Genomic DNA, 57,671 nt, shown 5'->3' on the forward strand with positions numbered 1-57,671 from the left:
GGATTCATATCTGTTTTCATTAAAAAACAAATCGATATGTTACGTAATGAACAAATAATGAGTGCCTTAATTTCTGAATCCCTAAAAGTAAATGAAAACGAAAGAATTTTACTTCATTATGATTTATGAGGAGCAGTGTGGATTACCGATTCTTCATTTAAATTTAAAAAGACGACTTAATTTTCATTTCTGAATTTATAATCTGACTTACCGCTTGTTTGTATTTTACAGGATTTGAAGCTTTTTTTATGGCTTTATAGGTTTTTTGTGGGTTGGAAGTAGATTGCGCAAAGTATTCCCAAAAACCTAGCATTTTCATTTTTATAGGTGTTGGTCCCGATAAATAAGCATCGTAGGCTTGATAGATGGTATCGTGAAACTCTGAGAAAATAGACCAGCGGTTTTCCGGGTATATTGTGGTATTATTTTTAATCATACTCGGAAGAAAAGGATCAGCAATTAACCCGCGGCCAATCATAAAATGATCGATTTGTGGAAAACGATTTGCGATTTCATCATATGAAGACACACTAGTGATGTCACCATTATAATAGAGTTTGTGTTTCGTGCCAGAGATACACTTTTCAAAGGCATCTAAATCTACAGCACCTTTATAAAGCTGTTTTCCAATCCTGGCATGAATGGCCACATTTTTAAGCGGATATTGATCTAAAATAGGAAAGGCCTCTAAAATTTCTATGGCGTTTTCGTAACCCATACGCATTTTCATGGATACCAAAATATCCGTTTCCTGATGCGCTTTTTGAAGCACTTCGTTAATTCTTTTCGGATTACAAATTAGTCCTGAGCCCATTCCAGACTTAGTGACCATGGGATATGGACATCCTAAATTCCAGTTAAGTTCTTTGTACCCTAAACTTTGAACATATTTAGCAACGTACACAAACTCGTCGGGATCGTTTGTTATTACTTGCGGGATAACTTCTAATGTGCTGTTGTTTTCAGGTAATAAATCATTTTGATAAGATTGCTTTATTTTCAACTTTCCGTTGAGACGAATATAGGGTGCATAAAAAGTGTCGATACCACCAAAATAATGGTTGAAGGCATTACGAAACCTGAAATCGGTAAAACCCTGCAAGGGTGATGAAAGTAGAGTAGAAGCCATGTCTTAATAAAATGAGGCAAAGATAGGATAAATGATTAGCCCTTTTTTACTACATGTTATATTAATGATTTACTGATGGCTTTTTTATGGTGCTTTTAAGACATTTAAATGTTATGATGCAGACTTAGTTGTAACTGATTTTTATTCCAGTGATTTGTTGTTTGATTCATCACACCCAGTTGAATCTTGAAGTTATCATTAATAACATAGCCAAGAGCGGCATAGAATCGGTTTCGGTCAAAAATTTCAACATCTATACCGTTTCCAATATTGCGCTGCCCATTTATGAAAAGTTCATTGTAAAAAGCTAGGTAAAGCGCATTTTTCTCAAAGGTAACTTTGTTTAGAGGTATGTTTAAGAACAGGTTATAGCGGTAACGCGTTCTAAAGTCTTGATGTTCTACAAAGCGTTGTTCGTATCGAAAACGGTGGTTGGTATAAACCCGCTTCCCGAATTTTACAGGAAATAGAGCTTCCTGGTAAATTCGACTTTCTGAAGTTTTAAAATCTTCATCACCGTAGGTGCCTGTGGTGATATGTCCGTAACCAAGGGTAAATTTTATATTCGCTTGTTTTGGAGTGTAGGTGATACCGCCTCTAAGTAAAAGTTGCTCGAGGTCGCCACCCATATTCCAATTTCGGTATTGAATATCCCCTTGAGCGCCCCATGAGCTTTCCTTAAAAGTGGTATTGAAAAAATACATATACCACGCGCCAAGGCTGCTTTCGTTAATTTGAGCATGTCCCATTTTTGGTATGAGAAATAAAACCGTGATGGCAATTACTAAGCGTATCTTTTTCATAAAAATTTAATTTAAGAACTGTATGCCATATCCTAAACATGCAATAAGTAAACATAGAGGAGAAAATAATTTGGTATCGAGTTTTCCAAATGGCGTTTGCTTTATCTTTTTAAAAAAACCTACATATTTAAATTCACCAATAGCTCTAACTAGAAAAATACTAGGAATAAGCCACGCACCTACCGACATCACCCAATGAGGGAAAGTATAAGGTATGAGTCCAGATTGTAAAATATAAAAAAGACTAAAAAAGGACAAGCCTAGACCTACTATGATCGTATCTAGAGGTTTTGGGTTTAACACCCGTTTGCCTTCCAAATTGGTGGGTAAGGATGCATTTAACCCAAAGGTGCCACCAAAAATCCAGTTAAAATGAATGAGTGCTAAGATTAAGAAAATAGCGCTTAGAAAAAGAGGGATAATCATGTTTTTATTTTTTTCGTTGCATTAAAACGATTTCGTTTAAACATGAATAAAAATAAGAATTTTACGACATAAAAACACGTAATAGCCCGTAAGTTTTATTTTTCAGAGCGTAAAATATTTTCCATTTTCCGACCTTTGGCTAATTCATCTACCAATTTATCTAAGTACCTCACTTGCTGTGTTAATGGTGTTATGATGTCTTCAATGCGGTACCCACAGATTACACCTTTAATAAGGTGGGCGTTTTGGTTTAATGTTGCTTGCTGAAAAAACTGCTCAAAAGTGATGTTTTCTTCAATGAGTGCTTCTATTTTGTTAGGTGTGAAACCTGTTAGCCACTCCATAACCTGATGAAGTTCGTCCACCGTTCGGCCTTTCTTTTCTACTTTGCTCACATAGTGCGGGTATACCGAAGCAAAAGTCATTTTAGCCATGCGTTGGTCATGTTCTGGAGTTGTAGTCATAACTTTTGTGTTTTATGCCAATTGGTTAAACGCTAATTTCAGCTTGCCAATAATTGAAAGTTTTGGTTTCTCCGTTGGCTAAATTAATATCATATGATATTTTAATTGTTTCTCCTAATTTATAAAGAATGGGCTGTTTAAACAAATCGCCATCATAAGCTAAAGAATGAAATTCTCCTTTTTCACCACAGGGGTCGACATTTTGGGGTAAATTCTTTATTAATTTTTCGTTCAATTCTTGGCCTACAAAACTTTCATCTAATTGATCGGCTTGAGTAACCACAATCTTCGATTTTATTCCCGACTGTAAATATTCGGAAATCACTTCGGTTGAGGTTTTATGCCAAAGGGGTTCTACAATTTCAATTCCTAAGGGATTAAATAATTGCTCTCTTATATTTTTAGCATCCGATATTTCAAGGTCACCAAATATAAAATGAGTAACACCAAGGGTTTTGAAATGCTGTGCCGTTTCGGTCATTTTTTCGCTGTAGTTATTCAAATTTCTAGCAAATGAAACGGTATGCAACGGAATGCCAATACTTTTAGCTTGTCGTGATAAAATTTCTAAAGGAATGCTATGTACTGCTGATTTTAAAGTGTCTTCATTCAGTAATGTTAATAAAGCAACGATTTCAAATTCTTGGTTTTTAAGTACTTTCTGAAGGGCTAAGGCAGAATCTTTTCCGCCACTCCAATTAAAAACGGCTTTTTTTTTATGAGTCATGTTGCTTTGTGTTGTCTATTGCTGACTGAAGGTGTTATTCATGTTTGGTTACCACTTCATGAAGTACTGGTCTATTCAATAACTTAACGCAACAAATCTAAAATTATAGATTTGTATTTATGAATTCAAAACATAGACGGCTTTCACTTAAAGAAAGAATTAAAATTGAGACACTTTTAAACGAGAAAAAATCTAAAGCTTACATCGCTAATATTCTGGGTAGATCTCGTTCAACTATCACTAGAGAAATTAACAAATGGATTACTTCTCCAGAAGATAAATATGCTGCTGAATTAGCTCACTGGTGTGCACATCAAGACTATCTAAATAAAAGAAATCTTGACAAAATTTCTACCTATAAATCTTTAAAATTTTACGTTTACAAAGGATTACTCAAAGGATGGACCCCTGAACAAATTAGTGGGAGAATTAAAATTAAATATCCTAATGATAAAATGATGTCTATCTCTCATGAAGCCATCTATAGACATATTTATTTGACGCCTCAAGGGGCTTTGAATAAAAAATTAATCAAACTACTTACACGTAAAAAAACACGTAGAAGACCTATTAAAAAAGTAAGAGGTAAAGGCTCTAAAATTCCCAACCAAGTCAGTATTGACAGTAGACCTAAGCATATTGACCTAAGAAATGAAATAGGTCATTGGGAGGGTGATTTAATCATTGGTAAGGGGCAAAAATCTGCCATTGGAACTATTGTGGAACGTAAATCTAGATACACGCTAATCGTAAAACTAAAGTCTAGAAAAGCAGATGAAGTCGCAAAAATGTTCTCCAAAAAATTAAAACAACTTAATGAAAAACTTAGAAAATCTATGACTTATGATAACGGAATTGAAATGGCAAAACATCAATATATAACACAAAAAACAGGTATGAAAATTTACTTTGCTCACCCCTATTCTTCTTGGGAAAGAGGTACAAACGAAAACACAAATGGAATCATTAGAAGAGACCTCCCGAAAGGAACTGATTTTAATGTAATCTCTGAAAAACAGCTCTTAATTTTAGAACAAAAATTAAACAATAAACCTAGAAAAATTATTGGGTTTAAAACCCCTAAAGAAGTACTAGATTTTGAATTAAAAAATGTAGCTTAGTATCATTAAAAAAAAAAATACGCTTTGTTGCGTTAACACATTGAATGCACCAAGAATTAAAATACAATGGGAGAAAACAAAAAACTCAGTTTAGTAGAAGTCATATCAATGGCAGTTGGCACAATGATAGGTGCTAGTATTTTCTCAATATTTGGATTAGGAGCAAAAATTGCAGGAAATGATTTGCCTGAAGCCTTCATATTATCCGGAGTTTATGCTCTAGTAGTAGCTTATTCTTATGCAATTTTGGGAGGAAAAATAATATCGAATGCTGGGCCAATTGCTTTTATACTAAAGGGGATGGGAGATAGTATAACAACGGGAGCGTTAAGTATTCTAATGTGGTTGACTTATGTAATATCTATTGCACTTTTCGTTAAGGGTTTTGCGGGATATTTACTTCCATTTATACATATTGAACCCACTGCTTTAAATGTTGGAATAGTTGAAGTAATTGTTATTTCTTTCTTTACAGCTTTGAACCTTTTTGGAAGTAAAGCTGTAGGCAGAGCCGAGTTTTATATTGTTCTAATAAAACTTATCATATTGTTGGTCTTTATTTTAGGAGGTTTTATGAGCATTAATTGGGGAATGGTTAAGCCAGGTTTTGATTCATCACATACTAGCGGTTTATTAAATGCTTCCATTATATTTTTCCTTTCCTATATGGGTTTTGGCCTTATAACAAATGCATCAGAAAACATTAAAAACCCATCAAAAAATGTTCCTAGAGCAATATTTATTAGTATACTTTTTGTAATGATCTTTTATGTGTTAATATCTGTAGTTACAATTGGAAATCTTCCTTTAACAGAAATCATCAAAGCACAAGAAAATGCATTAGCCATAGCAGCAAAACCTTTTTTGGGAGATTTTGGTTTCGTACTAATTACAATTGGAGCATTATTCTCAATCTCATCTGCATTAAATGCTACTATTTTTGGGGGGGCAAACATTGCTTATTCGTTGGCAAAAGATGGTCAATTACCAAAGATTTTCGAAAGAAAGAGTTGGTTTAAATCCACGGAAGGATTATATATCACCGCTGCTTTAGGGCTTCTCTTTGCGTTATCCTTTGATTTACAGGCGATTGCATCAATTACAAGTACAGTATTTACTGTTATTTATATTTTTGTGATAGTTTCCCATCTTAAACTTCAAAAAGAATATGGTGGAAATAGAATACTTCTATTTGTTAATTTAACTATTCTTTTAATTGTTTTCTCTGCACTTATGAAATATCAATGGGATACGCAAAGGAGTGCTTTTTTTGGTAGTGTATTCACTTTTGCAGTAGCATATTTTGTTGAATATTTATATAGAAAACTTAGAAAGCGTAAAATGAAAATAAATAAATAAGCACATACCCACAACAATATGTATAGTGCATAGCACCCTTCGGGATGCTAGGACACCATACACGGAACGTTGCAAGCAATAGCGCGTCTTCAATAAAAACGTTTAATTCTAAATATTTTTGCGCTCTAAAGAAACAACCAGGCTTGGTAAATCAAAGTGTATTATAGAAGATAATACGCTGCCAAGTTTTCGGCGATAAAAGCCGTGAAAATGTATTTTCAAACGAGCGGTGTCGTATAAAACTTGATGACTAAGGTATAAGATTTAAATTACAAAGTCAAGTTCTTACCCTATTAAATCTGATGCCTTATGTGATTTACTAAGCTCTGGTTGAATACATTATAAAAATTAGCGCCTAAATTAGACGACGCATACCACAATGTATATGTCATAAAATTTATAAAAATATTTGAATTCCTTAAAGGGGTCTGAAGTCGCCCTACTGATATTTATAGTATTTCATTTTTTCTGTAATTTAATGAAATACGTCTTTTAAACCTCTTAAATGGCAGAGCGCAATAAAACGTGGTTTAAAATATAAAGCTTACAACATGGTATATAAAAAATAAGGGGCACTGTGCTTAAATTAAAAGTGTGGTAAAAAGCACAGTCGCCAATTTTGAAAATTAATATTTATCCTACATTTTAAACATTTATTTACTAAATTGGCTTGTACAAAAATCGGAAGGTAATTGATTTTTTTAACCCCTTACTTTCCATATACCTATAGTTGCAAGCAATAGCGCGTCTTCAATAAAAACGTTTAATTCTAAATATTTTTGCGCTCTAAAGAAACAACCAGGCTTGGTAAATCAAAGTGTATTATAGAAGATAATACGCTGCCAAGTTTTCGGCGATAAAAGCCGTGAAAATGTATTTTCAAACGAGCGGTGTCGTATAAAACTTGATGACTAAGGTATAAGATTTAAATTACAAAGTCAAGTTCTTACCCTATTAAATCTGATGCCTTATGTGATTTACTAAGCTCTGGTTGAATACATTATAAAAATTAGCGCCTAAATTAGACGACGCATACCACAATGTATATGTCATAAAATTTATAAAAATATTTGAATTCCTTAAAGGGGTCTGAAGTCGCCCTACTGATATTTATAGTATTTCATTTTTTCTGTAATTTAATGAAATACGTCTTTTAAACCTCTTAAATGGCAGAGCGCAATAAAACGTGGTTTAAAATATAAAGCTTACAACATGGTATATAAAAAATAAGGGGCACTGTGCTTAAATTAAAAGTGTGGTAAAAAGCACAGTCGCCAATTTTGAAAATTAATATTTATCCTACATTTTAAACATTTATTTACTAAATTGGCTTGTACAAAAATCGGAAGGTAATTGATTTTTTTAACCCCTTACTTTCCATATACCTATAGTTGTAGCCAATTTGAGAAAATGATAATCCAAGAAATATTAAATACCACAAAACACAGACCTTGGCAAATTCCGACTGATAATTGGAAGTTTTACCAAGAGTGGAATAATGCAATATTTCTTCATTATCAAGTCGAATTGACTGAATTGGAAAAATTTGTTCCGAAAGAATTAAAAATCGACCTTTTTGATGGGAAACCTTGGATTTCAGTTGTTGCCTTTACAATGGAAAAGATAAGACCGAAAAACTTACCTTCTTTCTCACCAATATCGGATTTTGACGAAATAAATATTAGAACTTATGTTAAGTCAAATAATAAAACGGGAGTTTACTTTTTAAGCATCGAAGGTGGAAAAAGTTTATCGTGTAAAGTCGCTAAAGGAATTTCGGAACTTCCTTATAGATACTCAAAAATTAAAAGGACTGACCAAAATTACAAATCCCAAAATTCGGAATTTAAAGACAAACTAAATATTGAATTTAAAATTGGAGAGGAACTGACCGAGAAAACGGAACTGGACAAATGGTTAACGGAAAGATATGCTCTTTTCCAAGACACAGACGATTCGATAAACGAATTTGAAATCCATCATTTGGAATGGCCAATTAACGAAATTGACATACAAAAATTGGAATTGAATTATCCAAGATTTGAAAAATTAATAAACGAAAAACCAAACAAAATTCATTATTCAAAAGGAGTAAAAGTTTTGGCTTGGGGAAAAATTAAAAACAAAAAAACTGGCTACAACAATGGCTATAAGTAATTGCTTGTTCTCGCCTACTTCTGAAAATCCTTGCGGATTTTCAGTTTGGTGCGTACTTGCAAAGTTAACTACTAACCAACGCAACTACTCATAGCCGAGACCGTTGCCTTTAATTGCGGAAAACAAGGGTCTATTCAATAACTTAACGCAACAAATCTAAAATTATAGATTTGTATTTATGAATTCAAAACATAGACGGCTTTCACTTAAAGAAAGAATTAAAATTGAGACACTTTTAAACGAGAAAAAATCTAAAGCATACATCGCTAAAACTTTAGGTAGATCTCGTTCAACTATCACTAGAGAAATTAACAAATGGATTACTTGTCCAGAAGATAAATATGCTGCTGAATTAGCTCACTGGTGTGCACATCAAGACTATCTAAATAAAAGAAATCTTGACAAAATTTCTACCTATAAATCTTTAAAATTTTACGTTTACAAAGGATTACTCAAAGGATGGACCCCTGAACAAATTAGTGGGAGAATTAAAATTAAATATCCTAATGATAAAATGATGTCTATCTCTCATGAAGCCATCTATAGACATATTTATTTGACGCCTCAAGGGGCTTTGAATAAAAAATTAATCAAACTACTTACACGTAAAAAAACACGTAGAAGACCTATTAAAAAAGTAAGAGGTAAAGGCTCTAAAATTCGTAACCAAGTCAGTATTGATAGTAGACCTAAGCATATTGACCTAAGAAATGAAATAGGTCATTGGGAAGGTGATTTAATTATTGGTAAAGGTCAAAAATCTGCTATTGGAACTATTGTAGAACGAAAATCTAGGTATACATTAATCGTAAAACTAAAGTCTAGAAAAGCGGATGAAGTCGCTAAAATGTTCTCTAAAAAATTAAAACAACTTAATGAAAAACTTAGAAAATCTATGACTTATGATAACGGAATTGAAATGGCAAAACATCAATATATAACGCAAAAAACAGGCATGAAAATTTACTTTGCTCACCCCTATTCTTCTTGGGAAAGAGGTACAAACGAAAACACAAATGGAATCATTAGAAGAGACCTACCAAAAGGAACTGATTTTAATATAATCTCTGAAAAACAGCTCTTAATTCTAGAACAAAAATTAAACAATAAACCTAGAAAAATTATTGGGTTTAAAACCCCTAAAGAAGTACTAGATTTTGAATTAAAAAATGTAGCTTAGTATCATTAAAAAAAATTACGCTTTGTTGCGTTAACACATTGAATGCACCACTACTTGAGCTGCTTTTTCGTAATCGTCATGCCATCCAAAATAGTTACCAGTTTTAAAGTAATTTTCATGGATATAGCCATTGCCAACATAGTCATATATTTCTTGGTAATCGATATTTAAGTCTTTCGCATCACAAATTAACGCACAGTACATTTTACCGTTTTCAATTTTAATTTTGAATGTGAATTTCTCGTTATCTACACGTCCGAAATCCAGTTTAGCATCATATTTACTGGTCCATGGATCGTCGTTTTCAGGTTTTGTGTAGTAATCAATTTGAATCATACCACTGTTCCACCTAATTTTTACGGTTGCCGGATCGCCAGGAATACCATCTGAGGATTTACCATGAATTTGAGCCACAATAGTTCTACCATTACCTTCAACAAAATCGACATGCATAGTGGTTTCTAAAATATGAGTTCCGGTAGCCATCGACCAATTGTCTTTGGTGTCTTGGTTACCTCGCCAGTATTCTCTTAATTCCGTACGACAGTATTTTTCGCCTAAGGCAGATTGTCCAGAAGTGGTAAAGCCTGTGAATTTAGTCCACAATGTATAACTACCATCATCATTCTTATAAAAATACTGAGACTCAGTACTACTAAGCTCGTTATTAATAATCGCATCCGGCTGAATGGAAGTTGCACTGCCATCTCCTCGGTTTATAGGCACCGAAAGATACCAGTTCTTCCATGCAATATTTGTAGGTTCTTCTACCGGAGGGTCTACTTCTTCAGGAGTAGTTTCTTCTTCTTTTTCTTCAGTAATTGTAGAATCAGAATCGTTATTAGCACTACAGGACATTATAAAAACAACGGTTAATAATATGCTGAATGTGTGTTTTAAAAATGCTTTTGTCTTCATAAACTAAAATTTCTTTTTGTGATTTGTTTGCTAACTTTCTATTTGGGTAGCTTTAAAAGTTAACAGTTGTTTTTTTATTTATGAGTTGCTGTTATCATTTTGTAATGATTGCAAAAGTATGCAATTTTAAGATATTGTATTGATTGGTTTACTACAATCAGGTGTGGTATAAAAAAAATTGGCGCCATTTAATGGCGCCAAATATGTGTAGGAATGGAGTTATTAGGGTGTATTTAAGTTTTCAATTATCCTAATACGCAGCCTTAATGTTTTTCAAGAAAAGTTGTTAATTCAGAAGGCTCTGCGCGATTGCGGTAATCGGCGTCCAGAAAGGCGTATTCAATAACGCCATTTTGATTAATAATGTAGGTGGCCGCTAAAGGTAGTTCGTTAGATTTGTCACCATTATAACCATTCATATCGAAAGCCTCGTTATAAATTTCTGCAACCTCATCGGTAAGTTTAAAAACGATACCGTATTCTTTAGCTACGTTGTTTCCTATGTCACTCAAGACTTCAAATTCTAGCTTATTCTTTTCAGCTGTAGTCATGGATTGATCAGGGAGCTCAGGAGTCAATGCTATTAAAGTAGCATCATTAGCTTTAAAATTTGGTAATTCCTCCTGTAATTCATGAAGGGTTAAGTTACAATAAGGGCACCAACCACCGCGGTACCATGTTAAAATAACTTTGCCCTTTTTTAAGTAGTCGTTTAAGGAAACAGGATTACCTAATGCGTTTTTTAAAGTGAAATTTGGTGCTTGGTCACCAACTTGTAGAGCTGTATTGGTAATACCACTGTTGTTAACCGATTCGATACCTTCTTTGTAGATTCTTTTTTTTGTGTCGTCTGCCTTCAATTCAAAATTAGCTTTTTTGGCGTCCAATTTTGATTTCAGAGAATGGTCTTCTTGTATCACTGTTTCCGTTTTTTCAATAGCTTCTTGGTTTTCTGTAGTTGTTTTTTTTTCATTTTTTCCGCTGCAAGCGACCAATAATCCACCCAGTAATAGGGTTGATACCATGTTAGTTTTCATAAGTTATTTTTTTATTGGAATAAAGAACTTGAAAACAGAAAGAACCCAGGTATAATGAAATGTTAATTTTAGACCTCCAGACGTTAAATTCCAGTTGAAGTATACACTTTTCATAGGGTTCTAAAGGGAATCTTATGAAAAGTGATATGTTTATTTAGTACGAAAACGAGCCTTCAGTTTTAAATTCCCTTAGTATTATTCCCTCATTTTAAAAATAAAGAAGAGGCTAAATTCTAAGTCGAAAATCTATGCAATTTTAAAAACCACAATTCCTAAAGGAGGTAGGGTGATATCAGCAGAAAAATCTTTACCATTCCACGCTGTTTTTTTAATACTAATTGATTTTTTGTTTTTTACGCCACTACCGCCAAAGGCTTCGTCATCGCTATTAAAAATTTCAGATAACTTTCCTTTTTGGTTAACACCAATTTTGTAATTCTCCATAAGGTTTGGTGTCATATTACAAACCACGACCACTTGATCTTTTTCTTTATGACCCTTTCTAATGTAAGATATCACCGAATTTTGGTGGTCGTCGTAGCTAATCCATTCAAAACCTTCATGGCTAAAACCATTTTCGTATAGCGCAGGTGTGGTTTTGTAAAGTTTGTTTAAAGCTTTAACATAGTTTTGAGTGTTTTGGTGTGGATTAAATTCCAATAAGTTCCATTCCACGCTACCTTGAAAATTCCACTCGTTATATTGTCCAATCTCGCCACCCATAAATAAGAGCTTAGTTCCTGGGTGGGTAAACATATAGCCGTATAATAAACGCAGGTTGGCAAAACGTTGCCATTCGTCTCCTGGCATTCTTCCTAGAATGGAGTTTTTACCGTAAACAACCTCGTCGTGAGATAGAGGGAGCATAAAATTTTCGGTAAAAGCATAAGCCAAACTAAAAGTAATATCGTTTTGATGGTATTTCCTGTAAATAGGGTCTTTTTGGAAATATTCTAGGGTGTCGTGCATCCAACCCATCATCCATTTCATACCAAAACCTAAACCGCCTATAGAGGTCGGTTTGGAAACCATAGGGAATGCTGTAGATTCTTCGGCTATGGTTTGCACATCGGGGAATGAAGCATATATTTCTTCGTTTAATTCCTTTAAAAAACTGATCACTGCAAGGTTTTCTCTGCCACCGTACATGTTGGGCTCCCATTCACCTTCTTCTCTAGAATAATCTAAAAATAACATGGAGGCCACAGCATCAACACGTAAGCCATCGGCGTGGTACTGGTCTAGCCAAAATACAGCGTTACTAATTAAAAAGGAACGTACTTCATTACGCTCGTAATTAAAAATCAAACTTTTCCAATCTTGGTGATAGCCTTTTTTAGGATCTGGGTGTTCGTATAAATTTGAGCCATCAAAAAAGCCTAAGCCATGCGGGTCTTCTGGAAAGTGGGATGGTACCCAGTCTAGAATAATACCAATGTCGTTTTGGTGCAGTTTATCTACAAGGTATTTAAACTCTTCGGGATAGCCAAAACGTGATGTCGGGGCAAAGTATCCCGTAATTTGATAGCCCCACGATGGGTCGTAGGGAAACTCCATAATTGGCATGAGTTCCACGTGGGTGAAATTCATGTCTTTTACATAATTTACTAAATCGTCTGCAAGTTCATAATAAGAAAGCGATCTGTCTTCTTCGATATTTTTTTTCCACGAGCCCAGATGTACTTCATATACTGAAAAAGGGGCGTCAATAGCATTGTGTTTTTTACGATTTTTCAACCAGGTTTTATCCTTCCACTTATAGGAGTCTTCCCAAACGACTGAAGCCGTTTTTGGAGGATGCTCACAGCGTCTGGCATAGGGATCGGCTTTTTCTGTTACGATACCGCTATTATGACTTTCAATTTTATATTTGTATAGGTTGCCTTTACCAACAAAAGGAATAAAACCTTCCCAAATGCCACTAGAATCCCAACGCACATTAAGTTCATGTTCGTCTGCTTTCCAGTAGTTAAAATCACCTATTACCGAAACCTTTTTAGCGCTAGGCGCCCAAACGGCAAAATAAGTACCATCAATACCATCGACGGTCACCATATGTGAGCCAAATTTTTCGTATAATCTATAATGTTTCCCTGTTTTGAAGAGGTTAATATCGAAGTCTGTAAACAGACTGTAAACTTTCGTTTGTGCCATATATTATATTACAAATCCATGAGGGATAGTTGCTCCGTTTTTTATTACTACAATACCATCTTTAATCACATAAGTGTCCGTTTCTATATCTTCTAAATGCGGTCCGCCGTTTATTCTCACATCATCTCCAATGCGGCAGTTTTTGTCAATAATGGCATTTTTTATGAAGCAGCGATCGCCAATACCCATTAAAATATTGATCTTATTTTCTTCAATTTCCTGAAGCGTTTCATAATAGTCACTACCCATCATATACGTTTTAATAATAGTAGTTTCCGTTCCTATTCTAGAACGAATACCAATAACCGAGCGTTCAATTTTTGCAGCACCAATAATACAACCTTCAGCAATAACGGCTTTATCTAAGGTAGTTCCAGCAACTTTGGTTGTAGGAAGCATACGGGCTCTGGTGTAAATACGTTTGGTTTTATCGTATAAATCAAATTGTGGAATATCGTCTGTTAACCCAAGGTTGGCTTCAAAAAAGGAATCTATATTCCCGATATCTGTCCAGTACCCTTCATATTGAAAGCTTAGGGTTTTATGTTTTTCAATGGATTGCGGAATAATCTCTTTACCAAAATCTATAGTAGATTCGTCGGACATTAGCTTCACCAACAAGTCTTTATTAAAAATATAAATACCCATAGAAGCTAAATAGTGACGTCCTTGTTGTTTCATCTCATCACTGACATCCGAAGTCCAATCAGGTAATAAGCTAGGGTCTGGTTTTTCAATAAACGAAGTGATAATACTTTCTTCATTAGATTTTAAGATACCAAATCCAGGGGCGTCTTTTTCATTTACCGGAATAGTGGCAATTGAAATTTCAGCACCGCTAGCTTCATGGGCTTCAATCATTTTATCGTAATCCATTTGATAAAGTTGGTCACCAGAGAGAATTAAGGCATATTCAAAATCATGTCTTAAAAAATGGTGCATGCTTTGTCTTACCGCATCGGCAGTACCTTGAAACCAGCCTTTATGGGCAGGCGTCTGTTCGGCAGCTAATACATCTACAAAGGCACTACTAAAAAAACTAAAATGGTAGGTGTCTTTAATATGACGGTTTAGGGAAGCCGAATTAAACTGTGTTAAAACAAAAATACGTTTGATATCGGCATTGATACAGTTTGAAATAGGGATGTCTACCAATCTGTATTTCCCAGCTATCGGTACTGCGGGTTTAGATCTTTGATGTGTTAATGGATATAACCTAGAACCTTGTCCGCCACCTAAGATGATGGATAAAACCTTGTTGTTAATCATATTAATTTAGTTTTATTAGAGAATTATATAAGTTTATGTAATCATGAGCTGAAACATCCCAAGAGTGGTCTATTTCCATGATTTTAGTTTGTATGGTTTTGTATTCTTTTTGGTCTTTATATAGTGCTAGTGCTCTTTCTATAGCCGTGAGAATGTCGGCTACACTGGTGTTATCGTGACAGATACCAAAACCGCCTTCCTCGCTAATGTCGGTAACGGTATCTTTTAGTCCGCCAATGCTTCGTACCAATGGTATCGTACCGTAGCGCAAAGCATACATTTGATTTAAACCACAGGGCTCTACCCTAGAAGGCATTAGTAAAAAATCGGCGCCAGCATAAACAATATGCGATAATTTTTCGTCGTAACCGATATGGGCATTAAAACGACCCTCAAATTGTGGTTTTAAAGCTTCAAGCTGATTTTGGGTTTCAGGATCTCCCGAACCTAAAAGCAGAATGGATATATCATGCTTCTCTAAAGCTTGTTTGAAAACTTCAGGGAAAAGGTCTGATCCTTTTTCATATACCAAGCGTCCTATGAAGGCAAAAAGTGGTTTTTTAGGATTCAGATTAAAACATTCACACAGGTGATTCTTATTGGCTTTAGCTCCAGAAATTACGGTTTTAACGCCGTAGTTTTTTATAAGGTATTTATCGGTTGCAGGATTCCATTCGTGGTTATCAATACCGTTTAAAATCCCAACACATTTTTCATGTTCACTACTTAGCAAGTGCTCTAAACCGTTGGCCTGTAGTTTGAGTTCTTCCATATAGCTTGGTGACACTGTGGTTACGCCCCAAGCGCATTTTATAGCTGCCGCCAAAGGGTTTATGTTACCACCCCAATCTAACAAACCAACATGGTCGAAATTAAAAGGAGGGATTAAATTCACTTTGTCATGCGAAAACCAGCCTTGGTATTGGGCATTATGTATGGTTAATAAATTCGGAATTTTTCTAAAGGCTTCGTATTTATAGCCTTCTTGCAGCATAAAGGGAATAAGCCCCGTATGGTGGTCGTGACAATGAATAATGTCTGGGTAAATATCCCAAGTTAGTAACCAATCTAAAGTCGCTATTTGAAAAGCTAAAAAGCGTTCGGTATCCGATGAAGAATACACATAGTCTTTAAACAAGAGCTCAGGGATATCGATAAAAAACACATCAAAATCTAATGGTTTTTCATCTAAAACTAAAATGTTTACAGGGTATGTGGTGTCTCCTAATACTACGCTAGAATTATAAACGGGAGCAAAAGAATTTTCTCTTGTGAAGGCATTGTCGTAAAAGGGCATTACAACCTGCGACCTTATTTCAGATCCGTTCTGGTATTTAGGTAAAGCACCAACAACGTCTGCCAAACCTCCAACTTTAGCTATAGGATAACATTCTGCACTTATATGAATAATAGTCATTTATGAATAATTATCATGGATATTTTGGTTCGATTATAAACTTACAAAAATATTCATGTATAAAATGAGCTATTTTCAAATTTGTTATGAAAATTGCATTATTAAAATAATATGTTTGTTACACTATTAAAATGTAGTAAAAACCACATGTCTTTTTGAGATATTTCGTTTAAGATGAATATTTCTGCAAGTAAGTTGCAGATTTTTTAGGAAGATTTTAAAGATACTGAAAGTAACATCGGCCGCCTAGAAGTTTTTCGGTTGGCTCGCAAAAGTTTAACGTAATTTTATTCCTACTTGTTAAAGTTTTAGGCCTACATGTTAAAATGTAATTTCCTTCAAAATTATCGTGATACATTCGACATTCATTAATCAAAAAACGAACATTTATGAAAACATTTATTCTTGTTGGTACTGTAATCTCATCAGTTACTGTATTGGCTTGCTCGTCTGATGAAGGCGAAAAAACCCGAGGAAGTTGCTCTTCCTGTGACTCCTATCAATTTCAAGGAGAAACACACCCTGCTGTAATGGTTTGTAAAAGCAAAAGCGGTAATTCTATTGTAGATGGGGTTGAAATAAGGACAGATTATGATGCTTATGTCGATTCTTTAGAAAAAGTGACTAGCTGTAACTAGGGTTTAACTTTTTGTTGAAGAAAAAACATTTAAATTAAAAAACCATTTATCAAGTTAGTTTAGACTAAAATGATAAATGGTTTTTATTGAATTCCTGCGAAAGCAGGAGTCTTATACATATTGTGTATTAAATATTCTTAATTGAAATCGCAGTCAATAACTTAATGTTTAGAACGCTTGTTAATGAGATTTCTGCTTTCGCAGAAATTTAGTCGTTCAATTTAAGAACAGCCATAAACGCTTGCTGTGGAATTTCAACATTACCAACTTGACGCATACGTTTTTTACCTTTTTTCTGCTTTTCAAGGAGTTTACGTTTTCGAGAAATATCACCACCGTAACATTTAGCGGTTACATCTTTACGTAAGGCTTTTATCGTTTCACGAGAAATAATTTTAGCACCAATAGCTGCTTGAATTGGAATATCAAATTGCTGACGCGGAATTAACTCTCTTAACTTTTCACACATTTTTCGTCCGATGGTTTGTGCATTATCGGCATGAATTAATGCTGAAAGCGCATCAACAGGTTGGGCGTTTAATAAGATATCTAAACGCACTAATTTTGAAACTTTCATACCTATTGGCGAATAATCAAAAGACGCGTAGCCTTTAGATACCGTTTTCAGTCTATCGTAAAAATCGAATACAATTTCAGCAAGTGGCATTTCAAAAATTAATTCAACACGCTCTGGTGTTAAATAGGTCTGATTTATAATATTACCACGTTTTTCAATACAAAGAGACATCACGTTACCTACAAAATCGGCTTTAGTAATTATAGTCGCTTTAATATAAGGTTCTTCTACACGGTTAACGGTAGAAGGATCTGGTAAATCGGAAGGGTTGTTTACTACAAAGGCTTCATCAGGATTTTTGTTTGTAAATGCGTGGTAAGATACGTTGGGAACCGTTGTGATTACCGTCATATCGAACTCACGTTCTAAACGTTCTTGAATAATTTCCATGTGAAGCATTCCTAAGAAACCACAACGGAAACCAAAACCTAAAGCCGCCGAACTTTCTGGAGCAAATACTAAAGAGGCATCGTTTAACTGCAGTTTTTCCATAGAGTTACGAAGCTCTTCGTAATCTTCGGTATCAACAGGGTAAATTCCAGCGAATACCATTGGTTTTACATCCTCGAAACCTTCAACAATATTGGTAGTTGGTTTTGCAAAATCGGTAATGGTATCACCAACTTTTACTTCTTTAGCTGTTTTAATACCTGTAATTAGATAACCAACATCACCCGCTTTTACACTTTGTTTGGCAACTTGAGTCAGTTTTAAAGTACCAACCTCATCAGCAAAATATTCTTTGTTGGTAGCAACGAATTTAATTTTTTGACCTTTTTTAATTTCACCATTAAAAACCCTAAAATACGTTTCAATACCTCTAAACGTATTGTAAACCGAGTCGAAGATTAGAGCTTGTAGAGGTTCGTTTGGATCTCCTTTTGGCGCCGGAATACGTTCTATAATAGCCGCCAAAATATCATCAACGCCAAAACCTGTTTTTCCACTAGCATGTATCACTTCTTCAGGATCGCAGCCTAATAAATCTACGATATCGTCGGTTACTTCTTCTGGGTTTGCACTAGGTAAATCAACTTTATTAAGTACTGGAATAATTTCCAAGTCATTTTCTAAAGCTAAATACAGGTTAGAAATCGTTTGTGCTTGTATGCTTTGAGCGGCATCAACAATAAGTAAAGCGCCTTCACAAGCAGCAATAGATCGAGAAACTTCATAAGAGAAATCGACGTGACCCGGAGTGTCAATAAGGTTTAAAACGTATTTTTCACCTTGATATTCATAATCCATTTGGATGGCGTGCGACTTAATGGTAATACCACGTTCGCGTTCCAAATCCATATTGTCTAGCAATTGATCTTGTTTCTCTCTGGCAGTTACCGAGCCTGTATGATCTAATAATCGATCGGCTAAGGTACTCTTACCGTGATCTATATGTGCAATAATGCAAAAATTTCTAATGTGCTTCATAAAAGAATCTAATACTTAGATTTAATTTGCAAATATAGACGTTTTATCGGTTTATATCTATTGTTTTTATTAGCATCCTTGGGCCTGTTTGATCGTCTGGTTTTTATGAACGTAAAAAATGCGGAATGAAAACAGCTTTAAGTTATGTTTAGTAGATTATATGCATGGTTCTTCATCTACGGTTTTTGTAATGTTTTGTAAATAAGAGCTTTAGTTTTTAAGTGGTATTGATGATAAATGAAGGTTTTTATGCTTTAAAAAGGTGTTTTTATGAATTTCATGGCTGTGAAATTCCTCAGTTTTAAGTAAAAAGCCGTAATTTTGCGCCCAATTTTATTTCTTGTGGTAAAAATAGACAACATAGAACTTCCAGATTTTCCATTGCTTTTAGCACCAATGGAAGATGTTAGCGATCCCCCTTTTCGTGCCTTGTGTAAAGAACAGGGAGCCGATGTGGTATATACCGAATTTGTTTCTAGTGAAGGCTTAATTCGTAATGCGGCAAAGAGCGTTATGAAATTAGATATTTACGAGAAAGAACGCCCTGTGGGTATTCAAATTTTCGGAGCTAACTTAGATAGTATGTTGCAAACCATAGATATTGTAGCCGAGTCTAAACCTGATATTATCGATATTAATTTTGGGTGTCCGGTTAAAAAAGTGGTGAGTAAAGGTGCTGGTGCTGGTATTTTAAAAGATGTCTGCTTAATGGAGCAACTTACTGCCGAAATGGTAAAGCGTACCAATATTCCCATTACCGTAAAAACGCGTTTAGGATGGGATCATGATTCTATTCGTATTGTTGAGGTTGCCGAGCGTTTGCAAGATGTAGGCTGTAAAGCGATAGCTATTCATGGCCGCACACGAGCCCAGATGTATAAAGGTGAAGCCGATTGGAAACCTATTATGGAGGTTAAAAACAATCCGCGTATGCACATTCCTGTTTTTGGAAATGGCGATGTTGACACACCCGAAAAAGCCATGCTTATGCGTGATAAATTTGGTTTAGATGGTTGTATGATTGGTCGTGCTAGTATTGGAAACCCATGGTTTTTCAAGCAGGTGAAACACTTTTTTGAAACTGGCGAACATTTAGCGCCCATTTCATTAGAAGAACGTGTGGAAGCAGCGCGTAGGCACTTACAAATGTCCATCGATTGGAAAGGGGAAACCCTTGGCGTTTTCGAAACCCGCAGACATTATACCAACTACTTTAAAGGCATTCCGCATTTTAAAGATTACCGTATGAAAATGGTTACTTCAGATCATTCCGAAGATGTTTTTGCTGCCTTCGATGAGGTTTTAGAGAAGTTTGCCGGTTACCAGTTTACGGAGTAGGCTTTAGGCTTTAAGATATATGCATAAAGCATACGGCGTACTGCCTACAGCATATATTTTTTCCTATTTTGTTAAATTCTTTAGAATTTCAAACGTTTTCGTGAAAAAACTCATTTTTTAACACTTTTTAATTAGTTACATTTGTGGGTAAATTTTTAAAAAGATAATACATAGAGCTATGAAAACGTTAAACGATTTTGATTTCAAAGATAAAAAAGCCTTAATACGAGTAGATTTTAATGTGCCTTTAAACGAGCAGTTTGAGGTAACTGATGCCACTAGAATTGTGTCGGCGAAACCTACTATAATCAAAATTTTAGAAGATGGCGGAAGCTGTATTTTAATGTCCCACCTAGGGCGTCCAAAAGGATTTCAAGATGAGTTTTCATTAAAACATATTGCTGGAAAGGTTGAAGAAATTTTAGGAGTTGAAGTAAAGTTTGTTGACGATTGTATTGGTGATGAGGTTGAAGCCGCAGCTAATAGCTTAGAGCCAGGTCAAGTTTTATTATTAGAGAACTTACGTTTTTATAAAGAAGAAACAGCAGGAGATAAGGCTTTCGCCGAAAAATTATCAAAATTAGGTGATATTTATGTGAATGATGCCTTTGGTACCGCGCACAGAGCTCACGCTTCAACAACTATTGTAGCGCAATTTTTTGAAGGTAAAAAATGCTTCGGAAGTTTATTAGCTCAAGAAATTGAAAGTATTCAAAAAGTTATGGAAACAGGAGAAAAACCAGTTTTAGCCATTCTTGGTGGTGCTAAAGTGTCTTCTAAAATTACCATTATTGAAAATATTTTAGATAAAGTAGATCACCTTATTATTGGTGGTGGTATGGCTTTTACTTTTGTTAAAGCTCAAGGCGGAAAAATAGGAAACTCTATTTGTGAAGATGATAAAATGCCTTTGGCTTTAGAGATTTTAGAACAAGCTAAAGCTAAAAATGTTCAAGTTCATATTCCTATCGATACTATTGCAGCTGATGACTTTAGCAATGATGCTAATAAACAAGTTGTTGATATTAATGCGATTCCTGATGGTTGGGAAGGTGTAGATGCTGGACCAAAATCTATCGCTGCTTTTGATAAAGTGGTAAAGGAATCTAAAACGATTTTATGGAACGGTCCGTTAGGGGTTTTCGAAATGGAATCTTTTGCTAATGGAACGATTGAGTTAGGAAATTCGATTGCAGAAGCTACTAAAAACGGTGCTTTTTCACTTGTAGGTGGAGGTGATTCTGTAGCGGCTGTTAAGCAATTCGGATTTGAAAATAAAGTAAGTTATGTGAGTACAGGTGGTGGTGCCATGCTTGAGAGTTTAGAGGGTAAAACCTTACCTGGAATTGCTGCCATTCTAGAATAAATAGCGCTTAAGTTTTTAGTTTAGCGTAAAATACACGAATTTTGCCATATTATCGTTCAATAAGTATTGATATAGATTATATGGCATTTCGTTTTTTTACACTTTTAGTACTTTTAAATATTGGCACTGGATTTTCTCAAGTGTCAGATTCAATTTCTCTTCAAAATAATATTATAAAAGACAGCTCTAAAGTCAGGAGTACTGTTGTTAAAGATACTTTATTAGATAGCAGGCAGGCCGCTGCTAAAACAGTTGCAGTGGATAGTTTTTCAATAAAAAACTTGAAAGACCACGAGTTGGCCGCACAATTTGATGCGAAATGGCATGATGAGTTGTTTAATAATAATCTTTACGATACCATTTCTAAATCGATTGCAGAGCTTGATTATGAGCCTGTAATTTATACAGAATTGCCTACCGATACACTTAAAGCACGATTAAAGGCGCTTAATGCAAGAACACCTTTTAATGTAGAATATAACCCAGCCTTAGAAAGTGTAATTAAATCTTATTTAAAAAACAGACCCAAAACATTACAAAAGCTTATCAATTTAAGTGCTTTTTATTTCCCAATGTTCGAGGCTGAGTTAGACAAACACGATATCCCATTAGAGATAAAATACTTAGCCGTGGTAGAATCGGCGTTAAAGCCCAGAGCGAAATCTAGAGTAGGAGCAACAGGATTATGGCAATTTATGTTTACTACTGGTAAAATGTACGGTTTAAATGTAAGTAGTTATGTCGATGAGCGTAGCGACCCTATCATGTCTACAGAAGCCGCTGCCAGATATTTATCCAAACTTTATAAAATTTTTGGTGATTGGGATTTAGCTTTAGCCGCCTATAATTCGGGACCTGGTAATGTTACCAAAGCTATTCGTCGTTCGGGAGGGTATCAAAATTATTGGAATATTCGTCATAATTTACCAAGAGAAACCGCGGGGTATTTGCCTGCCTTCTTAGCTAACATGTATATTTTTGAATATGCTGAAGAACATGGTTTTAAACAAGCTAAGCCTGAAATTGCGTATTTTCAAACCGACACGGTAAAAGTGAAGCACATGATTACGCTCGATCAGGTTTCTGAAGTTACAGGAACATCTATTGAAGAGCTTCAATTTTTAAACCCATCTTATAAATTAGATATTATTCCGTATTTAAAAGAGGAAGATTATGTATTGCGTTTACCACTTGATGTGATAGGTGATTTTGTAAATAATGAAGATGAGATTTATGCTTATGCAAAAGCTGAATTTAATAAACGCGAAAAGCCACTGCCTCAATTTTCAAAGGCCAGTGATAAAATTACTTATCGTGTAAAATCTGGCGATTATCTTGGTAAAATTTCTAGAAAATATGGCGTTCGAATAAGTGACTTAAAGCGCTGGAACGGTTTAAGAAGTAACAATATTGATATCGGACAACGTTTAACCATATATCCTAAAAGACCACATACGAGCACCAAAAGTGCTACCGCAAGTACAAATAAAGCCGCGACAACAAAGCGTTTATCCGGACCCGTATCAACCTATACTGTAAAACAAGGAGACTCGCTTTGGAGTATTTCCCAAAAATTTTCAGGAGTTTCTGTGCAAAATATTATAGATTGGAACGGTATTAGTGGGACTAAATTAAAACCTGGGATGAAATTAAAAATTGCCAAAGGTTAAATCAGTTCAATTAAAAAAGATACTTGTATTATGAGAAACATGATTTGTTCAGTAGTTGTTCTATTGTTACTTAGCTCTTGTGGGAAAACTGAAAAAAAGGCTGATGATGAATTTCTTCCTGATGCCTCTGGAGCCATTAATAACGTGTCGGTCGTTACCGAAAATGATTACTGGGATGGTCGCGTTGGTGATGCTATTCGATCGGTACTAACAAAACCTATTTACGGACTACCACAGGACGAACCTATGTTTAGTATTAGCCAGATTCCACCATCTGTTTTTTCTGGTTTTGTAACTAAAAACAGAACGGTTTTATTAATTAAACCTAATAAAGAACAAGGTATCGAGATTCTAACCAATGTATACGCTAAGCCGCAAAAAGTCATTGTTGTTTCTGGAAAAACAAGGGAGGAAATTATCGAGGAGCTTTCTAAAAATGAATCTAAAATTATAGAAACATTTAGACATGAAGAATTAGCCGAGCGCCAACGTCAAATGATGAAATCGCCACATACTTTTAAATCGATAAAAGAAAAGTTAGGCTTAAGTATACAATTTGCTTCAATTTATAGAAAGGCTACCGAAACCGATAATTTTTTCTGGTTTCGAAAAGATATTACTACGGGAACAAATAACCTAATGATTTATGAGTTGCCTTTTGATGCTATTCAGAGAAATGATAGTGTGGTAAAACAAATCATCAAAATCAGGGATTCTATTGGAAAAGCATATATTCAAGGGCCTCTAGAAGGGTCTTATATGGTAACAGAAGACGCTTATGCACCATTTATAGAAGAAACGACCATAGATAACAAGCCAGCTTTTGAAACTCGAGGTATTTGGGATGTGAAAAATGCTTTTATGGGCGGACCGTTTATTAATTATGCTATTGAAGACAGTAAAAACAACCGTTGGGTGGTTATTGAAGGTTTCTCTTTTGCGCCTTCAGTTGAGAAAAGAAACTACATGTTAGAATTGGAATCAATTATCCGTTCGGTTAAAATTGAATAAATGATAAGGGCTTTTTTAATGAAATTTCATTGATGAAAACCCCTTAATACAAAAAGACCAGTACATGTGTTGTACTGGTCTTTTTGTATTTTTTGAAGAGTTTTTTTTAGTCTTTTTTCTCGATTTTAGGGTCTTCTTCTTCTTTGCTAGCATCTTTAAATTCTTTGATGCCACTACCTAAACCACGCATCAATTCAGGAATTTTTTTACCTCCAAATAAAAGTAAAACAACCACCACAATTAAGGCTATTTGCCAAGGTCCGATGGCTAATGGTAACATATGTAAGTTCATAGCTTGTAAATTTAAAAAACAAAGTTAATAATTAATGTTTAATAATATCGTTTTAAGGATAACTTTAGCATTTATATACCTTTTCTTGGGCTGTAACAACCGTACTATCTCATAAATTCTATTTATTTTTGCTGCGCATGGCGGAAACAAAAAAGAAACAAAAAAGAAGAATAAGAAAACTACTGGATAAATACCGGTTAGTGATTCTTAATGAAAATACTTTTGAAGAGCGATTGTCTTTCAAATTGACGCGTTTAAACGTGTTTGTTATGGGGTCACTTATCGCGGTGTTTTTTATTTCGGTAACCTACCTGATTATTGCACTAACACCATTGCGGGAATATATTCCAGGCTATTCATCTACAGCATTGAAAAAGAAAGCAACCGAACTTAGCTATAAAACCGATTCATTACAGCAGGTCATACTTATGAATGATCGTTACTATAGTTCTATAAAAAAAGTATTAACTGGTGATGTAAGTCAGGTCGATTTTAATAGAGATTCTATAATTAATGCCGTAAAAATTGAAGCTAGTGAGGTGGATTTAAATCCGAGTGCCGAAGACTCTATATTACGTCAGAAAGTAGATAAAGAAGATAAATACAATTTATTTGAATCGGCAACATCGTCAACAAACTTTGTGTTGTTTCCACCTGTTAGTGGGGCGATTAGTGCGTCGTATGATACCAAAGACAAGCATTATGCTGTAGATATCACGGTTGCCAAAGATACACCAATAAAAGCCACAGCCGATGGTGTGGTTATTTTTTCGGAATGGACAGCAAGTACCGGTTATGTGTTGATATTAGAACATAGCCAGGGGTTAATCTCTATTTATAAACATTGTTCAGCCTTAGCTAAGGTACAAGGCGATTTAGTAAAAGCAGGCGAAGTAATCGCAACCGCAGGAAATACAGGAGAATTATCAACAGGACCACATTTACATTTTGAACTTTGGAATGATGGATACCCCATTAATCCCACAAACTTTATCGATTTTAATAAATGATGTCAATAAAATCTGTTTTAGCAAAACCTTTTGCAAAAATTATATACAATAAAGTTCAAAAATGGGCTAATAACCCAGTGAAAACACAAGAAAAGGTGTTTCAGGATCTTATTGCCGAGGCTACAAGTACCGCTTTTGGTCGTGATCATGATTTTGTTAGCATTAACAGTCATGCCGATTTTGTAAAACGTATCCCAATAAGGGACTATGAGGCTTTAAAGCCCTATGTAGACCGTGTGGTGGCAGGAGAATCGGATGTGCTTTGGAAAGGAAAACCGTTGTATTTTGCCAAAACCTCTGGAACAACTTCAGGAGCTAAATACATTCCGTTAACTAAGGAAAGTATGCCTAATCATGTAGAAGCAGCCAGAAATGCCATTTTGATGTATATTCATGAAACAGGGAACAGCAAGTTTGTGGATGGCAAAATGATTTTTTTACAAGGAAGCCCCGAACTTAGAGAACAGAACGGTGTGAAATTAGGAAGGTTGTCGGGCATTGTAGCGCATTATGTTCCAAAATATCTTCAAAAAAACCGATTGCCTTCGTGGGAAACCAATTGTATTGATGATTGGGAAACTAAAGTTGATGCTATTGTAGACGAGACCCTTCATGAAAACATGACCATCATTTCTGGAATACCATCTTGGGTTCAAATGTATTTTGAAAAACTTCAGCAAAAAACAGGAAAACAAATAGGGGATATTTTTAAAAATTTCAACCTTTTTATTTTCGGAGGAGTTAACTATGAGCCTTATCGAGCAAAGTTTGAAAATCTTATAGGACGAAAAGTAGATAGTATAGAGTTGTATCCTGCCAGTGAAGGCTTCTTTGCTTACCAAGACAAGCAGAATGAAAAGGGGATGTTACTTTTATTAAATTCTGGAATTTTTTATGAGTTTATGAAAGCTGATGAGTTTTTTAATGAAAACCCAGAACGTCTTACGATTAAAGATGTAGAGGTAGGTGTAAATTATGTGATGATTATTTCGTCTAACGCCGGTTTATGGGGGTATAACATTGGTGATACCATTCAGTTTACATCAACAAAACCGTATCGCGTTATTGTTTCAGGACGTATTAAACATTTTATTTCAGCTTTTGGTGAGCATGTTATTGGTAAAGAGGTTGAACAAGCCATGCAAGAAGCGACTACTGGAACCGATGTTAGGGTTTCAGAGTTTACGGTAGCTCCAGAAATTACACCAGAAACAGGATTGCCTTACCATGAATGGTTTGTCGAATTTGAAAATGAACCTGAAGATCTTTCCGCTTTAGCGAAAAAAATAGATGAATCGCTGCAAAAACAAAACACTTATTACTTTGATTTGATAGTGGGTAAAGTTTTACAGCCTTTAAAAATCACAAAAGTTAAGAAGGGCGGATTTCAAGCCTATATGAAGTCGCAAGGAAAATTAGGCGGACAAAATAAAATTCCGAGGTTGTCTAACGACAGAAAAATTGTTCAAGGATTTCAAGATTAAGATTCAATCAATAATGTTATCTTTGACGCGCATTAAAACGATTTTATGGCAGGGAAAAATCATCATACTAGAACACGAGCGCAAGAGAGTTCCAACGCCATTGAGCGGTTGTATATCACGATGCGTCACCTGTTTAATCGTGGGTTTTACAAGCCTATGGGAATTTCTGGAGAGACTTTAAGAGAAGCCTTGTTGCTATTAAGACCAGAAATTTATGGGTCAGTTGGAGAAGAAAAGGCCGAATTGGAAGGTCTGTTATATGTTATTGATCGTCTGCCTCAAGGGATTGAGGAGTGCACCTTTATAAACTTAACTAGTGATGAAGGTTATTCAAATTCACATTTTGAATCCATAGTTCCTAAAAAGCGTCGTCGCAACTGTTACCGCATTGACGATGAGCAGATGAACATTGAGATTACTAGAGGCCGATCGGAAATCTACGATATTTTAACCCACCTTACATTTATATTCATTGAATCGCATAAAATTGGTCGTCGTGTTTTAATTGATGAAGACGGTGCGACTACAAGAGATTGGATGAAACTAGAATCGGCAGTCTTATCCAAAAAGAAACTGTCTCGAGAGCAACGTGAAGTGGCCATAACACATGCTGCGAATATTTTAGGGCGTACTTTTAATGAAATAAATACGATTTATAGCGCTTATGCTATGCCATCTCAGCCCGAACGGTTTTTGCATATTGTGTATTGGTTGGGGAAGCTAGCAATTGAAGAGCTTACGAATAACGATAAAAGAACCATTACTTTTAGTCCGGTTTTAAGAGAGCGTATAGGACATCATATTCATGGGGAAATATGGGCCGATACCATAAAAGAAACGCTTTTTAAAGCAGGTTTGTTAAACCGTCCTATTCATATTATTAGCGCTAATATGCATAGCGTGATGAATACGTTTTTTACAAAGGAAGCTTTAAAGTTACAGAATTCCAAAAAGGATATTTTTGAAGTATTCGAGTCTTTAAGTCAGACAGATAACGAAACCTCAAGACATAAAATTTCCAAAGAAGCTTTGCAAAATGGAATGATTTATATCAAGGATACTTCGGGTGCTAATATTGATGTTCAGCTTTTTGATACGGCTAAATTTGATGCTTCAAAATTAGGTATTAAAGCTTCTGAAACCATTTTAAAAGAAGAGCAACCTGTTATTCTCGTTATGGATTATGCTTTCGGAGAGCAAGCCTATGAAACTATAGATGAGTTACTAAAACCTTATAAAACGAAAGAATCTGAAATTCATTTAAATGTAGATTCTGTGTCAATTATGGGTAAGGCAGGAATTTTAGAAGGAGGTAAAGGAGATATTATGATTCCGTCGGCACACATTTTTGAAGGTACCGCTGATAATTATCCGTTTAAAAATGAACTTAAAAAGGAAGATTTAGAAGGGCAAGGCATTTCGGTTTATGAAGGCTCCATGATTACGGTTTTAGGAACTTCACTTCAAAATAAAGATATTTTAAAATTCTTTTATAATTCCACGTGGCGGGTTATAGGACTAGAAATGGAAGGGGCGCATTATCAAAAGGCGATTCAAGCGGCGTCAAAAGTTAGGGGTAGTATATCAGAAAATGTAAAAGTAAGATATGCGTACTACGCTAGTGATAATCCCTTAGAAACTGGAGCAACCTTAGCTTCTGGAGGCTTAGGCGCTTCTGGAGTAAAACCAACATATTTAATAACAAAAACTATATTAGAACAAATACTTAACTAAAAGATATTATGAGTAACGAAGGGCAGAAGCCGCAACAATCTGAAGAGGTTGATTTAGGGCAATTATTTAAGGTCATCGGAAAAGGTTTCGAACGATTTTTTAAATTTATTGCAAGTATTTTTATAGGCATATATAACTTGATTATAGCCTTGTTAGCGCATTTTTACAAACGTAAAATTTGGTATGCTTTGGCTGTAATCATTGGTGTTATTATTGGTTTTGTTTTAGATGTAAAATCAGATAAAACATATGGGGCAAATATGTACGTTGAAACTAATTTTAATTCGTCCCGTCAAGTATATGAGAATATTAAACAGTTAAATCAATTAACCATAGATAAAGATTCTTTACGTTTGGCATCTATACTAAATGTAGAACCTTTTCAAGCATCCAAGTTAAATGGTTTTTTTATTAGTCCTTCCATAGATGAGAACCAGGTTGCCGAAATGTATTCAGAGTTTTATACAAAATTAGATTCTTTATCAAGAACAGAGATGACCTACGATCGTTATTTAAGGTCTTTAACGGCTACAAACTACCCGATTCATCAAATAGGGGTTATTGCAACCGATAAATCCATATTTAAAAAAATAGAGCCAGGAGTAAAACAAAAACTTATTGATAACCCATATTTGGAAAATTTGGTATTAGCGAACAAAAGGAATTTGGAAATGGAAGAAAAAGCATTGCAAAGTCAAATTCAAAAAACAGACTCCTTAGCTAATGAATATTTAAAAATTAGAATAAACGAATCTCGTAAGGATCCTGTGCAAGGTTCGGGAACAAATCTTTATATGGCAGGAGATAGTAATTCAAATGGTTTGTTAGTGGACGAATCTAAGGTGATTGAAAAGCGTTTGGACCTGGAAGAGTTAAGACGTGAAGTTAATTTAAGAAAAGCTCAAGAGTTTGGAGTTATTAATATTGTTGCTGGATTCCCTGAAACTGGTTATGATGTTAGAGGGTGGGCCGATAAAAAGAAATTTATGTACCCTATAGTTTTATTTGGATTAACATTTGCATTTTTTGCATTTTTAGGTTTAGGGAAATTTCTTGAGGCTGAAAGCAAAAAATAAGTTTCCATAGCAAATGATAGATGGTTATTAAATAAGACTGCCTGAATACTACGCTTATTGTCATATTGAGCTTGTTTAAATATTTATATCTGATTAATAATTAATATCTATTTCGACAAGCTTATCTTGAAAAATCAATAAAGTTTGATTTTTCAGACAGCCCAATAATTTTCAGGCTACTAGAAAGCTTCACTGCTTGTATAGGGTCTAATTATATAAAAATGAATTTGATTAAGTTATGAATATATTAATTACAGGAGGTGCAGGCTTTATCGGTTCGCATGTGGTGAGGCTTTTTGTTGAAAATTATCCAGAATATCACATCTTTAATTTGGATGCCCTTACTTATGCAGGGAACCTTGAGAATTTAAAGGATATTGAGGATAAATCAAACTACACCTTTGTTAAAGGAGATATCACTGACGAACTGTTTATTAAAAGTCTTTTTAATTCAAACGAGTTTGATGGTGTGATTCATTTGGCTGCGGAATCGCATGTGGATAGGTCGATTAAAGATCCCTTAGCCTTTGTGAAAACAAACGTTATAGGTACTATGGTGCTTTTAAACGCTTGTAAGGAACAATGGAAATCCAACTTTGAAGGCAAACGTTTTTATCATGTAAGTACCGATGAGGTCTATGGAACCTTAGGGGAAACGGGCTTATTTACAGAAAAGACATCCTATGACCCAAATTCTCCATATTCGGCTTCAAAAGCGAGTTCAGACCATTTTGTTCGGGCTTATGGAGAGACATATAATTTACCGTATGTAATCACTAATTGTTCTAATAACTACGGTCAGTTTCAGTTCCCAGAAAAACTCATTCCATTATTTATAAATAACATCCTTCAAAATAAAGCTTTGCCTGTTTATGGTGATGGTAATTATACAAGAGATTGGTTGTATGTTAAGGATCATGCTAAAGCTATCGATTTGGTTTTTCACCAAGGGAAAAATGCAGAGACTTATAATATTGGCGGATTTAATGAATGGAAAAACATCGATTTAGTGAAACTTTTATGTGTACAAATGGATGAAAAATTGGGAAGAAAAGCGGGAACATCAGAAAGGTTAATTACCTACGTTAAAGATAGACCAGGACACGATTTACGTTACGCTATTGATGCTTCTAAAATTAATAAGGAACTAGGTTGGAAACCATCAGTCACCTTTGAACAAGGTCTAGAAATTACTATCGACTGGTATTTAGAAAATGAAATCTGGTTAAAAAATGTTACCAGTGGAGCTTATCTAGAGTATTACGAGAAGCAGTATAGTTAGGGGTAAGTATGGAAAATGTGTCTTCCTGAGCTCGTCGAAGGGCAATCAATGGTAAAAGTTAAATAATAGATATTAGAAGTTTAAAAGCCTACATCGGCCTAATATCACCACATCATAACAACAACAAAATGAAAGGAATTATATTAGCAGGCGGCTCGGGAACGCGATTACATCCATTAACTTTATCGGTTAGTAAGCAACTCATGCCTATTTACGATAAACCTATGATTTACTATCCGCTTTCTACATTAATGTACGCAGGTATTCATGAGGTTTTAATCATATCCACACCTAAAGATCTGCCTTTGTTTAAAGATTTATTGGGAGATGGAAAAAAGTATGGCTGTATCTTTGAGTATGCTGTACAAGAAGAACCTAATGGTTTGGCCGAAGCTTTTATAATTGGTGCAGATTTTATTGGCAACGACAAAGTGGCTTTAATATTAGGTGATAATATATTTTATGGGACAGGTTTAGCAAAACTTTTGCAAGCCAATAATGATCCAGAAGGAGGTATTATCTATGCTTATCGAGTTCATGATCCCGAACGATATGGTGTTGTGGAATTTGATGAAGCAGGACAGGCTATTTCAATAGAAGAAAAGCCTGAACAGCCCAAATCAAATTATGCTGTGCCAGGGATTTATTTTTATGACAATTCTGTTGTAGAAATTGCTAAAAATATAAAACCGAGCCATCGCGGCGAGTTAGAAATCACAGATGTAAACCGAGTTTATCTTGAACAAGGTAAACTTAACGTAAGTATTTTAGATCGTGGTACAGCTTGGTTGGATACAGGAACCTTTCAATCACTAATGCAAGCGTCACAGTTTGTAGAGGTTATAGAAGAGCGTCAAGGTTTAAAAATTGGTGCTATTGAGGGCGCTGCTTTCGAAATGGGATTTATAAACGAAGTACAGTTTAGAGCCTTAGCAGAACCTTTGCTTAAAAGCGGTTACGGTAAAAATTTATTGGGTCTACTAAAGAAGAAATAAAATTATATTATCAGGACTAAATACACGGTAGTGCTATCTGGTTTTTATATATTGAAAATAATAATAGAATACAAAAACGACGAATGATTGTAAAGGAAACAAAGTTGAAGGAATGCTTTTTATTAGAACCTAAAGTTTTTGGTGATGATCGCGGCTATTTTTTAGAAAGCTATAACCAAAATGCCTTTAATGAACTTACAGGCTTAGATGTTCAATTTGTACAGGATAACGAATCTTTTTCTACTAGAGGCGTGTTAAGAGGTTTGCATTTTCAGCGTGGTGAACATGCCCAAGCTAAGTTAGTACGTGTAATTCAGGGTTCGGTGTTAGATATAGCGGTCGACCTCAGAAAAGATTCAGATACTTTTGGCGAATACATTGCTGTAGAATTAAATTCAGACAATAAAAAACAGTTGTTTGTTCCTCGGGGCTTTGCACATGGTTTTGTAGTATTAAGTGAAACGGCCTTATTCTCTTATAAATGCGATAATTTTTATAATAAAGCTTCCGAAGGTGGCATTATATACAACGACAATACTTTAAATATCGATTGGAAAATAGAGGCTTCCGAATTAATTATTTCAGAAAAAGATGTAATCCTTCCTAACTTTGAAAATGTGATTTTATAATGAATGTTTTAGTCACGGGCTCTAATGGCCAATTAGCAAGTTGTATCAAAGATTTGGAAGACCAGTATAAAGAGTTGAATTTTATTTATACCGATTCGACTTCTTTAGACATTTGTAATTTAGAGCAATTAAAATTATTTTTTAAGGACAATCATATCCTTGATTATTGTATCAATTGTGCAGCGTACACAGCTGTAGATAAAGCAGAAACAGAAGCAGAAAAGGCTTTTCAAGTAAATGCTGAAGGCGCGAAAAACTTGGCTTTGGTTTGTAATGAAAACCAAGTGGTTTTATTACATGTATCAACCGATTTTGTGTTTGATGGAAATAAAACAACACCTTATACCGAAGTAGATACTCCAAATCCTATTAGTGTATATGGAGCTTCAAAACTGCAAGGCGAAGTTGAAATTCAAAAGTTAACAAAAGAATGTTTCATAATTAGAACCTCGTGGTTGTATTCAGAACATGGCAATAACTTTATGAAAACCATGTTGCGATTGGCTGAGACACGAGATGAAATTTCGGTTGTTTCCGATCAAATTGGTACTCCAACTTATGCTGGGGATTTGGCTGAAGTTTTACTTCACATAATTAATTCTAAAAGCACTGCCTTTGGTTTGTATCATTATAGTAATGAGGGCGAGGTGTCGTGGTTTGATTTTGCTAAAGCTATTTTTAATATTTCTAATTTGGATATAAAATTGAATGCCATTACTACTACGTCTTATCCAACGCCTGCTAAGCGTCCGGAGTATAGTGTTCTTGAAAAAAGAAAGTTAATAAGTCTGTTCAATCTAGAAATTCCAAATTGGAAAGATAGTTTGTTAAAGATTCTAAAGTAATTAGGTGATTTTGAATTAACAATAAACCTTTATTTGTTAAAATATGGTTGATGGTAAGTAATAGCTGTTGTTAATCTTGTTTGGACACAGAATTGTATTATTTTTGTGAATTGTTTGTAAAAAAATATTTAAATGTTCGATTTAACAGGGAAGTCTATATTAATTACCGGAGGTACTGGATCTTTGGGTAAAGCATTAACAAAACATATCTTAAGAAAATACCCGGAAGTAAGAAGGTTGATTATCTTTTCAAGGGATGAGCAGAAGCAATTTCAAATGGCTCAAGAATATCCTATAGAAAAATATCCTCAAATAAGGTTTTTTATAGGTGATGTTAGAGATAAGGAAAGATTAATACGTGCTTTTAAGAGTGTTAATTATGTAATTCATGCGGCAGCAATGAAACATGTACCTATTGCAGAATATAATCCGGAAGAATGTATTAAAACTAATATTGGTGGTGCACAAAATATTGTTGATGCTTGTTTAGATACAAAAGTCGAGCGTGTAGTTGCATTATCTACGGATAAAGCTTGTGCACCAATTAATTTATATGGAGCTACTAAATTAACTTCAGATAAATTGTTTATTGCTGCAAATAATATCAAAGGGGATAATCCTATCCGTTTTTCAGTAGTGCGTTATGGTAATGTTATGGGGTCAAACGGTTCAGTGATTCCTTTCTTTATTAATAAAAAGAAAGAAGCCAATACTTTGCCAATTACTGACCCTAATATGACGCGATTTAATATTTCACTTCAAGGAGGGGTTGACATGGTTATGCACGCCTTAGAGCATGCGTGGGGTGGTGAATTGTTTGTGCCTAAAATTCCATCATATAGGATTTTAGATGTAGCAGAAGCTATTGGTCCAGATTGTGACAAACCTATTGTAGGGATAAGGCCAGGCGAAAAGGTTCATGAAGAGATGATAACACCTTCCGATTCATTTTACACCTATGATTTGGGTAAGTATTATACTATAATTCCTGCAACACATTCATGGAAATTAGATGAATTTATGAGTACTTTCAATGCTAAAAAAGTACCGTTAGGGTTTAGTTACAACTCTGGCGAAAATGAAGAATGGGAAACTATTGAAAGTTTAAGGTCGTTAATTACAGAGCATGTGGATGCTACTTTTAAAGTGTAATGAGGAATAACGTGATACCATATGGGAGACAATCTATTAATCAAGATGATATTGATGCAGTTGTTAATACGTTAAAAGCTGATTTTTTAACTCAAGGACCCAAAATAAAAGAATTTGAAGATGATTTTGCTAATTATGTTGGTGCTAAATACGCTGTAGCTGTAAGTAATGCAACAGCGGGTTTACATTTAGCTGTTTTAGCATTAGGGTTGAAAACTGGAGAGCGTGTTATTACAACGCCAATAACTTTTGCTGCGTCTGCGAATTGTGTAAAATACGTGAACGGTGAAGTATGGTTTGCCGATATAGATCCCAATTCCTACCTCTTAAGTTTAGAAAGCACTAAAAAACTGATAGAAAGTAAGCCAAAGGGTTTTTTTAAGGGGATAATTCCTGTTGATTTTGCAGGGCTTCCAGTTGATTTGGAGGCTTTTAGAGCCTTGGCAGATAAACATGATTTATGGATTATTGAAGATGCTTGTCATGCTCCTGGAGCTTATTTTACAGATTCATTAGGTGAGAAACATAGGTGCGGAAATGGTAATTTTGCAGACATTGGTGTTTTTTCATTTCACCCAGTTAAGCACATAGCATGTGGCGAAGGCGGTATGGTTACAACAAACTCAGAACTACTTTATAAAAAATTATTGTCGTTAAGAACACACGGAATTTCCAAGGACAATATGAGTGAAAATCATGGCGGTTGGTATTACGAAATGCAAGAGTTGGGTTTTAATTACCGATTAACAGATATACAAGCAGCTTTAGGGATAACACAGCTTTCTAAAAATAAAGAAGGCATTAAAAGAAGAAACGATATAGCAAATACTTATAAGGAAGCTTTTAGAGGAAAAATAAAGTTTCAAAGTTTGCCAGAAGGTGCATACAATGCGCACCATTTGTTTGTTATAGAGGTCGATGATAGAAAAGGTTTGTACGACTTTTTAAGAACTCAAAATATCTATGCTCAAATTCATTATATTCCAGTACATACTTTACCATATTATAAAACAATAGGCTATGGTGATGCCGATTTAAGTCAATCAGAACGCTACTATTCAAAATGTATTAGTTTACCCATGTATCCTAGTTTGACGGATGAAGAACAAGCTTTTGTGATAGAAAAGGTGCTAAATTATACTAAATAATGGCTAATTTAGCAATCATACCTGCACGAGGAGGCAGTAAACGGATACCACGAAAAAACGTAAAGCCTTTTTTAGGGAAGCCTATTATTTCATACTCTATTGTGGCTGCCTTAAACTGCAATTTGTTCGATGAGGTCATGGTTTCTACAGATGATGAAGACATTGCTGAAATTGCTATTGAACATGGGGCTACAGTGCCATTTTTAAGAAGTCATGAAAATGCAAATGATTATGCTGTTTTAGCTGACGTTGTAGAAGAAGTGATTGCAAATTACGCAAAAAAAAAACAAACTTTTGATACGGTATGTTGCATTTTGCCAACAGCACCTTTTGTAACATCCATCAAAATTGCGGAAGCCTATAAAACACTTACAGATAATAATTTTGATAGTGTTTTTCCGGTATTGGAGTTTTCGTTTCCTATTCAACGATCCCTTAAAATAGAAAATAATAAAGTAGCTATGGTTTGGAGTGAGAATTTAAATGCTCGCTCACAAGATTTAGAACCAAGATATCATGATTCTGGTCAGTTTTACTGGCTAAATGTAAGCGCTTTTCTAAAAGATAAAAAATTATTTACACCCAATTCTGGAGCTTTAATTATATCTGAATTGCATGCTCAGGACATAGATACAGAAACTGATTGGAAGCTTGCCGAGATTAAATATAAACTCATGCTCAATGACCAAGAAAATAATTTTTAGGGCTGATGGAAATTCTACAACTGGATTAGGACATTTGTATAGGTTATTCAGTCTGGTTGAAATTGTTAAAGATTCATATGAGTTTGTATTTTTAACGCATGAATCATCAACAAATGATGTAATTCCTAAAGCATATCGTACATTAATTATTCCAAAAGCTATTGGTATTGAAGAGGAGCCAGAGTGGCTAGCCACTAACTTTTTGCCAGAAACTCATATTATTATTGCCGATGGCTACCAGTTTACAACTTCGTATCAAAAAGAAATAAAAACAAAAGGCTATCGTTTGATTTATATTGATGATTTAGTAAAAGATCACATGTATGCAGATGTGGTTGTGAATCATTCACCATATATTCGAGAAAAATATTATACAAAAGAACCCTATACTAAGTTAGCACTAGGTGCCCAATATGCTTTGTTAAGACCTCTATTTTTAGACGAAGCAACAAAGAATAAAACAATCACAACAATTGATTCGGCATTTGTATGTTTTGGTGGTGCAGATCCATATAATTTAACCATAAAAGCCGTTAAAGGTCTGTTGCAAATTTTAAATTTTAAAAATATCCATGTCGTTTTAGGAGGTGCTTATAAACATGAAGATATTTTTGCCCTAGAAGCAAAGCATTCTAATAAATTAAAAACATATAAAAACCTTTCAGAGGAACAATTGATTAAGGTGATGCAACAATGTAATTTTGCTATTGCACCAGCAAGCACCATTTTGTATGAGCTGTCTTGTGTTAAAATGCCTATTTTAAGTGGGTATTATGTGGAAAATCAAAAATACATTTATCAGGGTTTGTCTGAAAAAAAAACCATTATAGAAGGTAAAGATTTTAAAAACTATTCAGTTACTGAATTTGAACAAAAAGTAAAATCAATTATAGAAAGTAATTCAATCCAGACCTATATAGATCATCAAAAAGGCTTATTTGATGGAAATAGTAAAGTTAGACTTTTAGGGTTGATAAATGGGCTAACTATTTCTTTTAGAAAAGCAAGAGAAGAAGATGTTTTTCAAGTGTTTAATTGGTCTAATGATGCCTTAGTAAGAAAAAATTCTTATAATTCTGAACCTATAGAATTGGAAAACCACAAAAAATGGTTTCACAAGAAAATTGGAGACGAAAACACCTTGTTTTTAATAGCTTTAATAAACAATGAACCAGCAGGTATTGTAAGATTTGAAATTGACGATAACCATTCGACAGTTGGTGTTTTAGTGTCAAAATCTTATAGAGGACAAAAACTAGCAGGAGCATTTTTAAAAGCCTCCGCAAAAAAATATTTCGAAATTTACAGTATGCCTATTTTAGCATATATCAAAAAAGATAACGAAGCATCTGTCAAAGCATTTGAAAATGCAAGATATACCTATTTTAAGGATGAAATAATAAGTGGATGTGTTAGTTTTGTATACAAATTAGAAAAAGAAGATGCTTAAAGATACATGTTTTATAATAGCAGAGCTTTCTGCCAATCATGGAGGGAGTTTAGATATTGCGAAAGAAACGGTTAGAGCTGCAAAAAGAGCTGGAGCAGACGCGATAAAACTCCAAACTTATACGGCAGATACAATAACACTTGATGTTAAGTCTGATTATTTTAAAATTAAGCAAGACACCGCATGGGATGGGCAATATTTATATGATTTATACAAAGGTGCATCTTTACCATGGGAATGGCATAAACCTTTATATGATCTAGCAAAAGAAGAAGGCCTAATCTGTTTTTCATCACCATTTGATAAAACAGCAGTAGATTTTTTAGAGGAATTAAACACACCTATTTATAAAGTAGCTTCGTTTGAAATTACAGATATTCCTTTAATAGAATATATGGCTTCAAAACAAAAGCCAATGATTATTTCTACAGGAATAGCAACTATTGAAGATATCGAGTTAGCAATTGAAGCCTGTAAATCTGTAGGAAATGAAGATGTTACAATTTTAAAATGTACATCAGCATATCCTGCTAGCCCAGAAGATGCTAATTTGGTAACCATTCCCGATATTATAGAGCGTTTTGGAGTTAAGTCTGGATTGTCCGACCATACTATGGGCACAGAAGCACCAATGATTGCCGTGGCCCTTGGGGCAAAAGTTATAGAAAAACATTTTATTCTAGATAAATCTATTGGCGGTGCAGATGCCCATTTTTCTTTGGATGAAAATGAATTTAAGCGAATGGTTGATGCAGTTAGGTTAACAGAAAAGTTGATTGGGTGTGTAGATTATGAAATGACTGAAAAGAAGAAGAAAAGTAGAGAATTTTCACGTTCGCTTTTTATTGTTAAAGATGTTAAGAAAGGAGAGACTTTAACTGAAATAAATGTGCGCTCTATTCGACCTGGATTTGGTTTGCATCCTAAATATTATAATGAAATGATAGGAAGAACATTTTCAAAAAATATTGAGGGAGGTACACCTTTAAGCCTCGATTTATTTGAGGATCAGTAAAACAATGCATTTAGGCAATTAACCTAATATAATTTTAGTCTTGAATAAAGTATTAACTCTTTTTAAAAACAACAAAGCGCTTTTAAGGTTTATGGCGTTAAGCTATTTAGATAAAGCTATTATTTTCTTGTTACCGCTTTTAGTTTTTCAATTTTTTCAAGATCAGAAAGTATATGTTTCTATCGAATATATTTATTCCGTTACTACCGTAATAATCCCTTTAATTGATCTAGGCCTATCAGGCTATTTCTTTTATGCTTATAGAAATAGTGAAAATCGTAATGTTATTATAAGCTTTTTTATTAAATGTTTTCAAAGGCTATACCTTGTTATCAGTTGTGTTGGTCTTGTTTTTATTACGATACACTATTTTGGATTTGGGTTTGAACCTTTAATTGTTTTTATAGTTGCAAGATTGCTTTTTGTTTTAGCAACTGCTTTTTTTGCGTCTTATTACCGACTTACTAATAAGCCTGAAAAAGCCGTGTACATAACGCTTTTTTCGAACATTTTATCATTATCATTTCTTTTAGCGTACTTTGTTTCTGGTTTACAGTTTTCATTATGGTTGGTTTTTATTGGTCAGATTTTGTTTTCAACGCTTTACTTTTTAAAAAGCATCATAGATGTTTTCTTTAGGGGTAATCAAGGTATTGAAACCAATGAGATAAAAAGTATATTTTTAAAGGCACTAATGTTTTCGTGGCCATCTATTATACAAGTATTTGTTGCTATGGGTATTACAAATTTTGGAAAGATTAATATGTTCACTAAAATGAACCTAGAAGATGGCGTTTTATTATCATTGATACAGCGCTTTTCTATGATAATATTTCTTACCCATTCATCTGTGTGGGCTTTTATTTTAAAGGATTTATATGTTGATAAAAATTTATTGACTATAAATAAGCATTTGTTTTATAAATATTTGATGTTCCTTTTACTGGCCTTTGGAATTGTATTGTTCGTTACAGAAATTTACATTTTAAAAAACTATATCAATGTGTTCAGAACATCTTGTATAGCTTTGTTAATAATTGGGCAAACTTTTTTTGCGTGTATTTTTGCATACTTGGAAATGTATTACGGAAGGGAAAATAAAAACATAATTAAATTATATTTGGCTTTGTTTAATGCATTAGTATTTCTTTTTGTTTTAATGGCGTTTAATCTTGATTTTTTGGAAAGAATTTCACTGGCAATGTTTATAAGTACATTCACATCTTTGCTACTAAGCGTCTTTGTCCTATATAAACGAAACTATAACCTAGCATAAAATATTTATCAAAAAAATATGAAAAACATATGCTTTATTGCTAACTATTACAAGACTGATGTTTTTGTTGAAATAGCTCATATTTTAAAGGAACACCAAATTACTTCGTATTGGATTATTCCAAACAGAAAGCAATATCTACTCTTAAAAAAAATATTTCCAGAAAATCAACTCTTATATATAGGTAAAAAGGAAGTATTGGCATTTAGTGGAGAAGAACAAGTTGTAGATTTAAAAATTAATGAATTGGTGCATGGAGACAGAGTTTTAAGAGAGGAGTCTAAAGCTTGGACATATAGTTATATGTTAAAATTGCAAAATGTAGTCTATAGCTTTTTATATAGCAACAAAATTAGCTTTGTTTTTGGTGAAGTTACTTGGGCACACGAACTTTTGGTACACAGATTGACCATTAAAGCAAAAGATCTTGGTTGCCAATATTTAAACCCACATACCATTAGAATCCCCAATGGCAGGTTTGCCTTTTTTACGGACGAATATCAATCTAAAATAAAAGAAGCAACTAATAAATCTACTTTTGAAGCATTTGAAATAAAGCTTGAAAAACCTGCATATTTGAGCATAAACGACAAGGTTATTGCTAAAAAGGGAACTTTAAAACATAATTTAATATTAATTAAGAATTTTGTTTTTAGAACCAATCAAGATGCTAACGACCCAACCTTATACAATAGCCCTCTAACGCAGTTTAAAATTAGGACAGCAGAGATTTATAACCGCTTATTGTTTAAAAAGTTTGTTTTAGAAACCTCAATTGAAGATTTGCCGAAAAACAAAAAGCAAATTCTTTTTACACTGCATAAACAACCAGAAGCTTCAATAGATGTTGTAGGACGATATTATGAAAACCAGTTAGAGCTGATAATAAATATTTGGCGGATTTTACCAGAAAACTATATTTTACTAGTTAAAGAACATTCCAATGCTTTAGGAGATAGGAGCTTGAGGTTTTATAAAAAAGTAAAAGAATTACGTAATGTATATCTTATAAACAATAAAGCAGATTCTCATAAATTATTAGATATAGTAGAGGCTGTGTTTACGGTATCCGGTACTATAGCTTATGAAGCGGCTTTAAAAAATAAAAAAGCATATACGTTTGCGCCTACTTTTTTTAATAAAATGAAGGGCTGTGATGAAGTTTCATGGAAGGATTTTAAAACCAAAGACTTAACTAGTTTAATAGATTCTAATAAAGAAGCTATGTGTGTTAATACATTTTCAAATTGGTTATTAGCACATTCCTTTGACGGAATCATGTCCGATTCCTTTGGTGATCCGAGGTGTATGCACAAGGAAAATATTGAAGCATTGAGTAAGGCGTTTTATTCTGTAATTGAGACATGTTAGTATTCAAAATTGAAAACATTGTAAAGATTGCCTTAGGGATTACAATTATGTTCCTAGGTTTTTCAAGTTTGAATGCTTTTACTACAGGTTCGATTTCAGTTTCTATTTTCTTGATATGTGGTTTATGCCTCGTGGGAGCGATTTCAGTTTTAAAGTTTAAAACACCGCCGTTCGCAAAAGATTTTGCTACATTATTAGGGCTATATATCCTACTGAGCTCTATTCTTAATGTAAATGCGGTAAAATTAACTTCTGTTATATATTCTTTTTTGTTTTTGATAATCTATATTTATATAAGTTATTATTCAAAACAATACTTAGTAGTCCAAGATGTTATTAGAATTTATAAACTAATTTTTTTTGGTTTTTTTATTGTATTAGTTATTTCTCAATTTATTGTTTTATTAGGTTGGGAGGTTTTAGAAAGACCTAAAGGATATTTTCAAAGTACAGGTCAACTAGGTATTCAGTTTAACCATGTTAAGGGCAAATATCGTTTTCATTCACTTTCCACAGAACCTTCCTATGCTGCTTTAATCGTAATTATTTGTTTCTCAATTTTATGGGAGCTAATCAAAGAAAAAAAGAAGTTTGTTTTACTCGGGATTTTAATGTTGTATATGCTAATTAGTTTTAAATCAGCAATAGGTTTTATAGCATTATTTATATGGTGTATCAGTCTGGTATCATGGACAAAAAAACACTTTTTTATAATTGGTTTTCTTGTTCTAATTGGGTTACTCTTATTTCTGTTTACAAATATTGGAGGACAAAGTATTCAGCGAGTTCGCGAGGTTGTTTTTTTACTATTTTCATTTAGTGGTAATTTTTTTGAAAAATTAAACTTGATTGATTCTAGCGCATACGCACGAATAGGGCCTACATATACTTATTTAAAGGAAATGGACTTAATAAATTATAAAGTTTATTTCGGGCACGGGGCTGGAGAGTCTGTGCCTTATTTTTCTAAAATAGTTTATCCCGAATCTTGGAACTCGAATATGGTCTTTAAACCTCCATTTATACCTGGCTTTTTTTACGATTATGGTATCGTTGGAACCTTATTGGTCGTGGTATTTATTTGGAATCACATTAAAAAAAGAAGTGTTTTTTTTAAAGTCGTTTTTTTGCTAATATTACTTAACTCAAATTTTAACACACAACTATTTTGGTTTGGCTTAATTGCAATAATGCTATGTAATTATTTTGAGGATAATAACTCAGGCCTGGAGACTGTGCGATAATTTAAGTGTTCGTTTTTATTGGAAGTAGAAGTCTTTTTCACCATTTAAGAAAAAGGAATATTTCTAGAACAAAAAATATTTTTTTGTTCTTAAGCTTTTCAAGAACCTTTATTAAATAATTTAAACAGTTTGACTCTTTTTAACAGGTACAACGAATTATGTTGATTTTTAATTTATATTTTTATGGCTATTTAAAAGTTTCACTAGGTTTGTATGGTACAAATTTTTTGCCAAGTGAGTAGCATAATAACGGGGATTGCTAAAGTTTCTATTTTTTAGGTTAAGAAAAGAAATAATGATGAAGAAAAATATATTGGTTGATGCACACATTTTTGATGATAAATACCAAGGCACTAGAACTTATTTAAAAGGACTTTATTCTGAATTGATTCCTATAGCTACAAATTGGCATTTTTTTTTGGTAGCAAAAAATATTGACAATCTTAAGGAGGAGTTTGGTACTCACGAAAATTTAACTTTTTTACCTTTAAAAAGTAGTAATAAATATTACCGATTGGCAATAGAATTACCACAAATTATAAAACGGCATAAAATAGAATATGCGCACTTTCAGTATATTTGTCCGCTTATTAAAAGTTGTAAGGTTATAATAACAACACATGATATTCTATTTGAACAAAAGGAATTTAAACATTACTTTCCTTTAAAATATAGAATTATTAATGGGCTTTTATTTAAATGGTCGGCGAAACGAGCCGACCTGTTGTTAACTGTTTCTAAGTTTTCTCAAATTAAAATATCTGAAATTTATAAGATAAACAAACAAAAAATAAAAATAACCCCCAATGCCGTTGATAAGCATTTTTGTAAGGAAAATTTAGTGAATTCTACTTGCACTGCTGGAACAGAAAAGTATTTACTCTATGTGTCTAGGGTAGAACCTAGAAAAAATCATTTAAATCTGCTGAAAGCTTTCGTTGAATTAGAATTGTCACGTTTAGGTTATAAAATCGTGTTTATTGGCAGAAAGGATATTTTATCGAGGGATTTAACCACTTACATTGATTTATTGCGACCAGTTGATAAGGAAGCAATATTATGGATTGATAGTATTTCTGTTGATACACTAAAAGCATATTATAATAATTGCGAGTTGTTTGTGTTTCCTTCCTTCGCTGAGGGTTTTGGTATTCCTCCTTTAGAGGCAATGTCAATGGGAAGTAAAATTTTATGCTCAAAAGCTACAGCAATGATGGATTTTAATTTGCCAGAGGCTTTATATTTTGATCCAAATGACCTCGAAGAATTAAAGAAAAAGATTTTAACTCAATTAGCTTCTCCTAAAGTCCCCAGTCGTATATATCAAGAAATTTTAAATAGGTACAACTGGAAGAAAATTGCAGAAGATTATCTTGAATATTTAGAAGAGGAAAATAGTATCATTTAATGGAAAATAGTAAAAGGAAGTTAATATGGGCTATTTTTTTAATTGCAAGTTTTGTAACGGGGACTATAGTTATTTATGGCTACTCAAAATATACTAGAGCATCTAGTGATGGTTTTTCTTCTATTCAAATTTTTCACGAAAGGAGTTTGAATCTTCAAGGGTTGACTGTTTATATAAATGAAGAGAATAGTAATAAATATAGTTATTCAAAACCTTATAAGTTTCAATTTATTAATGACACAGTCGCATCAATTGAATTTGAAACTCTTTTAAAATTTAGAACCTTAAGGTGTTATTTCGAATATCCTGGTGAAATGATATCAGTAAAAAACCTAGTCTTAACAGACTTAAAAAGTAAGTACCTGATTGAACTTGAAAATCTCAACACTGTAGGGCTAAGAAGAACCGCTGATAAAAAGAACTTTGAGTTTGAGGTTGTGAAATCTAATGGATATTTTAATCCCACAAAACGATTTATTTATGATTCAGATTTTAGGGGATTATATCAATTATTAATACCCATATTACTTCTTATTTCCTTTTTTACCTATGTTATATACAAGATAAATATTGATGGTAAACTTTTTAAAAAAGTTGGTTTACCTGAAATTTCCTTGTCCATTTTAATTCTTAGCGAGTTTTTGCCAGCTCCAGTTTATAATATTGCATTAATTCTGGGTGTTGTTTTGAATTTAAAAACCATTCGCTTAAATACAATAAAGAAGAATAAAGTAAATCTTATATTTTTGTTGTTCTTTTTAATTTATTTTTTCAATAATCTCTTTGTAACACAGGGAGGATTTGAAGATTTAAGAACAACTGAAAGGTTTTTACCTTTTTTAATTTTAAGTATTCTAATTCCAGCGATTGCAAAAAGAAAGTATTTAATGTTTTTTCCAATTTCTGCAATAGTTATTGGTTTGGGGCTGTTAGTCACTTCTATCTTTGATGCTTTTGTACATGGTAATGTAGTTTTTCTTTCGTTTGAAAATTTTGCAAAATATTTGCATCCAGTATATTATTCTTATTTGCTATTTTTCTCTGTTATTTATGTTCAACATTATTATTTTGGGAGATTAAAGTATGTTATTTTAACCTCACTCATATTTTTTTTAATATTTAGTGGGTCAAAAATGGTTTTGTTTTTTTCTCTTTTGGTTTTACTAACTGGTCTTATTAACAGTAAAAAGGTAATAATTTTTTCTTTAGTTTTGATTTCAGTAATATTTTTGTTTTCTCCCCTAAAAAAAAGGTTCAAAGAAGTTCTAAATCAAAATGATTTAACAATTCTAAATGAAAAACATATTAAAAATTCTAATGATTCTAGAATAAATGGATTAACTTTTCGATTAATTTTGTGGCGAGAGGCCTTAGCGACTATGGAAGGAACTGATTATATTTTTGGCAAAGGTGTTACTAGGAAGACAAATATGATTTTAGAAGAAAGGTTACAAAAACTAGGGTTATTAAAGCATCAAAATTATAATCCACATAATCAATATGTAGATACATTTTGGCGAACAGGAATAGTGGGGTTACTATGTTTAATATTGATACCTCTATATTGTCTATTAGAAGGTTTAAAAAGAAATGATAGGTTATTAATTTTGTTTGCTCTGTTTATGCTTGCTGTAATGAGTTCTGAATCAATTTTTGGCAGGGTAAATGGAGTTTATTTCTTCACAACAGTGCTATTATTATTAATGAATACTAAAAATACCGATGAAAATTGCCATATTAGGAACTAGAGGAATACCCAATAACCATGGAGGTTTTGAGCAATTTGCCGAATATTTTTCTGTTTATTTAGCGGAAAAGGGACATGAGGTTTATGTTTATAACTCCCATGATCACCTTTTTCAAGAAAAATTATTCAAGGGCGTTCATATAGTACATGCCTTTGATCCCGAATACAAAATGGGAACTGTTGGACAGTTTGTGTATGATTGTAATTGTATAATCGATTCGAGAAAGCGGAATTTTGACGTGATTTTACAATTAGGTTATACTTCAAATTCTATATGGCATAGGTTGCTTCCTAAAAAACCAATTATTATTACCAATATGGACGGTATGGAATGGAAGCGTTCCAAATATTCGTCCAAGGTTAGAAAGTTTTTAAAATATGCTGAAAAGTTGGCTATAAAGTCTAGTGATTATTTAATTGCTGATTCCGTTGGTATTCAAGATTATATTTTAAAGAACTATAATAGAAAGTCAAAGTTTATTGCCTACGGAGCTTCAATTTTTAATACTCCAAATGATGAAGTTTTATCAAAGTATGGAGTTGAAAAAAATAAGTATTGTATTGTTATTGCTCGATTAGAACCCGAAAACAATATAGCAACAATTGTGGAAGGTTACCATAAATCGAAAACAACATATAATTTAATTATTTTTGGAGCCCTAAACGATTTTGGTGAACACTTACGGAGCGAATATGCTGGTGATCGTAGAATTCAATTTGTAGGAGCAAATTATAACCAAGATGAATTAAATAATTTAAGGTATTATTCAAGATATTATTTTCATGGGCATTCAGTAGGAGGTACGAACCCTTCTTTGTTAGAAGCTATGGCTTCGAATACCCTAATCATCGCAAATAATAATATTTTTAATAAAAGCATATTGGAAGATAATGCATACTATTTTGATCAAGCTTTGGATATACAGAATATTATGAATGAAGATACTATATTTAGTTTTAAAGAAAAGTATGCTAAAGAAAATATGAATAAAATAAACAAATTATATAGTTGGGATATTATCAATTCTGCTTACGAGAACTTTATTTTAAAACTAATTAACTAAACAAAATGCCAGAATGGATAAAGAGTAGGGCTCATTTGATTAATTATACTAATATTATTTTTAGTTTTTTGCTGCTTAGTCTTGCGTTTGACTTTTTAGATAAAATTAGTATTTTTTACGATATCGAAATTATAAAACTAAATCGGTATTTAAAGATAGTATATTTATTGTGTTCGATCGCTTTTATATTAATTCACTTGAAATATGTGTATGATCACTTAAAACCTATTCTTGGTTTTATCATAGTATTGACTTTGATTTTTGTGATAAAAAACAATCTTACAGCGCTTTATGTAAATGAATTTTTTCGTTATTTATTTCCTATTATAAGTTTTCCATTAATTTATTATACCTATAAAAATGAAAAGCCTAATTTATTATATAGACTTTTTTTGTTTTTTAAATGGAGTGTTATTATAAATGCTTTTTTAATATTTCTAGGAGTATTATTCAGATATAAAATTTTCAAAACTTATGATTATCATCGATTTGGATATAATGGTTTTATATTAAGCCAAGGTTTTACACCGTATTTTTATATTTGTGTAACAACTGTTTTTTGGGTGCTTAATAAAAAAAAACTACTAACACTAGCTTTAATATTGGCTATAATATCGGGTGTTAAGGGTGTTTATTTTTCGCAATTTTTACTTTTAAGTTTATTGGTTTTATTAAGTGAAAAGTTTGATGTAAAGTTTAAATTGAAAACTTTCGTTTTTATCGTTATTCTGTTTTTAGCTATAATGATTGGTTTTTTTTTAATGCCTACCTTTAATGCTATCCTTAATAAGGATGGTGTGATTTCTGCAGTTTTTTCACACAGATCAGATTTTGCATTAGAGTTATTTCATAAGATAACAGGTGATAATTATAGTGTTTTATTTGGAGCTACTGAGTTAGATAAAGTTAGATTGGAACTTCAATTGATTGATATTGTACTGTTTTTTGGGATTATGGGCTTAGCTGTATATTCTAGTATGATTTATATGATTTTTAAGTATTTAATTAAAACTAACTTGGCTTATGCTTTTTTTGCTACATGTTTAGTTTTATCTCTATTGAGTGGTAATCTTTTTTATATTCCATTTTCTATTATATTAGTTTATGTTTCAATTTTGGCTTTAAGAGAAACAGATTTTTCATAGAATTATTAGATCATTATAAAATTTTAAATATAACCTATGTTCTTTTTACTCTATGTTAGTCATCATCGAATTTTATAACAAATAATGTTAGAGACAAAACTATAATACGTGCAGGTACTGTTCATAAAGATTTAAGGTAAAATGATGTATTGCATTAAACGTATGGTATTTTATTAGCAAAAAAAGTATTAGATTGGGAGCCTAAATAAGAAGGGGAAAGAGAATTAAAATATGATTTGAGTATTTTAAAAATCTTTCAGAAGTACAGCTTTACAAAAGCGAGAATAAAGATTTTAAAAATCATATAAAAGCATAAAGTGGAATACAAAAAAAGCAGATATTCAGGGTATATAAAGCCGCTCTTTGGGTTTATAGATTTAGTTATTATAAACATAGCGGTTTTTTATTTTGATATTAATTTGACTAATGCTTATGTGTTCTGCTTGTATATTTCATTATTGTGGTTAATTATTGCTATAAAAAACCATTTTTATGAGGTACAGCGGCAAACTAGATTAATCCAAATAATACCGCTATTACTTCGTCAAATCATCATTTTTGCGATTGTACTTTATGCTTTTATAGGTTTTTTTAAACAGCCAAATATAAGCCGACTGTCTTTAGGAGCTTATTTGCTTGCTGTATTTGTTTCCATTTCTCTTTTTAAATTATTTTCAACTTATTTACTCAAAAAATATCGAACGGTTTTAGGGGGTAATTATAGAAATGTGATTGTCATTGGAAATACAGATAAAACAAGGCAACTCATAAAAACATTTAAAAGTAGAACTGATTATGGTTATAATTTTAAAGCAAAATTTAATGTTGATGATAAATCGTTTTCTTTAAAAAAGTGCTACGATTATGTCATAGAAAATAGCGTTGATGAGATTTATTTTTCGGTCGCCGAATTATCAAACAAACAGATAAACAATTTAATTGATTTCGCCGATAATAATTTAAGGGAATTAAAATTTATCCCAGATAATAAGGATATATACTCCAAACGTCTTAAGTATGAGTATTACGATTATATTCCTATTTTGTCTATCCGGGATATTCCACTGCAAGAGCCTGTAAATAAATTTATAAAACGCTTATTCGATATCTTATTTTCTTCTTTTATAATAATAGGGGTGTTGTCTTGGTTAACACCAATTCTTGCCATTTTAATTCGATTAGAATCTAAAGGCCCTATATTTTTTAAGCAATCTAGAAATGGCTTTAATTACCAGGAGTTTGATTGTTACAAATTCAGATCGATGAGGCCTAATGAAAATGCTCATTTACATCAAGCCACCAAAGGCGATATGAGGGTAACCAAGGTGGGTGCTTTTATTCGTAAAACAAGTATCGACGAGTTGCCACAATTTTTTAATGTGCTTTTCGGTGAAATGTCGGTTGTGGGGCCAAGACCCCATATGGTAAGTCATACAAACATGTATGCGCAACGTATCGATAAGTTTATGGTGCGTCACTTTGTGAAGCCAGGCATTACAGGCCTAGCGCAAACAAGCGGATTTAGAGGTGAAGTAGAAACCGATAAAGACATTATAAATCGTGTGAAGTATGATATCTTCTATATTGAGAATTGGTCGTTATTGCTCGATATCAAAATTGCCATACAAACCTTTTTAAATGCTGTTCGAGGTGAAGACAAAGCCTACTAATAGTGATTTAATATAGCTATGAAAGCACTGGTTTCTATTATAACACCCATGTTTAATTCTGAAGCTTTTATTTCAGAAACGATAAACAGTGTTATTAATCAGAAGTATAAAAACTGGGAGCTGATATTAATTGACGATAATTCTCAAGACGATACGCTAAAGGTTGTTCAGCCCTTTTTAGAAAAACATTCCAACATCAAACTATTATTAAATTCTGAAAATTCTGGAGCGGCTGTTTCAAGAAATAAAGGAATTGAATGCGCTAAAGGCGATTATATCGCGTTTTTAGATGCCGACGATTTATGGAAACCTAATAAATTGGAAGTTCAAATTCAATTCATGGAAACCCATAATTGTGATGTGTCTTTCTCCAGTTACGATTTAATGGCTGAAAGCGGATTGCCAATGTATAAAATGGTCGTGGCCTTGAAAACGCTATCGTACCAAAAGCTTTTAAAAAGCAATTACATTGGGAATCTAACAGGTGTGTACAACGCCAAAAATTTGGGTAAAATTACCTCACCAAATTTAAGAAAGCGCCAAGACTGGTTACTATGGCTTGCTGCGATTAAACAGTCTGGAAAACCAGCACTGGGTATTCAAGAGGATTTGGCGCACTACCGTGTTAGAAAAAATGGTATTTCTTCAAATAAAGTTGAATTAATAAAACATAATTATTGGGTGTATCACAAAGGCTTAGGTTTTTCTAAAACGGAGTCACTTTACTGTATGATGATCTTTTTAAAGGAACATTTTTTGGTGAAATCAAAGCAGACTAAAGTTATCAGTAATTAAGGTTGAAAAATTGATATATGGAAGTTGAAAAGGACTTAATAAAGCGTGAAATTCAGAGACTGACTTTAATGTTAAGTGGTTTGGTAGAGAAAATTAGTGGATTAAATCCAAATAGCGCTAAAGGTGATATAGATGAAGTAAATAATGCTCTAAAAAGTCAGTTTGATTTGTCCTTAGAAGACATTGCTGAAATGAGTGCTTCTGATGTAATCAAAAAAATATCGAATCTTCACGAATCTCATATTGAGAAAATAGTAGAATTAATTCATGAAATCATTTTAAAAATTGAATCGTCTGATGTAGATCTTAAATTTGAAAAAACTAAAATTGCTGAAAAAGGCATAATAATCATTGATTTTTTGAATGAAAACTCGAATACCTTTTCAATGAAAAGAATGCATATAAAAACGGCTTTACAAAATAGGTTGTAGTTTATTAAAAATTATTCTTGTTCATAATTTATATAAGAAAAACCACAAATCATTTCAAAACTTTAAATACGACGTAAACTGTTTCAGTTTTCCTCGGTTCGAACGGTCTAAGCGTTGGGTTTGTTCAAAAATAATCGTGAGATGAGGTTCTAAATATTTTGAAATCGCTTTTATAACAGCTTCCTTTTTAGATTCAGCCAAAAGTTGATCACTAACATAAATGATTTTAAAAGTGTCCAGTTTGAGTTGCTCAATAACAAATTCCTTTACCGCGCTGCCATCTTCAATTATGGTTTTAGTCACATAGTAAAAGGTGAGTCCTGCGGCGGTTTTTCCACTAGGGAGCTTCACTAAGTCACTGGTTCTGCCATGTAGGCTTTTCAACAGGAGGTTTCCTGGCGTGCTACGTTCAGATAAAGCTCCTAAATCGCCTAAATCGTAACGAATAAACGGATGTGCTTTATTGTAGAGTGCTGTTATTACAATACGTCCAATATGTCCGTATGGCAGAATGTTATCATCATCGTCTAAAATTTCTATGTATAAATCTTCGTGATTAACAACCCAATCGTCATTGTGGTTTTGAAAAGCAATAAGGCCCAATTCCGCCGCGCCATACTCATTGATGATTGGCAGTCCAAATTGGCTTTCTAATAGCGTTTTATCCGATTCAAAAAGCATTTCCGAAGTTACAATACAAGCATTAAGCGAGGGGCAAGCATTTTTTAAAATGATGTTTTTCTTTTGAAGAAATTTAGCAAACTGTACAATGGCACTTGTGTATCCATTAATATAGTCAAACTGGGTAGATTGAAAGATTTTAAGATTCTTTTCAAACTGATGATCACTCAAATCAAAAACAGAAAATCGAAACCGGTTGCTAAGTTTATCTTTTAGACGTTCTTTATAGTACCCTTTTTTGTCTAAAGGAATGCCGTAAAAACGGGCCTGTTTAGAATGGTGTAAATCCAGGTTAAACCAATTGTAGCGATCTATAAAATTGGCCCAGTTTAGGGCATGACAAAATTTATCCTTGGCAAATACAAATGGCGTTCCCGACGATCCCGAGGTTTTATTGATGTAAATATTTTTTTTAGAATATCCAATCGATAATCGGTCGCCTAAAGGACATTGTAAATCCTTTTTAGTCATCACCGGAAGATCATTCCAAATAAAGTTATTATCCGTTTTAGCTAACGCCTTATAAAAAGTATTATGCTTCAGGTGGTAGTTTACAATGTCTTGTTTTTTACTTTCGATATAACCCTTATAATCCGAAGCGCTCTTTTGCTGAATGGTTTTAAGCTCTCGCATGGCGCTTTCTATAGGAAAGCCCTTGAGTTGTAAAGTAAATTTAAATAAATTCATATGCGATAAGCGAAAAAACAAAACCAAATATAATTGATATTTTTTTGGAGTTTGGAGTAAAAATTAAGAAAAAAAGCAGCCCCTAGCGTTGCTAATTCTAAAAAGCCCTTATTTTTGTAGTCGTATAATGAAGCTATTCTTATACATGTCAAATTAAAGAGAATCTAAAAATCAATACAATGAATATCTTAATTCTTGGTTCGGGCGGAAGAGAACATACTTTTGCTTGGAAAATTGCTCAAAGTCCGAAATGTGAAAATCTTTTTGTAGCACCTGGAAATTCAGGAACTGCAAATATAGCAACCAATGTGAATATTGGTGTTACCGATTTTCCTGCTATAAAAGCTTTGGTCTTAGAGCACAACATCGATATGGTGGTTGTTGGTCCTGAGGATCCTTTAGTACAAGGTGTTCATGATTTTTTCTTAAATGACGATGCCATAAAACACGTATCTGTTATTGGTCCGCAAAAAGTAGCTGCCGAGTTAGAAGGGAGTAAAGAATTTGCAAAAGAGTTTTTATACCGTCATAACATTCCAACAGCGGCTTACGAAAGTTTTACAGCTGAAACTGTTGAAAAAGGCTATGCTTTTTTAGAAACTTTAAAAGCACCTTATGTTTTAAAAGCAGACGGACTAGCAGCAGGAAAAGGTGTGGTTATACTTAATGATTTAGATGAAGCTAAAGCGGAACTAAAAAGCATGTTGGTTGATGCGAAATTTGGAGCAGCAAGTACCAAAGTGGTTATAGAAGAGTTTTTAGATGGTATCGAATTAAGTTGTTTCGTTTTAACCGATGGTGAAAACTATAAAATATTGCCAACGGCCAAAGATTACAAACGTATTGGTGAAGGTGATACTGGCTTAAATACAGGTGGTATGGGAGCTGTTTCTCCAGTGCCATTTGCAACTGATGAGTTTTTAAATAAAATTGAAGAGCGTATCGTGAAACCTACGATTAGTGGCTTCAAAAAAGATAATTTACCTTATGTAGGTTTTGTTTTTATCGGATTGATTAAGGTAGGTGACGATCCTAAAGTGATTGAGTACAATGTACGTATGGGTGATCCTGAAACCGAAGTGGTGTTACCAAGATTGAAAAATGATTTGGTAGATGTCCTACAAGCTATGGCAGAAGGTACATTGGATAAAATCAACCTTGAAATCGACGATCGTGCTGCTACAACCATCATGTTAGTATCTGGAGGATATCCTGAAGCTTACGAAAAGGGTAAAGAAATAACTGGTGTTGATGCGATTGAAGATTCTATCCCATTTCACGCTGGTGCAGTGATTAAAGACGGAAAAATTGTAACCTCTGGAGGAAGAGTGATGGCGATTACATCATACGGAGATACGTACCAAGAGGCCATAAAAAAATCTTACCAAAATATAGAAAAACTACATTTTGATAAGATGAATTATCGTAAAGATATTGGTTTCGATTTATAAATCGAAACCAAATTTTTTTATAAATATGAGTGTGAAGAGATGCTTTTATCTTCTTCGTTGTTATCGTTAAATCCTTTTAATTGGATCATCCAATATACCATGGCAACAAAACCAATGATAATAAAGATCCAAGAAACAAGGTTTGCTAAAAACCAGTTTTCAAGCTCTAAAGCTCTAATCGCATCTAAAGGTTTTAAAAGAACGTTAACAAATAAATCTTGTATCGCGTAAAAGAAATCTTTCATATTGAGTTTGTTTATGGGTTGTTAAGCCCTATATAGTTAGTATATTTACGAAGCAAAAATACAAAAACAGTTAATGTTAACAAGCTTTTTTAATAAATCTAGACCAATAAATTTTATCATAGTATTTTTTATAACGCTTCTGGCGTTTGCAATACCTCGATTAAATTTACAGTTTGAAGCTTTAGAGTATGTTTTTATTATAAAACAAGTTGGGATGTTGTTAACTATTTATGCATCCATATTACTCCTAAACTTTATAGTTATAAAAAACAGTTTAACCGAAAGCAATCACTTCGAAATCTTGCTTTTTAGTTTGTTTTTGCTGTTTCTAACCCCAACAACCGAGCATGCTAACGTTATTTATGCTAACTTTTTTTTGTTGTTAAGTTTGCGTCGTATTATCAGTTTACGATCGCAAAAGGAAGTTAAAAAGAAACTGTTTGATGCGGCATTTTGGATTGCCATTGCTACCCTGTTTTATTTCTGGTCTATTCTATTCTTTGCTTTAATACTGCTGTCTTTAGCCTTGTATACCGATAATAACTTCAGGCATTGGGTAATTCCATTTTTAGGAGTTTTAGCCGTGTTGCTAATAGGTTCAGCAACTTCATTAGTGCTTTACGATAACTATTTTCACATTTTTAATATACCTTCGGTTGTTGTTAGTTATGACTTTAGTCCTTATAATTCCATTAACTATTTGGTAGCAATTACCTTATTAGTGTCCTTCGGAATTTGGTCGACTTTCTTCTATTTAAATAATATAAAAAAGAAGAAAAAAGTATTTCGAGTGTCTTTTAAAGTTATTGTTCTTGCTGCGGTTATCGGGTTTTTAATCGTAATTGTGGCCCCTGATAAGAATGGAAGTGAGTTTTTGTTTGCTTTCACACCATTAGCAATTATTCTGGCCAGTTACATCGAAACCATTGAAGAATTATGGTTTAAAGAGCTGTTTTTAGCCATACTTATTTTGGTGCCATTTATTTTGTTAGTGCTGTAGTTTTGCACCAAAGGCTAAGTCGCCGGCATCGCCTAATCCAGGAATGATATAACCTTTTTCATTAAGCTTGTCATCTATGGTTCCAATCCATAATTTAGTGTGTTTACCAAAATGGTTTTTACAAAATTCACACCTGGTTTTGCGCCAATAACGCTTATAAGATGAGTGTCTTTTGGGGTTCCAAAAGCTTTTAGGGCTTCAAAAGTGGCCACCATCGATTGGCCTGTGGCTAACATAGGATCGGCTAGAATAAGTGTTTTGTTCTCTAAACTCGGGCAAGCCCAATATTCCACCACAATTTCAAAAGTTTCAGGATTGTCTTTATGTTGTCGGTATGCGGAAATGAAAGCATTTTCAGCACGATCAAAATAGTTTAGTAAACCATTGTGAAGCGGTATACCAGCTCTTAAAATGGAACATAAAACAATCTCGTTTTGGGGCAGTTTAGCTGAGCTTGTTCCTAGGGGTGTTTGCGTTTTTTCTGAACGATAATTTAAACTCTTACTCATTTCGTAAGCTAAAATTTCTCCAATGCGTTCAATGTTTCTTCTAAAACGCATGGCATCCCTTTGAATGTTTACATCTCTTAGTTCCGAAAGGAAGCTATTTAATATGGAGTTTTGCTTTGATAAATTGTGAATTTCCATGGCTTCAAATTAGGTATTCTTTAGTAAAGTTAGTGAATTATAAGTATCTTTGCATTTTAAAAATTGAGACTATGTTTACAGATAAAGCAAATGCTATTTTTCAAGAAGTTATAGAGAAGTATCACGTTATAAATACGGTTGATCAGCCTTTTGAAAATGCATATCCAGAAAGCGATTTATTAGAGCATTTATTATATAGAAAATGTTGGATTGATACGGTGCAATGGCACTATGAGGATATTATTCGTGATCCGCAAATTGATCCTGTAGCCGCTTTAACTTTGAAGCGTCAAATTGATGCTTCAAATCAAGATAGAACCGATATGGTTGAGTATATCGATAGCTATTTTTTAGAAAAATATAAAGAGGTAAAAGTTAAAGATAATGCTACTATTAATACCGAAAGTCCTGCTTGGGGGGTTGATAGATTATCAATTTTGGCTTTAAAAGTTTACCATATGCATGAAGAAGCGACTCGTGAGGATGCTTCTCCTGAGCACAAAGCTGCATGCCAGAAAAAATTAGACATTTTACTAGAGCAACGCGTAGATTTGTCTACCGCTATCGATACACTTTTAAACGATATCGCCAACGGTGATAAGTACATGAAAGTGTATAAGCAAATGAAAATGTATAATGACGACGAGTTAAACCCAGTACTTCGTTCTCAGAAATAAGAGGCTTTTAAAAATTAAGTTTTCCGTCAACCTGAACTTGATTCAGGTTCTCATAATGATTGATTTTCAATAAGATGAGATTCTGAAATAAATTCAGAATGACGAATTTTAACACTTTTTAGACAGCCTTCTCATCCTTTAAGTTGAGATGCCAAATTCAAAACATATATTAGTGATACGTCTCTCTGCTATGGGAGACGTTGCTATGTCTGTACCTGTGTTACGTGCAGTTATTAAGCGATATCCTGAGGTAGAAATAACGGTTTTAACACGAGGCTTTTTTAAGTCTTTTTTTAGAGATATTCCAAGGGTAAAAGTCTATACGGCCGATGTTAATGGAACTCATAAAGGCGTACTCGGACTTTATAAATTGGCAAAAGAACTTAATGAATTTGGGTTTTATGCGGTTGCCGATTTACACCATGTATTAAGAAGTAAAATTTTAAAACAGTTTTTAAAATGTAAACGTTTTGTGGCGCTTGATAAAGGTCGCAAGGAAAAGCATTTATTGATTTCAGGTGAAAAATTTGAACCTTTAAAAACAACACATCAGCGCTATGCAGATGTTTTTCAGAAATTAGGTTTTCCTATCGATTTATCAAATCCGAACTTTCCGGAGCGTGTCGTTTTAAATGATAGGTTATTAAAACTGCTAGGTCATGATTCTAAAAAATGGATTGGTATAGCACCTTTTGCTGCACACCAAGGTAAGGTGTATCCATTAGATTTAATAAAAACAGTAGTGCGGCAATTAACACCGCATTATAAAGTTATTTTATTTGGTGGCCAAGCAGATCGCGAAGCCTTAAATCATTTTGAAAACACGATAAATCTTGCTGGCAAATTGTCTTTTGACGAGGAGTTAGATATCATTTCTAATCTGGATGTCATGCTTTCTATGGACTCTGGTAATGCGCACTTAGCCGCCATGTTGGGGGTTCAAGTAGTCACTATCTGGGGTGTTACACATCCGTATGCAGGCTTTGGACCTTTTAATCAGCCGGAAGAAAACGCGTTATGTGCCGATAGAGCACAATTTCCGAAAGTGCCAACCTCAGTATATGGTAATAAATATCCAGAAGGCTATGAGCATGCCGCAGGCAGTATTTCTCCAGAAACCGTAGTAG

Annotated in this window: 50 protein-coding genes and 1 pseudogene (1 of these 51 cut by a window edge); 36 read left to right on the top strand and 15 right to left on the bottom strand. The window is 33.5% G+C overall.

Annotation, left to right across the window (positions count from 1 at the left end; all coding sequences use genetic code 11):
• Window positions 1-163: 163 nt before the first annotated feature.
• From JJL45_RS03165 to JJL45_RS03185, 5 genes are all read right to left on the bottom strand, one after another.
• Entirely contained in the window at window positions 164-1,129 is a 966-nt protein-coding gene (locus JJL45_RS03165) for a tRNA dihydrouridine synthase (protein WP_068604980.1), read from the bottom strand.
• A gap of 104 nt (window positions 1,130-1,233) precedes the next feature.
• On the bottom strand, window positions 1,234-1,932 hold the full coding sequence (locus JJL45_RS03170; protein ID WP_082936000.1) for a DUF2490 domain-containing protein: 699 nt from the start codon (window positions 1,930-1,932) through the stop codon (window positions 1,234-1,236).
• A 6-nt stretch (window positions 1,933-1,938) separates the two neighbouring features.
• Window positions 1,939-2,358, bottom strand: a complete 420-nt coding sequence (locus JJL45_RS03175; protein WP_068604976.1) for a DUF3995 domain-containing protein — start codon at window positions 2,356-2,358, stop codon at window positions 1,939-1,941.
• 95 nt (window positions 2,359-2,453) lie between these two features.
• Window positions 2,454-2,822, bottom strand: coding sequence for a DUF2200 domain-containing protein (locus tag JJL45_RS03180; RefSeq protein ID WP_068604975.1), 369 nt, complete (start codon window positions 2,820-2,822; stop codon window positions 2,454-2,456).
• Between the two features lie 25 nt (window positions 2,823-2,847).
• Window positions 2,848-3,549, bottom strand: coding sequence for a diphthine--ammonia ligase (locus tag JJL45_RS03185; protein ID WP_068604974.1), 702 nt, complete (start codon window positions 3,547-3,549; stop codon window positions 2,848-2,850).
• Between the two features lie 119 nt (window positions 3,550-3,668).
• Here JJL45_RS03185 and JJL45_RS03190 point away from each other — a divergent pair, with 119 nt between their 5' ends.
• The 4 genes from JJL45_RS03190 (at window position 3,669) to JJL45_RS03205 (ending at window position 9,366) form a co-directional block, all read left to right on the top strand.
• Window positions 3,669-4,670, top strand: coding sequence for an IS30 family transposase (locus JJL45_RS03190; protein WP_202664246.1), 1,002 nt, complete (start codon window positions 3,669-3,671; stop codon window positions 4,668-4,670).
• A 66-nt stretch (window positions 4,671-4,736) separates the two neighbouring features.
• On the top strand, window positions 4,737-6,029 hold the full coding sequence (locus tag JJL45_RS03195; protein WP_068604972.1) for an APC family permease: 1,293 nt from the start codon (window positions 4,737-4,739) through the stop codon (window positions 6,027-6,029).
• Window positions 6,030-7,439: 1,410 nt separating this feature from the next.
• On the top strand, window positions 7,440-8,186 hold the full coding sequence (locus JJL45_RS03200) for a YqjF family protein (RefSeq protein ID WP_068604968.1): 747 nt from the start codon (window positions 7,440-7,442) through the stop codon (window positions 8,184-8,186).
• 178 nt (window positions 8,187-8,364) lie between these two features.
• Window positions 8,365-9,366, top strand: coding sequence for an IS30 family transposase (locus JJL45_RS03205; RefSeq protein WP_202664247.1), 1,002 nt, complete (start codon window positions 8,365-8,367; stop codon window positions 9,364-9,366).
• A 30-nt stretch (window positions 9,367-9,396) separates the two neighbouring features.
• On the opposite strand, the gene JJL45_RS03210 is transcribed toward JJL45_RS03205, so the two are convergent.
• From JJL45_RS03210 to JJL45_RS03230, 5 genes are all read right to left on the bottom strand, one after another.
• Window positions 9,397-10,284, bottom strand: a complete 888-nt coding sequence (locus tag JJL45_RS03210) for a polysaccharide lyase family 7 protein (protein WP_068603158.1) — start codon at window positions 10,282-10,284, stop codon at window positions 9,397-9,399.
• 263 nt (window positions 10,285-10,547) lie between these two features.
• Window positions 10,548-11,321, bottom strand: a complete 774-nt coding sequence (locus tag JJL45_RS03215; RefSeq protein ID WP_082935930.1) for a peroxiredoxin-like family protein — start codon at window positions 11,319-11,321, stop codon at window positions 10,548-10,550.
• A gap of 246 nt (window positions 11,322-11,567) precedes the next feature.
• Window positions 11,568-13,475 (bottom strand): 1,4-alpha-glucan branching protein GlgB, encoded by a 1,908-nt coding sequence (gene glgB / locus JJL45_RS03220; protein WP_068603159.1) that lies wholly within the window; start codon window positions 13,473-13,475, stop codon window positions 11,568-11,570.
• Window positions 13,476-13,478: 3 nt separating this feature from the next.
• Window positions 13,479-14,744 (bottom strand): glucose-1-phosphate adenylyltransferase, encoded by a 1,266-nt coding sequence (locus JJL45_RS03225; RefSeq protein ID WP_068603160.1) that lies wholly within the window; start codon window positions 14,742-14,744, stop codon window positions 13,479-13,481.
• A gap of 1 nt (window position 14,745) precedes the next feature.
• The gene (locus JJL45_RS03230) at window positions 14,746-16,161 is read right to left on the bottom strand and encodes a glycogen synthase (protein ID WP_068603161.1); all 1,416 of its coding nucleotides are present in this window, start codon (window positions 16,159-16,161) and stop codon (window positions 14,746-14,748) included.
• A gap of 389 nt (window positions 16,162-16,550) precedes the next feature.
• Here JJL45_RS03230 and JJL45_RS03235 point away from each other — a divergent pair, with 389 nt between their 5' ends.
• A complete protein-coding gene (locus JJL45_RS03235) occupies window positions 16,551-16,799 on the top strand; it encodes a hypothetical protein (protein ID WP_068603162.1) in 249 nt (82 codons plus the stop codon).
• Window positions 16,800-17,007: 208 nt separating this feature from the next.
• On the opposite strand, the gene lepA is transcribed toward JJL45_RS03235, so the two are convergent.
• Entirely contained in the window at window positions 17,008-18,804 is a 1,797-nt protein-coding gene (gene lepA, locus JJL45_RS03240) for a translation elongation factor 4 (RefSeq protein ID WP_068603163.1), read from the bottom strand.
• Window positions 18,805-19,146: 342 nt separating this feature from the next.
• On the opposite strand from lepA, the gene dusB reads away from it, so the two are divergent.
• From dusB to JJL45_RS03260, 4 genes are all read left to right on the top strand, one after another.
• Window positions 19,147-20,142 (top strand): tRNA dihydrouridine synthase DusB, encoded by a 996-nt coding sequence (dusB, locus tag JJL45_RS03245; protein WP_068603164.1) that lies wholly within the window; start codon window positions 19,147-19,149, stop codon window positions 20,140-20,142.
• A 178-nt stretch (window positions 20,143-20,320) separates the two neighbouring features.
• Window positions 20,321-21,508 carry a phosphoglycerate kinase gene (locus JJL45_RS03250; RefSeq protein WP_068603165.1) on the top strand — a complete coding sequence of 396 codons (1,188 nt, stop codon included), beginning with the start codon at window positions 20,321-20,323 and terminating at the stop codon, window positions 21,506-21,508.
• Between the two features lie 80 nt (window positions 21,509-21,588).
• Window positions 21,589-23,178 (top strand): lytic transglycosylase domain-containing protein, encoded by a 1,590-nt coding sequence (locus JJL45_RS03255; RefSeq protein ID WP_068603166.1) that lies wholly within the window; start codon window positions 21,589-21,591, stop codon window positions 23,176-23,178.
• 30 nt (window positions 23,179-23,208) lie between these two features.
• Window positions 23,209-24,189, top strand: coding sequence for a DUF4837 family protein (locus JJL45_RS03260; protein WP_068603167.1), 981 nt, complete (start codon window positions 23,209-23,211; stop codon window positions 24,187-24,189).
• Between the two features lie 106 nt (window positions 24,190-24,295).
• Here the strand turns inward: JJL45_RS03260 and tatA are convergent, their stop codons facing one another.
• Window positions 24,296-24,481, bottom strand: a complete 186-nt coding sequence (gene tatA / locus JJL45_RS03265; RefSeq protein WP_068603168.1) for a twin-arginine translocase TatA/TatE family subunit — start codon at window positions 24,479-24,481, stop codon at window positions 24,296-24,298.
• A gap of 137 nt (window positions 24,482-24,618) precedes the next feature.
• On the opposite strand from tatA, the gene JJL45_RS03270 reads away from it, so the two are divergent.
• The 23 genes from JJL45_RS03270 (at window position 24,619) to JJL45_RS03380 (ending at window position 51,156) form a co-directional block, all read left to right on the top strand.
• A complete protein-coding gene (locus JJL45_RS03270; protein ID WP_068603169.1) occupies window positions 24,619-25,491 on the top strand; it encodes a M23 family metallopeptidase in 873 nt (290 codons plus the stop codon).
• Complete coding sequence (locus JJL45_RS03275; RefSeq protein ID WP_068603170.1) at window positions 25,488-26,975, top strand: GH3 auxin-responsive promoter family protein; 1,488 nt, start codon at window positions 25,488-25,490, stop codon at window positions 26,973-26,975. The genes JJL45_RS03270 and JJL45_RS03275 overlap by 4 nt, the downstream gene beginning before the upstream one ends.
• Before the next feature lie 45 nt (window positions 26,976-27,020).
• Entirely contained in the window at window positions 27,021-28,709 is a 1,689-nt protein-coding gene (locus JJL45_RS03280; RefSeq protein ID WP_068603171.1) for a DUF6909 family protein, read from the top strand.
• An 8-nt stretch (window positions 28,710-28,717) separates the two neighbouring features.
• A complete protein-coding gene (locus tag JJL45_RS03285; RefSeq protein WP_068603173.1) occupies window positions 28,718-29,785 on the top strand; it encodes a hypothetical protein in 1,068 nt (355 codons plus the stop codon).
• Window positions 29,786-30,023: 238 nt separating this feature from the next.
• Complete coding sequence (rfbB, locus tag JJL45_RS03290) at window positions 30,024-31,067, top strand: dTDP-glucose 4,6-dehydratase (protein WP_068603174.1); 1,044 nt, start codon at window positions 30,024-30,026, stop codon at window positions 31,065-31,067.
• Window positions 31,068-31,195: 128 nt separating this feature from the next.
• On the top strand, window positions 31,196-32,062 hold the full coding sequence (rfbA, locus tag JJL45_RS03295) for a glucose-1-phosphate thymidylyltransferase RfbA (RefSeq protein ID WP_068603178.1): 867 nt from the start codon (window positions 31,196-31,198) through the stop codon (window positions 32,060-32,062).
• Between the two features lie 83 nt (window positions 32,063-32,145).
• Window positions 32,146-32,691 (top strand): dTDP-4-dehydrorhamnose 3,5-epimerase, encoded by a 546-nt coding sequence (gene rfbC, locus JJL45_RS03300; protein WP_068603181.1) that lies wholly within the window; start codon window positions 32,146-32,148, stop codon window positions 32,689-32,691.
• Window positions 32,691-33,536: a dTDP-4-dehydrorhamnose reductase gene (gene rfbD / locus JJL45_RS03305; protein ID WP_068603182.1), complete on the top strand. Its 846-nt coding sequence runs from the start codon at window positions 32,691-32,693 to the stop codon at window positions 33,534-33,536. The genes rfbC and rfbD overlap by 1 nt, the downstream gene beginning before the upstream one ends.
• Before the next feature lie 132 nt (window positions 33,537-33,668).
• Window positions 33,669-34,688: a UDP-N-acetylglucosamine 4,6-dehydratase (inverting) gene (pseB, locus tag JJL45_RS03310; RefSeq protein ID WP_068603184.1), complete on the top strand. Its 1,020-nt coding sequence runs from the start codon at window positions 33,669-33,671 to the stop codon at window positions 34,686-34,688.
• The gene (pseC, locus tag JJL45_RS03315) at window positions 34,688-35,836 is read left to right on the top strand and encodes a UDP-4-amino-4,6-dideoxy-N-acetyl-beta-L-altrosamine transaminase (RefSeq protein WP_068603185.1); all 1,149 of its coding nucleotides are present in this window, start codon (window positions 34,688-34,690) and stop codon (window positions 35,834-35,836) included. The genes pseB and pseC overlap by 1 nt, the downstream gene beginning before the upstream one ends.
• Window positions 35,836-36,540: a pseudaminic acid cytidylyltransferase gene (pseF, locus tag JJL45_RS03320; RefSeq protein ID WP_068603186.1), complete on the top strand. Its 705-nt coding sequence runs from the start codon at window positions 35,836-35,838 to the stop codon at window positions 36,538-36,540. Before pseC ends, pseF begins: the two co-directional genes overlap by 1 nt.
• Window positions 36,518-37,990, top strand: a complete 1,473-nt coding sequence (gene pseG / locus JJL45_RS03325) for a UDP-2,4-diacetamido-2,4,6-trideoxy-beta-L-altropyranose hydrolase (protein ID WP_068603187.1) — start codon at window positions 36,518-36,520, stop codon at window positions 37,988-37,990. Before pseF ends, pseG begins: the two co-directional genes overlap by 23 nt.
• Window positions 37,983-39,005 (top strand): pseudaminic acid synthase, encoded by a 1,023-nt coding sequence (pseI, locus tag JJL45_RS03330; RefSeq protein ID WP_068603189.1) that lies wholly within the window; start codon window positions 37,983-37,985, stop codon window positions 39,003-39,005. Before pseG ends, pseI begins: the two co-directional genes overlap by 8 nt.
• A gap of 40 nt (window positions 39,006-39,045) precedes the next feature.
• Window positions 39,046-40,281, top strand: a complete 1,236-nt coding sequence (locus tag JJL45_RS03335) for a hypothetical protein (RefSeq protein ID WP_202664248.1) — start codon at window positions 39,046-39,048, stop codon at window positions 40,279-40,281.
• 18 nt (window positions 40,282-40,299) lie between these two features.
• On the top strand, window positions 40,300-41,652 hold the full coding sequence (locus tag JJL45_RS03340; RefSeq protein WP_068603192.1) for a hypothetical protein: 1,353 nt from the start codon (window positions 40,300-40,302) through the stop codon (window positions 41,650-41,652).
• Entirely contained in the window at window positions 41,646-42,896 is a 1,251-nt protein-coding gene (locus JJL45_RS03345; protein ID WP_068603194.1) for a hypothetical protein, read from the top strand. The genes JJL45_RS03340 and JJL45_RS03345 overlap by 7 nt, the downstream gene beginning before the upstream one ends.
• 295 nt (window positions 42,897-43,191) lie before the next feature.
• Window positions 43,192-44,304: a glycosyltransferase family 4 protein gene (locus JJL45_RS03350; RefSeq protein ID WP_068603196.1), complete on the top strand. Its 1,113-nt coding sequence runs from the start codon at window positions 43,192-43,194 to the stop codon at window positions 44,302-44,304.
• Entirely contained in the window at window positions 44,304-46,052 is a 1,749-nt protein-coding gene (locus JJL45_RS03355) for an O-antigen ligase family protein (protein ID WP_068603198.1), read from the top strand. Before JJL45_RS03350 ends, JJL45_RS03355 begins: the two co-directional genes overlap by 1 nt.
• Window positions 46,027-47,115 carry a DUF1972 domain-containing protein gene (locus JJL45_RS03360; protein WP_068603200.1) on the top strand — a complete coding sequence of 363 codons (1,089 nt, stop codon included), beginning with the start codon at window positions 46,027-46,029 and terminating at the stop codon, window positions 47,113-47,115. Before JJL45_RS03355 ends, JJL45_RS03360 begins: the two co-directional genes overlap by 26 nt.
• A gap of 5 nt (window positions 47,116-47,120) precedes the next feature.
• Window positions 47,121-48,260, top strand: coding sequence for a hypothetical protein (locus JJL45_RS03365; RefSeq protein ID WP_068603202.1), 1,140 nt, complete (start codon window positions 47,121-47,123; stop codon window positions 48,258-48,260).
• Between the two features lie 317 nt (window positions 48,261-48,577).
• On the top strand, window positions 48,578-49,930 hold the full coding sequence (locus tag JJL45_RS03370) for an undecaprenyl-phosphate glucose phosphotransferase (protein WP_068603203.1): 1,353 nt from the start codon (window positions 48,578-48,580) through the stop codon (window positions 49,928-49,930).
• A gap of 18 nt (window positions 49,931-49,948) precedes the next feature.
• Window positions 49,949-50,725 (top strand): glycosyltransferase family 2 protein, encoded by a 777-nt coding sequence (locus tag JJL45_RS03375; protein WP_068603204.1) that lies wholly within the window; start codon window positions 49,949-49,951, stop codon window positions 50,723-50,725.
• A 17-nt stretch (window positions 50,726-50,742) separates the two neighbouring features.
• Window positions 50,743-51,156, top strand: coding sequence for a hypothetical protein (locus tag JJL45_RS03380; RefSeq protein ID WP_068603208.1), 414 nt, complete (start codon window positions 50,743-50,745; stop codon window positions 51,154-51,156).
• A gap of 54 nt (window positions 51,157-51,210) precedes the next feature.
• Here the strand turns inward: JJL45_RS03380 and JJL45_RS03385 are convergent, their stop codons facing one another.
• A complete protein-coding gene (locus JJL45_RS03385) occupies window positions 51,211-52,524 on the bottom strand; it encodes a phenylacetate--CoA ligase family protein (protein ID WP_068603209.1) in 1,314 nt (437 codons plus the stop codon).
• A gap of 179 nt (window positions 52,525-52,703) precedes the next feature.
• On the opposite strand from JJL45_RS03385, the gene purD reads away from it, so the two are divergent.
• Window positions 52,704-53,975 (top strand): phosphoribosylamine--glycine ligase, encoded by a 1,272-nt coding sequence (gene purD, locus JJL45_RS03390; RefSeq protein ID WP_068603210.1) that lies wholly within the window; start codon window positions 52,704-52,706, stop codon window positions 53,973-53,975.
• 17 nt (window positions 53,976-53,992) lie between these two features.
• Here purD and JJL45_RS03395 read toward each other — a convergent pair whose 3' ends face one another.
• The gene (locus JJL45_RS03395) at window positions 53,993-54,220 is read right to left on the bottom strand and encodes a DUF6341 family protein (RefSeq protein WP_067146676.1); all 228 of its coding nucleotides are present in this window, start codon (window positions 54,218-54,220) and stop codon (window positions 53,993-53,995) included.
• A gap of 73 nt (window positions 54,221-54,293) precedes the next feature.
• Here JJL45_RS03395 and JJL45_RS03400 point away from each other — a divergent pair, with 73 nt between their 5' ends.
• Entirely contained in the window at window positions 54,294-55,220 is a 927-nt protein-coding gene (locus tag JJL45_RS03400) for a DUF6427 family protein (protein ID WP_068603211.1), read from the top strand.
• Here the strand turns inward: JJL45_RS03400 and upp are convergent.
• Window positions 55,209-55,867 (bottom strand): annotated as a pseudogene (gene upp, locus JJL45_RS03405) (uracil phosphoribosyltransferase). The gene JJL45_RS03400 and the pseudogene upp overlap by 12 nt on opposite strands.
• A 71-nt stretch (window positions 55,868-55,938) precedes the next feature.
• On the opposite strand from upp, the gene JJL45_RS03410 reads away from it, so the two are divergent.
• Entirely contained in the window at window positions 55,939-56,544 is a 606-nt protein-coding gene (locus tag JJL45_RS03410) for a DUF4254 domain-containing protein (RefSeq protein ID WP_068603213.1), read from the top strand.
• Between the two features lie 172 nt (window positions 56,545-56,716).
• Window positions 56,717-57,671: the 5' portion of a glycosyltransferase family 9 protein gene (locus JJL45_RS03415; protein ID WP_317191989.1), read on the top strand. The gene runs 26 nt beyond the window's last position; only the first 955 of its 981 coding nucleotides appear in the window; its start codon is at window positions 56,717-56,719; its stop codon lies beyond the right edge, outside the window.

Origin of the sequence: Tamlana sp. s12 (assembly GCF_016767215.1) — a bacterium.
Taxonomy (GTDB): Bacteria; Bacteroidota; Bacteroidia; order Flavobacteriales; family Flavobacteriaceae; genus Pseudotamlana; species Pseudotamlana agarivorans.

What these genes read in the sequence shown, in the direction of transcription:
- rfbD (WP_068603182.1), top strand. Translation starts at nt 32,691, where the DNA reads ATGAATGTTTTAGTCACGGGCTCTAATGGCCAATTAGCAAGTTGTATC.
- JJL45_RS03170 (WP_082936000.1), bottom strand. Translation starts at nt 1,932, where the DNA reads ATGAAAAAGATACGCTTAGTAATTGCCATCACGGTTTTATTTCTCATA.
- JJL45_RS03225 (WP_068603160.1), bottom strand. Translation starts at nt 14,744, where the DNA reads ATGATTAACAACAAGGTTTTATCCATCATCTTAGGTGGCGGACAAGGT.
- JJL45_RS03360 (WP_068603200.1), top strand. Translation starts at nt 46,027, where the DNA reads ATGAAAATTGCCATATTAGGAACTAGAGGAATACCCAATAACCATGGA.
- JJL45_RS03210 (WP_068603158.1), bottom strand. Translation starts at nt 10,284, where the DNA reads ATGAAGACAAAAGCATTTTTAAAACACACATTCAGCATATTATTAACC.
- JJL45_RS03165 (WP_068604980.1), bottom strand. Translation starts at nt 1,129, where the DNA reads ATGGCTTCTACTCTACTTTCATCACCCTTGCAGGGTTTTACCGATTTC.
- pseI (WP_068603189.1), top strand. Translation starts at nt 37,983, where the DNA reads ATGCTTAAAGATACATGTTTTATAATAGCAGAGCTTTCTGCCAATCAT.
- JJL45_RS03350 (WP_068603196.1), top strand. Translation starts at nt 43,192, where the DNA reads ATGATGAAGAAAAATATATTGGTTGATGCACACATTTTTGATGATAAA.
- JJL45_RS03410 (WP_068603213.1), top strand. Translation starts at nt 55,939, where the DNA reads ATGTTTACAGATAAAGCAAATGCTATTTTTCAAGAAGTTATAGAGAAG.
- rfbA (WP_068603178.1), top strand. Translation starts at nt 31,196, where the DNA reads ATGAAAGGAATTATATTAGCAGGCGGCTCGGGAACGCGATTACATCCA.
- JJL45_RS03385 (WP_068603209.1), bottom strand. Translation starts at nt 52,524, where the DNA reads ATGAATTTATTTAAATTTACTTTACAACTCAAGGGCTTTCCTATAGAA.
- lepA (WP_068603163.1), bottom strand. Translation starts at nt 18,804, where the DNA reads ATGAAGCACATTAGAAATTTTTGCATTATTGCACATATAGATCACGGT.
- tatA (WP_068603168.1), bottom strand. Translation starts at nt 24,481, where the DNA reads ATGAACTTACATATGTTACCATTAGCCATCGGACCTTGGCAAATAGCC.
- glgB (WP_068603159.1), bottom strand. Translation starts at nt 13,475, where the DNA reads ATGGCACAAACGAAAGTTTACAGTCTGTTTACAGACTTCGATATTAAC.
- rfbC (WP_068603181.1), top strand. Translation starts at nt 32,146, where the DNA reads ATGATTGTAAAGGAAACAAAGTTGAAGGAATGCTTTTTATTAGAACCT.
- JJL45_RS03400 (WP_068603211.1), top strand. Translation starts at nt 54,294, where the DNA reads ATGTTAACAAGCTTTTTTAATAAATCTAGACCAATAAATTTTATCATA.
- JJL45_RS03235 (WP_068603162.1), top strand. Translation starts at nt 16,551, where the DNA reads ATGAAAACATTTATTCTTGTTGGTACTGTAATCTCATCAGTTACTGTA.
- rfbB (WP_068603174.1), top strand. Translation starts at nt 30,024, where the DNA reads ATGAATATATTAATTACAGGAGGTGCAGGCTTTATCGGTTCGCATGTG.
- purD (WP_068603210.1), top strand. Translation starts at nt 52,704, where the DNA reads ATGAATATCTTAATTCTTGGTTCGGGCGGAAGAGAACATACTTTTGCT.
- JJL45_RS03285 (WP_068603173.1), top strand. Translation starts at nt 28,718, where the DNA reads ATGAGTAACGAAGGGCAGAAGCCGCAACAATCTGAAGAGGTTGATTTA.
- JJL45_RS03260 (WP_068603167.1), top strand. Translation starts at nt 23,209, where the DNA reads ATGAGAAACATGATTTGTTCAGTAGTTGTTCTATTGTTACTTAGCTCT.
- JJL45_RS03230 (WP_068603161.1), bottom strand. Translation starts at nt 16,161, where the DNA reads ATGACTATTATTCATATAAGTGCAGAATGTTATCCTATAGCTAAAGTT.
- JJL45_RS03270 (WP_068603169.1), top strand. Translation starts at nt 24,619, where the DNA reads ATGGCGGAAACAAAAAAGAAACAAAAAAGAAGAATAAGAAAACTACTG.
- JJL45_RS03185 (WP_068604974.1), bottom strand. Translation starts at nt 3,549, where the DNA reads ATGACTCATAAAAAAAAAGCCGTTTTTAATTGGAGTGGCGGAAAAGAT.
- JJL45_RS03190 (WP_202664246.1), top strand. Translation starts at nt 3,669, where the DNA reads ATGAATTCAAAACATAGACGGCTTTCACTTAAAGAAAGAATTAAAATT.
- JJL45_RS03250 (WP_068603165.1), top strand. Translation starts at nt 20,321, where the DNA reads ATGAAAACGTTAAACGATTTTGATTTCAAAGATAAAAAAGCCTTAATA.
- JJL45_RS03255 (WP_068603166.1), top strand. Translation starts at nt 21,589, where the DNA reads ATGGCATTTCGTTTTTTTACACTTTTAGTACTTTTAAATATTGGCACT.
- pseG (WP_068603187.1), top strand. Translation starts at nt 36,518, where the DNA reads ATGACCAAGAAAATAATTTTTAGGGCTGATGGAAATTCTACAACTGGA.
- JJL45_RS03280 (WP_068603171.1), top strand. Translation starts at nt 27,021, where the DNA reads ATGGCAGGGAAAAATCATCATACTAGAACACGAGCGCAAGAGAGTTCC.
- JJL45_RS03180 (WP_068604975.1), bottom strand. Translation starts at nt 2,822, where the DNA reads ATGACTACAACTCCAGAACATGACCAACGCATGGCTAAAATGACTTTT.
- JJL45_RS03215 (WP_082935930.1), bottom strand. Translation starts at nt 11,321, where the DNA reads ATGAAAACTAACATGGTATCAACCCTATTACTGGGTGGATTATTGGTC.
- JJL45_RS03365 (WP_068603202.1), top strand. Translation starts at nt 47,121, where the DNA reads ATGCCAGAATGGATAAAGAGTAGGGCTCATTTGATTAATTATACTAAT.
- JJL45_RS03395 (WP_067146676.1), bottom strand. Translation starts at nt 54,220, where the DNA reads ATGAAAGATTTCTTTTACGCGATACAAGATTTATTTGTTAACGTTCTT.
- JJL45_RS03345 (WP_068603194.1), top strand. Translation starts at nt 41,646, where the DNA reads ATGTTAGTATTCAAAATTGAAAACATTGTAAAGATTGCCTTAGGGATT.
- pseF (WP_068603186.1), top strand. Translation starts at nt 35,836, where the DNA reads ATGGCTAATTTAGCAATCATACCTGCACGAGGAGGCAGTAAACGGATA.
- JJL45_RS03380 (WP_068603208.1), top strand. Translation starts at nt 50,743, where the DNA reads ATGGAAGTTGAAAAGGACTTAATAAAGCGTGAAATTCAGAGACTGACT.
- pseB (WP_068603184.1), top strand. Translation starts at nt 33,669, where the DNA reads ATGTTCGATTTAACAGGGAAGTCTATATTAATTACCGGAGGTACTGGA.
- JJL45_RS03200 (WP_068604968.1), top strand. Translation starts at nt 7,440, where the DNA reads ATGATAATCCAAGAAATATTAAATACCACAAAACACAGACCTTGGCAA.
- JJL45_RS03175 (WP_068604976.1), bottom strand. Translation starts at nt 2,358, where the DNA reads ATGATTATCCCTCTTTTTCTAAGCGCTATTTTCTTAATCTTAGCACTC.
- JJL45_RS03355 (WP_068603198.1), top strand. Translation starts at nt 44,304, where the DNA reads ATGGAAAATAGTAAAAGGAAGTTAATATGGGCTATTTTTTTAATTGCA.
- JJL45_RS03340 (WP_068603192.1), top strand. Translation starts at nt 40,300, where the DNA reads ATGAAAAACATATGCTTTATTGCTAACTATTACAAGACTGATGTTTTT.
- JJL45_RS03205 (WP_202664247.1), top strand. Translation starts at nt 8,365, where the DNA reads ATGAATTCAAAACATAGACGGCTTTCACTTAAAGAAAGAATTAAAATT.
- JJL45_RS03195 (WP_068604972.1), top strand. Translation starts at nt 4,737, where the DNA reads ATGGGAGAAAACAAAAAACTCAGTTTAGTAGAAGTCATATCAATGGCA.
- JJL45_RS03375 (WP_068603204.1), top strand. Translation starts at nt 49,949, where the DNA reads ATGAAAGCACTGGTTTCTATTATAACACCCATGTTTAATTCTGAAGCT.
- JJL45_RS03275 (WP_068603170.1), top strand. Translation starts at nt 25,488, where the DNA reads ATGATGTCAATAAAATCTGTTTTAGCAAAACCTTTTGCAAAAATTATA.
- pseC (WP_068603185.1), top strand. Translation starts at nt 34,688, where the DNA reads ATGAGGAATAACGTGATACCATATGGGAGACAATCTATTAATCAAGAT.